The sequence below is a fragment of the Ruania rhizosphaerae genome, from assembly GCF_009805705.1.
GTDB lineage: Bacteria > Actinomycetota > Actinomycetes > Actinomycetales > Beutenbergiaceae > Ruania > Ruania rhizosphaerae.
The window spans coordinates 1-57,671 of the sequence record NZ_VSMB01000001.1 but is presented as its reverse complement, the minus strand read 5'-3'; the positions used below and the strand labels follow the sequence as shown (position 1 = coordinate 57,671).

The following is a 57,671-nucleotide window of genomic DNA, read 5'->3' as shown; positions in this document are numbered from 1 at the left end:
GATCGACCCCCGCCTCCGTGAGGTCGCCACCGTGCTGGGCGCCTCCCCGGCCCGGGTGCTGGCCGCCGTCGAGCTGCCGTTCCTGATCCGATCGATGGGGCTGGCCATCGGGTTCGCCTTCGCGGTATCGCTCGGGGAGTTCGGCGCGACGGCGTTCCTCTCCCGCCCTGATCGGCCCACCCTGCCCGTGGTCATCTTCCGCCTCATCGGGCAACCCGGGGCGGAGAACTACGGGATGGCGCTCGCGGCCTCGGTGGTGCTGGCGCTGCTGACCGCAGGAGTGATGGGGTTGGCGGAACGACTACGAGGGGAGCGGGCCGGTGAGTGGTGAGTCCAGTGGCCTGAGTGTGCGCGGTGCCCGGGTGGCGTATGGCCCCACGACGGCGGTCGCCGGGGTGGACCTGCACGTGGCCACCGGTGAGGTGGTCGCCGTGCTCGGCCCCTCCGGGTGTGGGAAGTCCTCTCTCCTGCGGGCCGTCGCGGGTCTGGAGCCGCTGACCGGCGGGGACGTGCGATGGGACGGCGCCGACGTGAGCGGCGAACCGGTGCACCGGCGTGGGTTCGGGCTGATGTTCCAGGACGGGCAGCTGTTTCCACACCGGGATGTCGCGGGCAACGTGGAGTTCGGGCTGCGGATGGAGCGGGTGGCCCGGGCAGAGCGGACCGTGCGGGTGCGTGAACTGCTCGACATGGTCGGGCTGGACGGCTTCGGCGACCGTGCGGTGGCCTCACTCTCGGGAGGGGAGCAGCAGCGGGTGGCACTGGCCCGGGCACTGGCGCCGCGGCCCCGGCTACTGCTACTCGATGAGCCGCTCTCGGCGCTCGACCGCGAGCTGCGCGAGAGTCTGTCGGTGGAGCTGCGGCGTATTCTCACCGAGACCTCCACCACCGCGCTGTACGTGACGCATGACCACGACGAGGCCTTCGCCGTGGCCGACCGGGTGGCCGTGATGCGGCGGGGCAGGCTCGTGCAGGTCGGCACTCCGGCGGAGCTGTGGGCGGCGCCGGCCGATGCCGCGGTCGCACAGTTTCTTGGTTTCGTGGTCGTCGAGCACGATGGGCGCGCGCTCGGTCTCGGGCCGGGCGCGCTCGTGGTGGAACCGGACGCAGGTGCTGCGGACGGCGACGGGCCGGCCGGTCGCGTGGTCGCCACCGGGTTCGCCCGGGGCCGGTCCACGGTCCGGGTGCAGGTGCCCGGCTGGGGTGAGGTGACCGCCGTGGCGGGCGCTGCCGCACCGGAACCTGGTGCGCAGGTGAGGCTGCGGATCGAGCCGGGCTCCGTCGTCGTGCTCTGACCTGCCAGTTGTGGTCCGTGCCAGCCCCCAGGCACGGACCACACCTGGCGCTTCGTCAGCCGAAACGGTCCGGGGAGAACGGCGCCAGATCCACGGCCGGCTCCTCGTCCACGGCGAGGGCAGCGGCCACGTCACCGACCGCCGTCGCGTGCTTGAACCCGTGCCCGGAGCACGCGGCCGCGAGCACCACCCCGGGGTAGTCCTCGGGGATGCCGATGCTGAAGGCCTCGTCCGGGGTGTGGGTGTACATGCACCCCTCGGCGCGCACGTCGTCGGCGTCCAGCGCGGGGAGGCGCCGGGACACCCACGCTGCCACCTCGGCCCACTCCGCCGGGTCCACCTCGAGCGGGTTCTGGCCAGGGTCCGCGACGGCGGGGGCCGGCAGGTCGTGCAGGCCCACCTTGACGCCGTACCCCTCCAGGGCAGGGGCGCCCCAGGCAAGGTACCCGTCGGCCTCGTGCAGGAACACCCCGAAACTGCCCGGCCCGAACTGCTCGGCGTCCGGTGCGCCGAACCAGGTCAGCAGCGTGCGCCGCACCTGCATCGGGACGCTCAGGTCGGGTAGCAGCCCCGCCGTCCAGGCGCCGGTGGCCATGATCACGCGGCCGAACCGCCACGTGCGTTCGCCCTCGGGCCCGCTGCTACGCACCTCGACCCCGTGGTCGCAAGGTTCCACGGCCAGGATCCGTTCGCCGGTGCGCACCCGGGCCCCCTTCCCGACGGCGGCGCTTACCGCCGCGCGGATGCCCGCCTCGGAGCGCAGCACCCCAGTACCAGGATCGCGGATTCCCGCGGTGGCGTCCTCGATGGTGTGGTGGGGGTAGGCGGACCGGATCTGTGCGGCGGTGAGGCGTTCGTGCGGCAGATCGTGCGCCTCGATGGTCTCCAGGATGGGCGGCAGGAGGCGGCCGTTGGTGGGCCCGAGGAAGATCCCGCCGCAGAGGCTGAGGAGCTCGGTGCCGTCGGTCTGCTCGAGCTCTCGCCACAAGCCGAGGGCGTGCTGGGCGAGGGCGACGTACTGCGGGCCCTCCACCAGTGCGGTGCGAAACAGTCGGCTGTGTCCGTGCGAGGAGCCGTGTGGATGGCCGGGGGTGTGCTGCTCGAAGCCGATCACGTCGGCGCCGCGTGCGGCGGAGCGCCACAGGGCGGAGCTGCCCGCGGCGCCGAGACCGAGAACGGCGAGGTCTGCGTCCAGAGTTGTCATCGCAGGTCAGTCTGCCGGACTCACGGTGGTGAGTGGCCACGCGGGTGAGGGGAGTGCCTGGACGCGCCGGGTGGGGTGTCGTCCGCGAGATGTCGACGCGACGATCTCCTAGTCCGTGCAGCACCCGTCGGCGCAGCCGGTGGTGTGGTCGGCATGAGTCAGCGCGCTCGCGGGGACGTGGCAGCAGGCGTCACCGCGCCAGGCCTCCACACCCTCCTTGACAGCCACACCGGCGATGACCAGGGCTGCCAGCGGATCGGCCCAGGTCCAGCCGAACAGGGAGTTGAGGAGCAGGCCCGCCAGCAGCACCGCCGAGAGGTAGGTGCACAGCAGAGTCTGCTTGGAGTCGGCCACAGCGGACGCTGAGCCGAGTTCGCGACCGGTGCGACGTTCGAACCAGGACAGCAGCGGCATGATCGCCAGGCTCACGGCGGCGAGCACGATCCCGACCGTCGAATGCTCCGGCTCGGCCGCACCGAGCAGGCTGCGGACCGCATCGATCGTGACGAACAGGGCGAGGCCGAAGAACGAGAAGGCGATCACTCGTAGCGCAATGCGCTCGCGGGCCTCGGGGTCGGGGGCGCGGAACTGCCAGGCCACGGCCGCGGCGGAGAGCACCTCGACCGTCGAGTCCAGTCCGAAGCCCACGAGCGCCGCGGAGGAGGCGATGCGGCCGGCGGTGATCGCGACGATCGCCTCGATCACGTTGTAGGTGATGGTCGCGGTCACGATCCAGCGGATGCGGCGCTCCAGGATCGAGCGCCGGGCCGCGTCGAGCGGGTGAGGGGTGAGGGGGAGGGAGGTCATGAGCAGGTGCACTCCGGTCCGCAGCAGTCCGGGTCGACGGCGAGGGTGAGGGAGAGGAGCCCGTCCAGCGCCGGCCCGAGGGAGTCGTCGGCCAGGCGGTACCAGGTGCGACGGCCTTCCTTCACCGACTCCACCAGCCCGCATCCGCGCAGACAGGAGAGCTGGTTGGACATCACCTGCCGGGAGACGCCCAGTGCCCCGGCCAGGTCGGACGGGCAGGCCGGGGCTTCCCGGAGAGCAAGCAGGATGCGGGTGCGGGTGTGGTCGGACAAGGCGTGCCCCAGCCGTGCGACAGCAGCGGTGTGGGTCAGGGTGGCGGCCGGCAGCTCCAGGGAGGCCGTCGTCGCACCACCGGTGCTGAAGCGAGCGGCAGAGAGAGGCATACTTCAATAGTACAGAGTTCCCTGTATCGTCACGACGCGCTGTCGCGGCGGGGAAGTGTCACCCATGTTCCCCCCGGGGTAGGTGAAATCAAACGTCGATGTGGTCGTCGACACCGCGTGCCCGACCGCCAGATCGACGATTGATTTCGTGGAGGGAAGGGTTGTCAGGTGCTCACGCTCGTGAGATGGTTGAACTATCAACTATCAGGAGTGATCGACATGACCGACCGTCTCGCCCAGGACACAGCCATGGGCACCGTGGACCTGCTCGTGCGCGACCTCGACGCCATGATCGCCTACTACGCCACCGGGATCGGGCTCGATGTGCTCGAGCATGCCGGGCCGACGGCCGTGCTCGGGCGTGGGAGGACGCCGATCGTGAGGATGCGGGCAGAGCGCGACCTGCCGAGCTTCTCCCGCCGCGATGCCGGCCTGTTCCACACCGCCATCCTGTTCGACAGTGCCCCGGCGCTAGCTCGCTCCCTGGCCAGTGTGGCGCATTTTGCCCCCGCCAGCTTCACCGGCTCCGCCGATCACCTGGTCTCCGAGGCTTTCTACTTCGACGACCCGGAGGGCAATGGCGTCGAGCTCTACCTCGACCGCCCTCGCGAGCAGTGGACCCGCACACCCGGCGGCGGGGTGCGGATGGACTCCTTCCCGCTCGACCCGAATGCCTTCATGCGCGAGCACCTGGCGACCCCTGACCAGGGCGAGGTTCCCGCTCAGGAGCCGGACGCCGTCATCGGGCATGTGCATCTGCAGGTGGGAGACATCCCGACCGCCAAGGCCTTCTACGTGGACACGCTCGGCTTCGCGGTGATGGCCACCTTCGGGCGGCAGGCCATGTTCATCGCGGCCGGTGGGTACCACCACCACATCGGCATGAACACCTGGAACTCTGCCGGAGCCGGTCCGCGCGCGGCCTCCCTCGGCCTGGGGCAGGTCAGCATCGAGGTACCGAGCATCGACGACGTCACCGCGCTCACCGACCGCCTCACCCACGCCGGCATCCAGGGGCGCCACGACGGGCAGACCCTGCGGTTCGACGACCCGTGGAACACCCTGATCGAGGTCAGTGCCGCCTGACGTCGCTGCCCGAGTCGCCCTCGAGCCGAGTGCGTGACCGGCGAGACACGGGTACGGGAGTGCGCGGCACCATGGTGCTGGGGATGACGCATTCGTGTCGATTGCGCCACGTTGGCCGGAGTAGTTGGTGGTCGGGCACCTCGAACCAGAGCCGGACGAGTCAGCGCCGCTGCACTGCAGGCGTCGCGCCCGGCTCCCCATAGAACCGGCCCTCGCGCATCTTCACCGCAGCCACCAGCACGAAACTGAGCGAGACCAGCAACGCCCACGAGCCCCACTTGCCGGTGTGCACCATCTCCCAGATCTGCGCCTGGCTCGGGTACTGCCACGCCCCCAGGAACGTCCCCGCATTCTCGGCCACCCACAGGAAGAACCCGATCAGCACGAAGCTCACGCTCAGCGGCATCCGGTAGCGCGCCTGGCCGACGGTGAACGCGACGCGCGAGCGCCACAGCATCACCACGAACCCCGCTGCGATCAGCCACCGCACGTCCGGCAGCCAGTGGTGGGTGTAGAAGTTCGCATACGCCGCCACGGCCAGCATCGCGGTCGGAACCACCGGGAAGTGGTCCACCCGCAGCTCGAACCGCCGGAACGCCTGGCAGATGTAGGAACCGACCGCGGCGTACATGAAGCCCGAGTACAGCGGCACTCCGCCCACCCGGAGCAGGCCTTCGTCCGGGTAGGACCACGACCCCACGTGCACCTTGAAGACCTCCAGCGCCAGCCCGATCAGGTGGAAGCCGAAGATCACCGCCACCTCCCTGCCGGTCTCCAGCCGCAACACCCAGAACAGGACTGTGACAGCGAGGGCGTAGACAAGGAGCGCGTCGTAGCGGGCGATCGGCAGATCCACCACCGCGCTGGCCGCCAGGCCGGCGAAGATCGCCAGCGGGAACAGGCAGCACTGCACCTCCAGCCAGGTGAAGCGCGTCAGCTGCCCGACGGCGGAGGTGGCCGTCCGTAGGAGGGTGCGCTGCGCCGTCGGGGTGGCTGGAAGGGCGGCTTCGCCGCTGGGGGTGGAGTGCTGGCTGGTCACGTGGGTGAGCCTGCCAGCGAGCGAGAGGGAACCCGGCGCATTGCTCGCGATCCGCCCGGAGCCTTCACCAGATCGTCGCAGCCTGCGCCGATCCTTCACCGGCCTGCCGCGGGCACGAGACAATGACCCGATGAGAACTCTCGGCCCGGGCCGCCTGCACCGACTCCTCGCCGACGCCGAAGCGGTCACCTGGGCACTGCTGCTGATCGGTATGGCGCTGAAGTACCTCACCTCCACCACCGACCTCGGGGTGACGATCGCTGGGCCGATCCACGGGTTCGTGTTCCTGCTGTACTGCGTGAGCACGGTGGTGGTCGGGATCGACCAGCGGTGGCGTGCCGGCACGATCGTGCTCGGCCTGGCCAGTGCCATCCCGCCGTTCGCGACGATCCCGTTCGAGCGGTGGGTGCGCAGGAATGGCTTGGCGGGGCCGCAGTGGCGGCTGCGGAGCAGTGGGGGAGACCGGAGTGTGGTGGAGCGGGCGCTCGCGGAGGTGCTGCGCCGTCCGGTGCGGTTCGTGCTTGTGGCGGTGGCCGTGACCGCCCTGGTGTTCCGGGTGATGCTGTGGGTGGGACCGCCGGGAGGAGCCTGATCCCCGCCGCCGCAGTGGCACCAGTTCCGGGGGCAGGTGTGCCCATCGGCCGGGGCCCGTGAGGTTGCTAGGGTCGCGCAGTAGTCGAAGAAGGGTGTGACGCGTGGACTCGGGCTTCTCGTTCGTGCCGATCCTGACGTGGGTACTCATACCCGCGTTCGTCATCGGCGTGATCGCGTTCAGTCGGCATCAGGCGAAGAAGCGCCGGGAGCACTTGGCTCGATGGGCGGCGGCACGCGGGTGGCGGTACACGCCATCGGCACCGCACCTGGTCTCGCGCTGGCGGAGTGAGCCGTTCGGCCGGGGGAGCTCACGGCGGGCGACCAATGTGCTGAGCGGCGACTTTCACGGACGGCACGTGGTGTCGATGACGTACAAGTACACGACCGGATCGGGGAAGAACCGCAGTACCCACACCTTCCACGTCATCGCGATGCACCTGCCCGCCCCGCTGCCATGGTTGCAGCTGAGCCCGGAGGGCATGGGCGACTCGATCGCCAAGTTCTTCGGCGGTCAGGACATCGAGTTCGAGTCCGAGGCATTCAACGACGCCTGGCGCGTCAAAGCGCCTCCCGGGCAGTACGCCTACGACGTGATCCACCCGCGAATGATGGAGCGACTGATGCAGCCGGACGCACTGCGCCGCACCATCTCGATCGAGGGGCAGGACATCCTGATGAACGTCAGCGGGCGGCAGCAGGAGCAGTACATCGACGCCTACGCCAACCTGCTGTACGGGATCGTCGACCAGGTTCCGCGGCACGTCTGGCTACGGGCAGGGTACGACCCGGGCATGGCCTAGCGCCTTCACCCGCCCGCGGCAGTCAGGGCCGCGGAGAGGCGCTCCCGTGAGCTGACCCCGAGCTTCCGGTAGGCACCGGCCAGATGGGAATCGACCGTTCGGACGGACAGCACGAGCCGCTGTGCGATCGCCTTGCTGGTCATGCCACCGGCCGCGAGGGTCGCGACTTCCCGCTCCCGGCGAGTCAGAGGGGCGGGCTCATGAGCGGGCGGAAGAGCCACACCCAGCTCACGCAAACGGTCCGCAGCCTGCGTGGCGGCTCGCCTCCTGCTCCCGAGCAGCGCTGTCAGGTGGGCGACCACGGCCTCACTGCGCCGCCCGTCAACATGGTCGGCGAGCATCCCGACGCGCTCTGCGAGTGGCTCGCCGATCGCTGCCTGTGCCGCCGACGGGCCGACGGCGACGACGAGCCGGTGCAGAGCCTCGAGCTCGACGGCGTACTGGCGGTCCCGTGCGGCGGCAGCCGCGAGGCGCGTCGTGACGTCGGTGATGCTGGGATCGCGCAGCCAGAGGAGAGCATCGACCATGTGAAGGTCCAAGAAGGCGCCGGTCACCCAGGAGCATCGCCGGGGGGTCGTGGCCAGCTCGCTGAGCAGTGCGCGAGCGGCGGCGCTCTCGCCGGCGGCTGCGGCGACCTTCGCCTCCTGGGCGAGGCTGTAGGCGGCGACGCCGAGGGTGTCGCGCACACGGAGACGGGCGTTCGCTGCCCGGAGCTCCTGTCGTGCGGTGACCCACTCTCCGCGGGCGGAGGCCACGGTCCCGCGGCGCAGGTGCAGGCCGACCATGTCGATATCGGTGCCTGCGGTCGGTTCGGTGCGTTCGGCCGCGTCGATCTCGCCGATGAGCACGAGCAGGAAGAATCGGAGCAGGGTGAAGGATCCTGGGTTCCACCCTTGCAGCACACGATCGCTGGAGATCACGGGAAGAAATCGGCGGAACAGCGCCTCGGCTTCGTGGGCTCGGCCCGTGAGGGCGAGGGCGACTGCCGTCGGTCCGACGAGCTGTACGACCTGCTCCAGGTGCGGGTTGTCGCGCAACCGCTGGTGTGCCTCGTCCACCATCTCGGGATGCCGGCCCGCCCAGGCGAGGTGGGACAGGTACAACGCCTCGACGTTCGTGAGCGCCTGTGCGACAGCCTCGTTGGTCCTCGCCTGAGGGCGCAACCAGCGTGCGGTCGAGCTGAGCATGCCCAACGCCGCCTCGGTGTCCATGGCGAGAAAGTGCCGCACGGTTGTTTCGTGGCGGATCGCCGGGAGGTAGGCATCGAGTACCTCCGCTCCGGAGTCGTCCGAGAGCACCATGGCTGAGCGGGCCGATGCAAGATCGGACAATGCGGCGTTGATGTCCCCGAGGCGCAGGTGGGCGGTGGCGCGGGCAGTGAGGGCCTGGATGGTCCCGACTGGGTTGATCCCGCGCCGCAGCACCGTACCGGTCAGCTCCACGGCGATCTGTGGCTCGTCCGCGCGCACCGCATGATCGCAGGCGCGCAGCAACTCGGGCAGCGGGACGTCCACGTCGGCGCGCACTCTGCGTGAGACCGATCGCACGAGGTCCTGCGGTGCGGACGGCGCCGGTGCGACCGGGCTGCCGGCGATCAGGTCGTGGCGCCGGGTGTTCGAGACCTGAGCGGCGATGGCGTCCGCCCGGAGTGGATGCGTCACTTCCAGGTGTGTGGGATCGCCGGAGTCCCTTCCGCCCTGGCCAGGGCGCAGTAGACCGCGGCGTAGGAGTCGCCTGCTGACCCGGTCCGCAACGGTGGCGGCAGGCACCCCGCCCGCGACGGCGGCGCGTTCGACGACCGCTCGCTCCACCTCAACCAGGCCACGGAGGTCATGGAAGGCTGCCTCCATCATGCGGTCCGTCAGCGTCGGGATCCCGGTCCACACCCAGACGCCGTCGCTGGCGAACAGATCGCCACGCTGGCGATGGTCCCTCACCAGCTCGCACAGGTAGAAGGGGTTGCCGCGGGAGGCGATCCAGAGCCGGTGCACGGCGTCCGCCGTGGGAAAGCCGCCGAGCATGTCCGCCAGCAGCGCTTCGGTCTGTGCCGTGTTCATCGGCTGGACCTGAAAAGTCACCACATCGGTCAGGTCCGCGAGCACGGCCGGCCCGCTCGGGTGGGCGCTGTGGCTGGCAACGAGCGCCATCCCCGGGCGCTCAGCCACCTCCTCGACAGCGCGCAGGACTGCGTCGTCGAGAAGGTGTGCGTCCTCGAGCCGGAGCAGGACCTCGCCCTGGCCCGGCAGCGCCAGCCAGTCCCACAGTGCGGTGGCACCGGCCGCGACATCGCCGCGGGAACCTGCCTTCTCGACCAGGGGCTGCCACGATGAGGGCCTGCTCGGGGTGGAGGTGAGATCGACGAGGCGTCGTTCTCGCAGGAGTCCATCGCGTACGGCGGCGTTGATCAGGTGCGTCTTGCCGCTACCGACCTCCCCTTGGACAATGACGGAGTGGCCGGCTGAGAGCGCCTCCCGGATCAGGGCCGGCTGCTGGGGCGAGACCGACAGGGGTTCCGGCGGTTCGGACAGTGCCGACGGTCGGCGGGGGCGAGGGGGCGCTGCGACGAGCTCACCGGAGTGCATGGGTCAGTTCCTCCCTGCTGGAGACGCCGAGCTTGGCGAAGACGCTGGCGAGGTGGCTATCGACGGTGCGGGCCGAGACCCCGAGCCGGGTGGCGATCGTGCGGCTGGTGAGGCGGGCCCGGGCGAGGGCCGCGACCTCGCGTTCGCGAGGTGTGAGGTGACGCGTCTGAGGTCCGGGAGGCAGCCACAGGCCGCGCTCGTTGAGCTGGCGTTCGGCGATTCCAGCGAGGTCGGCGTCCGTGCGCACGAGGGCCTCGGCGTGTGAGAGGAGTGCGTCGACACGCGGTGACGCGAGGTGAGCGCGGAGCTGCCGCAGGCGTTCGAGAACCCCGTCGTAGGGCGGCCGGCCGGCGCGCAGGTCGAGCACCAGGGATCGGTGCAGCGCCTCCATCTCGATGCGCATGAGCCCCGACAGATGGGCCCACGACGCGAGCGCGCGCGCTGCCCGGGGAAGCGACGGTGCACGTAGCCACAACATGGTGTCGAGGCGCAGCAGGCGCAACTCGCCGCTGAGCACGGCTGTCTGGCTCCGGGCCATGGCGCGGACGGCGGTGAGCAGATCCTGAGCTCGTGCCGGTTCCCCTCCGGCTGCGGCCGCGAGTGCCTCGACCCCGCGTGCGTAGGCGCCGATCCCCGGGGGTCCGTGCAGGTCGAGGTGCTCGTGCACCGGGCCCAACTTGCTCTGAGCCTGGGACCAGGTACCGCGTGCGGCGGCGGTCAGGCCCGCGCCGACCTGCGCGTTCAGCCATGGCGCCCCCGTGGGCGGATTCTCGAACCTGGTCGGAGTCATGGCCTCGAGCTGATCGATCTCACCCGCCCCCAGATGTGCGAGAACCCCGAGGGCAGCGAGCTCGGCCGCCGCGTCACCGTGAACATCCGATCCGGCGGCGATCGCGGCTCGATAACGGGCGGCGATGTTCCACGTCTCCTCGAATCGCCCGGCCTGGAGCAGGCCGAGCCCGGTGGGGTACACGAGCGGGAGGGCCACTCGTGGGTCGGCGATCTCGCCCAGCAGGTCGAGGGAGCGCGGGCCTGAGTCACGATGCCGTCCGGCGTATCCGAGATGGCGCAGTCGGGACACCTCGAGCTCGATCCGTGGCTGGTCGGAGTCGCCGGATGTTGGCAGCTCGGCCATCCACTGGTTCGCCTCCGCCAAGGAGCTCAGCGCGGCGTCGAGATCATCGCGGTCATGCTGCTCGAGATCGGCGCGCAACCGTGCGGCCGTCAGCACGAGCATGGGAAGACGAGCATCGGCCGGGGCGGCGGCCACGGCTCCCCGCAGTTGCGGCAGGAGCTCGGCGATATCGTCCAGGGCGGCGTCGGTGTGGGACAGGAGCCGGTGTGCTTCGGCACGGTCGAGCAGGAGGGTGATCGTCTCGATCGTGCTCAGCCGATTGGAGCCGGTCGGGCCGAAGGTGGCGTCGATCAGCCAGACGACCTCGTCCGGGCGGCGATGAGCGAACGCCTCTGCCACAGCGCTGCGGATGGTCGCGTACCCGAGTGGCCATCCCTTCGACAGCAGCAGGAGTACCGCCTGCCGTCCGAGGACTCCTCCGTTCGCGCCACGGCCCGCCGCTTCCTGCAAGATCTCCTGGCGCTGATCGGGCGGCGTGGTGCTCAGCAACGCTTCGCGGAGGAGGTTGTGGGCGGGTTCGACCATCAGCTCTGGGAGACGCTCTGCCGGCCGGGTGCGGATCAGTCCGCGGTGCAGGAGGCTCTCGACCGTCTCCCGGTCGACGCTGTCGAGCAGGGTCCCGAGCGTGAGGGGGCCCAGCAGGGCTAGAGCCCGTAGCGCCTGCAGTGCCTGGTCGTTCAGGTCGGCCAGCTCGGTCGTGGCGACAGTCAGCAGTGCGGGCACGGGTTCAGGGGTGATGCTGAGTGACCTGACCCGCTCCGTCGCTGCCAGGCCGCTGCGCGTCAGGTCGCTCCGTGCATGCAGACCGGTGGTGAGTTCACGCAGGTGGAGGACGTTGCCGCCGCTGCGGTCCCACAGGTGCTGGACGACATCGGGTGCGACGGGCTCGCCGACTATGGTCGTGAGCAGCCCCGCGGTCTCGTGCGGGGCCAGTGCGTGCAGATCGATCCGGTCGAGAACGTCGTCGCGCCACAGACCGTGCCAGGGAGCGGCCGATGCGCTGTGTGGGCGGGCCGTCGCCACGAGGGTGATCGCGCGCAGGCGAACCAGCTCGGCGATGACGGCGGCGCTGGCGCTGTCGAGGAGGTGTGCTCCGTCGATCCGCAGCAGCGGCGCGCACGTACCAGAGCGTGCGGGTGTCAGATGATCCTGCACCGCGATCACAGCCTCGTCGGCCGTCGCGGGGCGGCCATCGAGGTCGAGGGCGTGGACGAGACCGTCGAAGGCTGTGGTGAGCGGAACCGTTCGCCGGACGGCGGGGGGCGAGGGATTCGCGATCTGGTCCGGGTATCCCTCGTCGGTGAGGACGCGAGAGGCCAGATGTGACTTTCCCGTTCCGGCCTCGCCGAAGATCAGTGCTCCGCGGCCGGCCCGCAGCGAGCGCACCAACTGGTTCTCGTGGGCCTGGTGGACATGCTCGAACTGCTCGAACTGCCCGAACTGCTCAGTCTGTTCGAACTGCTCTCGCACGATGACCTGGTGCGAACTCACACTCGCAGAACCGGCCACCTCATGGGGCCGGGCTCTCACGGCATGGGCGCTCGTGAGCGGGCCATGCCCGTCGCGATCTGGCTCGCCTGTCACAAAGATCGACCTTAGGGAAGGCTTGAACGGTTGTACACACATCCGTGGGCCTGGGTACCGAAACTTCGGTACCGATTACCGATGGCCCAGCTGTGGGCGGTTCCTACGCTGACGGCGGACGGGCTCGAGAAGGCGGCCGGCCACGGCCGTGCTCGGGACCCGCGCCAGCGTCGGTTTCGCCCTATCAAAGGATGTCCAGTGCCCACCTACACAGCGCCCGGCGTCTACGTCGAAGAAGTCCCCTCGTCGCAGAAGGTCCTGACCGCCGCTCCGACGGCCGTGACTGCCTTCGTGGGATTCACCCAGTCCGCGCCCTCCGATCCGGACGATCCCCAGGGCCTCGCGCCCCGGCTGGTGACGAGCTGGTCGCAGTACGAGAATCTGTACGGCGGATTCGTCGATGGTGCGATGTTGCCGCTGGCGGTCTACGGCTACTTCCTCAACGGCGGGTCCCTCGCTTACATCGTGCGGGTGCCGAACGCCGAACCCTCGGGTGAGGTCGCCACCCGGGCGCTGCCGGCCGCTGACCGAGCGCTGGGTCAGCCACTCACAGTGGAGTCGATCGCTCCCGACGCCGATCTCATCATCGCGATTGAGTCCGCCGACGCGCCGGATGATCTGGAGGGACCGACACCGTTCTCGTTGACGGTCCTGGAGAACGACGAGGTGGTCGAGACGTTCGCCGATCTCACTTTTGGGGGCCCGCGCGACGCCGCCACGATCGTGAACGAGGGGTCGACCAAGGTGAAGGTGAAGGTCGAGATCGCCGAGGATGTCGACGTCGAGCAGCAACTGGAGCTCCTCAGGCCCGGAATGTACGAGCTGGAGAAGGCTGACCCGGTGAGTGTGCCGGTCACGCCGCGCAAGTTCGCTGGTTCCGAGACCGCGCGCACGGGTATCAACGGACTCGCGCTCGCCGAGGACGTCACCATCGTCGCTGTCCCTGACCTGGTCACGGCCGCCACCAAGGAGGATGGTTCGCTCGACCTCGGGATGTGGAAGTCCGTGCAGACGGCGTTGATCGCCCATTGCGAGCAGCACTCCAACCGGATGGCGCTGCTCGATGCTCCACCTGGCCTGAGCCCACAGGCGGTGCGGGACTGGCGCGCGGACGTCGCGCAGTACGACTCGGGCTTCGCCGCGCTCTACTACCCGTGGATCAAGGTCGACAACCCCACCGGGAGCAACGGCACAGCCGAGATTCTCATCCCGCCGTCGGGCCACGTCGCTGGGGTGTGGGCCCGCACCGACGAGAGCCGGGGGGTCTGGAAGGCGCCCGCGAACGACACGATTCGGGGCGTGCTGGACGTCGAGCAGTCGATCACCCAGAACGAGCAGTCGATCCTCAACCCGATCGGGATCAACGCCATCCGTCCGTTCGGCATCCGTGGAATCCGGATCTGGGGTGCGCGCACGCTGTCCTCGGACACCGACTGGCAGTACCTCAACGTGCGTCGGCTGTTCAACATGGTGGAGTCGACCATCCTCGAAGGCACGCAGTGGGCGGTCTTCGAACCCAACGACACCGCCCTGTGGGAAGGCGTCAAGCGCACGCTCACCGGATTTCTCCACGGTCTCTGGCAGGAAGGTGCCCTCTTCGGTGCCACACCTGACCAAGCGTTCTTCGTCCGCTGTGATGAGACGACGAATCCACCTGAGTCCATCGATGCAGGCAAGCTCGTCGTCGAGGTCGGTCTGGCGCCGGTCAAGCCGGCGGAGTTCGTCATCTTCCGCGTCAGTCAGAACAAGTTGAGCGCTTCCTGACAGCCGCGCGTCACCCCTGACCCGAGCTTGACCCCATTCTGAGGAGCACACCCATGGCTGGCCTGTTCACCGCCGACCCGATCATCACGCAGAACTTCTTCCTGGAGATCGACGGCAAGGTCGTCTCCGCGCTCATGACCGTCTCCGGGCTCGACGTCGAAGTCGGCGTCGGGAAGTCCACCCAGATCGGAGATAAGGGGCAGAAGCAGCAGGTGAAGTTCCTCGGCCAGACAGTCGAGGTTCCCGATCTGTCACTGACCCGGGTGGCCCCGGCGGACATCGACAACGACGAGCTCTGGAAGTGGTTCAAGAAGGTGCGCGAAGGTGGGCTGGCTGGTGAGCGCGCCAGCAACCGCAAGAACGGATCCGTCGTCCTCTACGACGCTGCGAGCACGGAGGTCGCCAGGTTCAACTTCTTCAACGGCTGGCCGAGCAAGATCGCGACCGATCAGTTGTCCGTGGATGGATCGGATGCACTGAAAGAGACGATCACGATCGTCATCGAACGTCTTGAACGGATCAAGTAGGCGTGCGTACCAGCTATGAGTTCACCCTGCCGCGTGGCTACGTCGACGATCACGGCACTGTCCATCGCGAGGGCACGATGCGGCTCGCGACCGCGCGCGACGAGCTCGAACCGTTACGCGATCCGACGATCACAGGATCGGACGACCCGCGACTGACCGTGCTCGTGCTGGCGCGCGTGGTTGAGCAGCTGGGATCGCTCGGCCTCGTCACGCCGCACGAGATCGAAGGGCTGTTCGCGGCGGATCTGGCGTTTCTGCAGGACTTCTACGGAGTGATCAACTTCGGCACCGAAGCAGAGTTCGACGAGTTCGTCGCCGCGCAGGCGGTCACCGAGCCGCCGTCCGCGCAGTCAGTGCCGGCCGACCACGCGCCCGTGGAACGAGTGCCGGAGGAAGGGGGGCCGGCAGAACAGGACCCGGGGGCAGGCGACATCGCCTCGGCTTGGCCGCCGAGCGTTTCAGACGTTTCAGGCGTTTCTGCCGACTCTGCCAACTCTGCCGGCCCGCACCGGGCGCGCCGGTCGGCCATCGAGGAGATCTCCGGCGAGACCAGGTGATCGCCGGATGCTCCACTATCCACCGGATGCGCTCTGGCAGGAGATCGCCTACCTCGCCTATCACCTTCACTGGCCGCTCGAAGAGTTGCTGGACCTCGAGCATCTCGACCGGGTGCGCATGGTCCGTGCGGTCTCGGCAATGAATGAACACGCGTGGGAGATGGTCCGTGAGAACGCCTGATCTGGCACCGCTCGGTGGTGAGCCCTCGACGTCCAGCCGCTTCCTGTTCGAGGTCGACGGCGTGGAGATCGGCATGTTTCGGGAGGTCTCGGGATTGCAGTTGGACGTCGCGGTCGAGGAGTACGTCGAGGGCGGTCAGAACTCCTACGTGCACCAGCTCCCGGGGGTGATGCGCTGGCCCCACCTCGTGTTCACCCGCGGGCTGGTGCAGTCCGACGCGCTGTTCACCTGGGTGGCGAAGAGCTCGGGCGCGGGCTTCTCTGGCAACGACAACGTGCTGACGCGCGCCACTGGGGCCGTCACGGTGATCAACCACACCGGCGACCGGTTGCGGTCGTGGGAGCTGGAGGGTGTGTTCGCCGTCAGCTGGAGCGGGCCGCAGTTACTCGCCGACTCGGATGCACCGCTGAACGAGACCCTTGAGGTCGCACACAACGGATTCCGTGCGGTGACGGCATGACAGGGGAGCCGGAGCAGGCAGCGACTCAGGAACCGGACCAGGCTGATCGGCGCCTGGACGGCGCGGTCTCCGTGGGCGGGCAGATCGCGGAGCGCTATCGGCATGCCGGCCCCTGGGGAGGGCCGCGCCCGAGCAGGATCGGGGCACTGGCCGCCTCGTCGATGCGGTTCGTCAGCGGATGGGGCCGGCCGGCCGCCGTGCGCCGGGCGCTAGCCACGGATTGGCCCTCCCGCAGCGCGGACCTGGGTGGGTTCGAGGTGGGGCCACCTCGCTGGTGGTTCGGCGCCACCCCAGCGGACGGTCGGTTGCCCGCCCGTGGTCTCCGGCGGGCCGTGGGTCCCGTTCCGGACGAGGCGTCGCGTCGGCCCGGTGGGATCCCGGCCACCATGACGGCGCAGGCGGTTCCGATGCAGCTGCCCGAGGAGGTCACAGCGGCCGGCCGGATGACCACCCCGGCCGACGCGCGCGCACGCCGGGTGGTCCGCCGTCGCCCACGCTCCGCCTCCAGCGGACGCCAGAGTGGGCAGGCTGGGCAGAGTGGTCTGAGCAGACGGAGCGGGCAGGCTGGACCGGGCACCAAGAGCGGACGGAATGCGCACAACGGACCGGGCGGGCACGGCGACGAAACCGGCGGCGATCCTGAGATCGGGCGAGCCGGAGGGGACCCGGCTCCCATCGTCGGGCCTGAGAGTCCCGACGGCGCCGGAGGGGCGAGTGCGGCCGGCGGCGCCAGGAGGGATGCCGGAGTGGAGGAAGGCCGGCTGTCGGGTGGGAGTTCGCCCGCCGCGGGACCCCCGGGCTATACATCGACGCTCAGCGCATCTGCTGTTGCCCTGACCTCACGCCTGGTGCGGCGCCGCGCCCGGGCCACGCAGGCCGTGGCGTCGGCGCGGATCCCCAGCAATCGGCAGCGCCTCGATGCCGGCCCGGCATCCGTCGTCACGAGCGTCGTGACCAGGGCTCCTGCGCGGGCGAACGCGACCAGATTGACGAGCAATTCCGTGGTGACCAGAAGCGCGCCTGAAGTCGCATCACCTGGCCGGGCCGCCGACGACGTCACACCACCAGGCATGGCGCCACCCGCTGGTGAGCCGCCGCAGCGCGGGACCACGCGCGATGCCGGCGGGCAGGCGATACCCGATGCCAGCGCGTATGTACCCGACGGGACGGCGCGTGCCGGCAAGGAGGCAGTGGCCGCAGTGGCCGCAGGCGGCGACAGCGGACCAGGGTCGCTCGCGCAGCGGTCCGGTCGTGTTCTCGGGCCGATCACGAGAGCAGCACGAGTACTGGATCTCCCCAGAGGTTCTGTCGCCGCGGTATCGGGAGCAGCGCAGAGCGTGGCTGCTCTCGGACAAGCACGGCCTGCGGCCGTATCGATAGTCCGGCGCATGAGCGTCCGCGGCCGGTCCACTGTCGGCGCGATCTCGGCGTCCCGAGCACCCTCGGCGGGCGATCCCGGCGCGGTGCCCGTCGAGATGACTGCGTCTACCGAAATGAGCGCGTCGACCGCGATGAGTTCGGCCACCGAGGCGGCTGCGGGAGGTGTGCCCGCGCAGCATGGCCCCACGCGGGCCGCCGGAGATCGCGACGCATCGCCCGGAGGGCTGCCGGACCGCGTCTTCAGCGCGCGTCCGGACCGCATGGGGGCCCCAGCACCGACAGGGCTGGGCACCGCCTCGCACCGACTTCCGGGCGCCGGTCCAGCTCGCCTGTCGGGTACCGGCCCAGCTCGGCTGCCGGGCACCGGCGGTCCACATCGCCTTCCTGGTGCCGGACATCATCGCACCACCACGATCAGGCGCCGCTCCTCGACCGGCCTCGGGATCGACGACCCGCAGCTGCGCCATCGTGGCGACCGCGCGCCCGCCCGGCAGCCGCTCCAGCTGGGGTCGCATCGATGGGGAGCCTGGCAGCCGGCAGCAGACCCGGCACCACCCGGCGGTGCGGGATCTGGCCGCCGGAGCGCCTCTCGCGAGCCGGGCACCCGGGGAGTGATCGGCGGGCACCGAGGCATGCCCGCTGCCACCACAGTCACGCCGGTGGCGGCCAGCATGGACGACGTGATGGGCGGCCGGCCGGCCCCGGGCACCCCAGCGGGAGGGACACCCGGCGGGCTCCCGTCCGGAGGGGTGGCGACGGCCGGGTTTGCCGTGCTGCCACCACGCCTGGCTCGCCCCCCGGCACACGCCGCCACCCCGCTCGATGCCGGCAGCCAGAACGGTGCCGGCCCCCACGACCGTGCCGACCTCTACACCCGTGCCGGCCTGCACGGGTCGCGGGGATTGACCGGGCCGCCCGGTTCGGCTGGTTGGACAAGCTCGGCTGGTTCGACCAGTTCGGATGGTTCGGCCGGTTCGCATGCGCAGTACCGCCGAGGCTCCGGACCACCCCCACCGCCGTCCGCGGCCGGATCACCATCGACGTCATCGATCCCCCGCCGCCGAGAGGAGACTCCGATGAGCATGAGCTATTCGTTCCTGCCGCCCCAGGAGCATGAACCCGGTGGCAGCGGTGCTATCGCTGAGCCCTCCTGGGTGCGGAACCTCGAAGATCGCGTCCTGACCCGGGTCGATGAGTGGCTCGATTCCGAGCTCGACGATCGGGTGCTGGCCGTCGTCGAGGAGAAGGTACGTGAGGAGACCGAGCGACGAGCCTGGCGCCGCGGGATGGAGGTGTTCTAGGTGGCTGAGACCGCACCGGTGAAGGCCTTCCTCGAGGTCGAGGGGGGCGAGAAGCTGCCATGCTTGTTCAACCCGGCCCAGCTGCATCTGACCAGGGGCAACCGCTGGGAAGCACGGACCCGGCCCGGCCGCGGTGTGCCACGCCTGCGGTACGCCGGCTCCGAACCTGGCTCGCTCGCCGTCGACCTGTTCTTCGACACCACGCACGACGGCAGCCCGGTCACGAAGTACACCGGCCGGATCGTGCAACTGATGGAGATCGACCCCTCGCTGCCCGGGTCGGACGCGGCCAGTGGAAACGCACGTCCTCCGGCCGTGACCTTCCACTGGGGTGATCTGCACTCCTTCAAGGCCGTGGTGGCCTCGCTCGACCTCACGTTCACGTACTTCGCTGCCTCCGGCACGCCACTGCGTGCCCGGCTTGCCCTGGTGCTGCGCCAGTACGAGGAGTCACGCGCCTTCGGGCCGCAGAACCCCACCTCGGGGACCCCGCAACCTCAACGTGTGCACCGCGTGCTCGCGGGGGAAACCCTCGATCGCATCTCCGCCCGTTACTACGGGGATGCGACCCGCTGGCGCGTTCTGGCCGATGCCAACGGCATCGCCGATCCGCTGGCTGTCCGGCCCGGGACGATGCTGGCCGTGCCACGGGTGGAGGCGCCATGACGGCGCAGGCGCACCAGGACCCGCATACCCAGACGCAACTGCGGGTGGAGATCGACGGTACCGAGCTGCGCACTGAGCTCGCTGACGATCTGCTCGAGGTCCGGATCGACACCGGTGTCCGGACGATCGGGCGGGCACAGGTGCGTCTCCTCGACCGAGGGACGTTCGCCGACGGCGTGGTGGAGCTGGGAAAGGCGGTCACGATCTCATCGGTCTCGCCCGCTCAGGTCGTGTTCTCCGGCACCGTGACCAGTGTCGAGCTCGAGGCGACCGACCGCGGTGCGACCGTGACCGCCACCGTGCACGACCAGGCCTATGACCTCTCACGGGATCGTGCGGTGACCACGCACCAGAAGATGTCCGATGCCGACATCATCCGATCGACGGTCGAGGGGGCAGGGCTGCGTGCTGATGTCGACCTCCCCGGCAGTAGCCACGAGTGGGCGTTCCGGGCCGACTCCCGGCTCGGCCTCGTGGACGAGATCGCGGGCAGGCTGGGCTGTGACTGGGCCGTGCTCGAGGAACGGTTCGCGATCTGGCCCGTCTCGGGATCGGCACCCTGGGCACGGCAGGCACCCGTCCTGGACCTCGGCGTGGATCTGCTCGGGTTCACGGTCCGGCACGAGGAGACCGGTCCGAGCACGTTCACGGTCCGTGGGTGGGACCCCGAGCAGCAGGGGAGTGTGACGGGGAGCGCGACCACCAGCACCCCAGGCGATCGAAACGGTTTCGCTCCGGCCGGCAGCGGGAAGAAGACCGAGGTGCTGGCGACCCGGCAGCTGTCCATGACCGACGCGGAGGCGACGGCGGTGGCCGGCGGGCTGGCGGCCGCTGCCGGCCGGGTCAGCGGGAGAGGACGAGGCGCCTTCGTGCCGGGGTTGTGGCCGGGAGGGCTGGTCACCATCCGGTCCGCGGGCAGCGCGGACGGGACCTACTACGTACGTGAGGTCTCGCACCAGGTCGACTCCACGTCGCTGCGCACCACCTTCGTGGTGGGGGACCGGCCACCGGTGCGGCTCACCGATCCGTGGCGCGTACCGCCGTCGGCCTCGAGCCTGCGACACACCGGGATCACAGTCGCACGGGTGGACAACATCGACGACCCGGACCAGCGCGGCCGGGTCCGGGTGGCACTCGAAGGCGTCTCCGACTCGGCATCCTCGTCGTGGGCCCGGGTGCTCTCCCTCGGCGCCGGACCCGACCGGGGCCTGGTGGTGCTCCCCGAGGTGGGGGATGAGGTTCTCCTAGCGTTCGAGGACGGGGACGTGCGCCGTCCGGTCGTCCTCGGCGGGCTGTTCGGGAAGCAGAGCACCGTCCCCAAGCCGGCGCTCGGCCCGAACAGCTCCGAGGTGACCACGCGCCACTTCGTCTCCAGGGAAGGTCATCGGATCGAGATCGCAGACGGGAAGGCGGATGCGGAGCAGTACGTACGGATGGCCCTGGCAGGAGATCGCAGCTACGTGCGGATCGGCAAGGACAAGACCGAGATCTACGCTGCCGAGAAGCCACTGGTGATCACCTCTGGTGAGGGCTCCGCCGCCGCCTCCCTCACATTCGATGGGAGGGGGAATCTCACGATCAACGCCACGAGCATCACCATGAAGGCGAAGCAGTCGCTGACCCTCGAAGGCATGGACGTCGAAGCCAAGGCGTCGACGACGTTCGAGGCGTCCGCGAAGACTCGCGCCGTCGTGACCGGGACGAGCACCGTCATCAAGGGCAGCGCCAGCACCGAGGTCAGTGGCGCCGTCGTGAAGATCAACTGAGGTGCCCGCGATGAACGATCGACGCCAGGATGCGGCCAACTTCGTCGGACGCGGGTTCGCGTGGCCGCTGCACGTCGACCACACCGGAGCGATCGCGATGTCCCGCGACGGGGCGGGCCTCGACGACGCGATCCGGGTGGTGCTGCTGACGGCCCCGGGAGAGCGGGTGATGCGTCCGGCCTTCGGGTGCCGGATCTGGGACCTGCTCTTCGAGCCGGTCACGGCGAACCTGCTCGGGCTGATCCGCGAGGCCGTCCGGGACGCGCTCGCGCAGTGGGAGCCGCGGATCGAGGTCATGGACGTCAGCCCCGTGCAGGACGAGGAGCAGGCCGGACTCGTGCGGATCCACATCACCTACCGCACCCGGTCGAGCAATGACCGGCGCAACCTGGTCTATCCGTTCTACGTCATTCCCCGTGAGGAGTCCTGATGCCGATCGAACCGCCGGATCTGGACGATCGCCGCTTCCAGGACATCGTCGACGAGACCAAGCGCATGATCCCGAGGTTCACTCCCGAGTGGACCAATCACAACCTCTCCGACCCCGGAGTCGCGCTGATCGAGCTGTTCGCGTGGATGAGCGAGACGGTGCTCTACCGGGTCAACCAGGTGCCGGAGCGGCTGTACGTCCATTTCCTCAACCTCGTCGGCGTCGAGCCGTTCCCACCGAGCGTCGCCCGCACCGACATCATCTTCCGGCTGTCGGCACCGGCAACGCGTTCGGTCGTGGTGCCTGCCGGGACCGAGGTGGCGACGACGGCGGGCACGGGGGAGTCCTCGGTCGTGTTCACCACCTCGGCCGAGACGACGGCAGAACCACCTGAACTCGTGGCGGCCCACACGCGCGGCGCCGACAGCGAGCAGATCATCGACGTCACCGAAGCGTTACGCGTCCCCGGCCAGGAGGCTGTGTGCTTCTCCGAGTCGTTGATCGAGGGTGATGCTCTGTACCTCGGCGTGCGTCGCTCGCTCGCGCGACACGTGGTGCAGCTGGACGTCGCAGCACACGCGGAGGGCATCGGCGTCGATCCAGCGCGGCCACCGCTGGCGTGGGAGGCCTGGACCGGTGACGCCTGGGCACCGGCACAGGTGGAGCAGGACACCACGGGCGGTCTGAACACCGACGGCCGTCTCGTGCTGTTGATCGGACCCGACCATGCCTCCCTGGTGCTGGGAGGAACGGGAGCGTTCTGGATCCGGGCCCGGCTGCTGAGAGCGACACCGCAGCGGCCCGGCTACGAGGCATCACCACGGATCGGGGCGCTCACGGTGAGCACGGTGGGCCTCAGCGTTCCGGCGGAGCACTCCACCGCCGTCGGAGGTGAGGTGCTGGGGCGCTCGTCCGGGGTCCCGGGGCAGGTGTTCACGGTCTCGACCGCTCCCGTCGCCGCCCGGCGTGAGGACGAAGGGGTGATCGTGGCCGATGTGAGCGGGTCCCACCGCTGGACCGAGGTCGCCGACTTCGCCCGGTCCGGGCCCACCGACCGGCACGTGGTGTGGGACTCGGCGACGGGGGAGGTCCGTTTCGGCCCGGTGGTGCGCCAACCGGACGGCAGCAGCCGTCAGTACGGCGCGATCCCGGCCGATGGGGCGACCGTGCGGGTCACCGGCTACCGCACGGGCGGCGGGTCCCGCGGCAATGTCGGTGCCGGCACCCTGACGGTCCTCCGGTCGGCGGTTCCGCTGGTGGCCTCGGCCGTCAATCCCCGCTCGGCGGTCGGAGGTGTCGACGCGGAGACTGTCGAGGAGGCGAAGGTGCGTGGCCCGCTGTCGCTGCGCAGCGGACAGCGCGCCGTGACGGCCGGCGACTTCGAGCAGGTGGCCCTGGAAGCCTCGGTCGAGGTGGCTCGCGCCCGTTGCCTGCCGACTCATGCCAGCGGGTCGGGAGTGGTCCAGTTGCTCGTGGTGCCGACTGTGCGGACGCCGATCCAGACCCACGTCATCGACGACTATGCGCTGGATACCCAGCTCTTCGAGGAGGTGGCGCGGGCGGTCGACGAACGGCGCCTTGTCGGGGTCCCGGTCGAGGTGGGCACGCCGTATTACCAGGGGGTGAGCGTGGCGGCGTTGGTGCGCGGGCTGCCGGGCCGGCCGGCCGCTGCGGTCCGTCAGCGTGTCACCCAGGCAGTGACCCGGTTCGTGCATCCGGGGGTAGGCGGCAGCGACGGTGTCGGCTGGCCGTTCGGGGAGCCGTTGACGGCGGCAGCCCTCACCCAGGTGATCGAGTCGGTCGACGGGGTGCTGGCGGTCGACGAGCTGCAGCTGTTCGCCTACGACCTGCGTAACGGTCGGCGCCTGGGTGAAGGGCGCGAGCGTCTGCCGCTGAGCGACAACGCCCTGTTTCTCTCCGCCGAGCACCGGGTGGTGATCCGGTGACCAACCCGGCGATCACGGCACACCAGCCGAACGCACCCGAGTCGGTGGTCGGCCACTCGGCCCGCCAGGACGACTGGCTGGTCGGGCAGCTTCCGGCCGGCATGCTCGCGGACGACTTCTTCGTCCGGTTCGTCCGGATCTTCCAGGCCGAGGCGCAGACCCTCCTCTCCCACGCCGACACCCTTCCGCACCTGGCTGACCCCCGCCTCGCCCCGATCGAGATGGTCCGGTACCTCTCCGGGTGGCTCGCCGCCCCCGAGGTCGACGACGCCTACGGGCCCGATGCGCAGCGCCTCATGCTGCTGACCGTCGCCAAGACGCTGCCGTGGCGTGGCACCCGGAAGGCGTTGGCGACCATGCTCGAGCTGTATTCCGGGGCACCGGTCACCATCGCCGAGAGCGGCGGCGTCTACGACCAAGGACAAGCCCCCGACGGCGCATCCTGGGTCCGGTTGGAGGTCACCTCGACGGGGCCGCTGACCGAGGAGGACTTCATCGAGCTCGTGCTCGACGAGGTGCCTGCGCACGTGGGGGTCGAGATGGTCGTCGCGGGCCGGCAGATCTGGCCGGCGACCGGGGCGGCAGCAACGGCAGGGAGGCGGGAGCGATGACGGCGACCGGCACCAGCTGCGAGATCACCTGCCCCGAGTGCGGCACGATCACTGCCGTGGGCGGCGGACGTGCCGCGAGCGACTTCTGCCCCTCCTGCGACTATCCGTTGTTCTGGGCGCAGCCGAGCCGGGCCACACGGCCTGCAGCAGCGGAGACCGACGGCGCCCTGAACCGAGCGCCCGGCGCGTCAGGGACGACGGTCGCCTCCGTGATCGCTTGCCCGGAGTGCGCCGAGCAGAACCTCGCGAGTGCGAGCACCTGCGTGCGCTGCGGTTCCGAGCTGCATCCGGCGCCGCCACCGGAACCCGAGCCGCCGCCGGCACCCGCACCGGTGGTCCTCAACCCGCCGGCGCAGATCGTGCAGTGTGACCACTGGCCGACCTGGCTGGTCGTGCTGATCTCCTCGGTCGTCACCACATTCGTGACCGCTGGCGTGGTGATCGCCGTGTTCCTGATCTGGGGCTGAATGGGCTGGTGCCATCCCATTCTCCTCGGGGTCGCCTCGTTCGCACTCCCGCTCACGCTCCGGTGGTCGCTCTCACCCCCCGGAGCTGTCACCGCTGCCGGGGTCGCCCTCGCCGTCGGGGTCGCCCTCGTCCTCCGCATCATCTGCCCCCTCCGGATCACCCCCACCTGCGGAGTCGCCCTCATCCGGTTCGGTGAGCGTCAGTTCGGCGGTCACGGGCGAGCTGGCTGTCCAGCCGTCGGGTAGCGTCACTGTCGCCTGCAGCTGGTACACGCCCGCAGCCCAGGTGGAGGTGTCGATCGTGATCTGTCCGGTACCAGCGGTCAGGTGCACGGTGTCCAGCTCCGTCCAGCCGCCCTCGCCCGGACCCTGCCGCCTCAGCGCGACGGTGCCACTCGGCGGGTGCAGGGTCGCGTCGCTCTCCGCGGACACCGTGATCGTGGCGGTGACCTCATTCCCGATCACGACTGTCGTTGGCGCAAGCTCCAGCGCGGTCGTCGTGGCGATGTCGGGCGGGTTCAGGCTCACCCGGGCGAGCTCGCTGGCGACGCCGTTGCCGATGGCTACCGGGTCGATCGTCGCCTCCCAGTCGGAGTCCTCCTCGATCGCGGCCTCCAGGTTCCAGCCGACGGCAGGGAGATAGATCACGGTGTCGCCTGCTCCGGTGATCAGTGTGGTGGTGACCGTCTCGGCGTCAGTGCCGTCAGTGCCGTCAGTGCCGTCAGTGCCGTCAGGACTCGCGGTGACCGTGACCCGCGCCGGTGGGGTCAGCGGCCCGGTGACCGGGGCGACCTGTAGTCGCAGTTCGGTCTCGGCGATATCCATCGTGGTCGTGACAGGTTCGGCACTGCCGTCGCCGGCAGCGACCTCGATGTCGCCGCTGGTATGGGTGCCGTGGTGACCGGCCGGGCCGGCCACGGTAGCCGCCCACGTGCCTACCGGCACCTGCTGGAAGGTGACGGCGTAGGTGTGGTCGCCGCTGCGGGTCACCGGCTGCGGGCCGAAGGTGAGTTCCTCGCCCTCACCCTCGGTCGTGCCCGTGAGGGTGACCAGGGCGCCGGTCAGGTCGGTCTCGTTGGTCGAGTTCAGTGTGATCTGAACTTCTCGAGTGATCAGCGGGATCGTCAGGTCCAGGGCGAGGCTCTGCCCGGCGAGCACGCTGACGGTTCTGACGGGTGTCACATCGGTCGCGTCGGTCCCGGAACCCTCCTGAACCACGACCTGATGAACACCGGCCTCGATGTCATCGGCCAGGTAGGTGCCGTCAGCGTTGATGCTGACGCGCCGGTCGTCGACGCCATCGCTCCTCAGCATCACTGACAACCCCTCCTGCCCTCCGTCGACCGGCCGAGTGGAGCCGTCGGGCAGGGTGCGCAGGACCTGGCCCTGGATCGAGCCCGTGGGAGCGGTGATGGGGACTTGGAGCTGCTGCGGCTGGCCGGCCTCCATGGTGACCGGTGTGCTCACCGGCAGGTAGCCGGACCCGCTCACGAAGAGGGTGTAGCTGGTCGGCAGCAGATCGTCGAAGTGGAAGGTGTTATCAGCGGTGTCGCAACCGGTGGTTCCCTCCTGGCACGGGGTGACCGACCGGAAGCCGTTGGGGGTGGAGAGCATGAGCACGACGTCGAGCGACTCGTCCACCGGGTCCATGCCGTTGGTCACGGTCACGAACAAACTCGCAGGGTCGGGCTGCAGACCGAGCGTGACCGTGGTGATGGGTTCGCCCCCCGGCTCCTGCTGTTCACCGCCGGAGAGGGTGACCTCAGTGGCGGCATCCCCGTGGTGCTCAGCCTCGGCCGACACGTCCCATTCACCGTCGACCAGCCCTTCGTCCTCGACAGTGCCGGTGACGGCGAAGCTGCCGTCGTCGCTGGAGGAGGTGGTAAACCTCGTCCCGTCGTGACTGGCATCGACTGTCGCTCCGGGGAGATCCTGGGTCCAGCCCTCCTCGAGTACGGTGACGACCTCACCGGTGATCGTGCCCAACTCGTCGACCTCGATGGTGAGAGGATCCGTGCGCCCGGGCTCGACCGTGATCGATTCGGACAGGTGCCGGTAGCCCGCGATCCTGACATCGACGTGGTAGTCACCTGCCGGCAGCGTGCCGAAGTCGAGGATCCGCTGGCTCGGCCCCGCGGTGTGCTCGAGCTCGAGGTCGCCGTCTGGGTCGCGCAGGGTCATCACGGCACCAGGGATCTCCTCCCCGGTCTCGCGGTTCGCCGCCACCACCTGGACCTGTGCATCCTCCAGCAGCTCCCACGTCGGTTCAGGGGGCGGACCGTCTGTGGTCAACGGCACGTCGAACTCCGCCGTCGAGGAGGCATATCCGTCCAGCGTGGCGCGGATCTCGTACGTGCCCGGGCGAATCTGACCTGATCCCGGGGCATCTGTGTCGGAGAAGGTGACGCTGCCGTCGGGCTCGGCCCGAAGCGAGAGGTCCCCCACCCCGGGTGGGGCCTCGAGCACCTCGAAGCGCGTGCCCTCGACCACGCCGTCAACGTCTGGGGCGATGGCCACTGAACCGGAGAACTCCTGCGCCTGTGGGGTGAGCATCACGCGCGTCAACGATTCGAGCGGTGCGTTGCTCAGCGTCACGGATTCGAATCCGGCGGCAGCGACATGGATCGTCCAGGGGTCCTCGAGCACCGGGACGGTATGTTCGCACCCCGCGTCGGAATCAGCACAGATCTCCGCGGTGCCGTTCGCGTCGGTCACCACGTTCCACGTGCCCGGAATGGGTGCACCGTGAAAGTAGGACGCCACTCCGATGATCGTGATGGTGGCGTTGGGCACCGGCTCGTCTTTCGCCGGCTCGCGCTGATACCTCACCGACGCGTTCACCATGTCCTCGTTCGAGGTGAGCACCAGCTGGATCGAGAGCTCCTGGTTCAGTCCGATGGTCACCTCGGTACTGTCCAGGGCCTCACCTCCCTGGTCCTCCGATGCGGCGATGGTGTAAGTGCCGGGCGCCAGGCCGGTGAGCTGGACGGAGCCGGTCTCGCCGACCTGTTCCTCGGTGACCACCTCCGCTCCGCTCTCCCCGTCTTGGACCGCGCGGACCCAGGCTCCCTCGGCCGGGCCGCGTGAGGAACCGTCCGAGCGGGACGCCGACACGGAGACGATGCCGAGGCGCTCGATGAAAATGTCGTGCCGTTGCACCTCCCCTGCACTCAGCGTGAGAAGCTCCGGATCCGGCACCAGGTGGTCCTCGGAGAGACCGGTCACCGAGACCTCGTAGCGGCCCGCCGCGAGCCGGTCCATGCGGTAGGTGCCGTCGGTGACCAGCACGCATCGTGAGGTGGTGGTCGCGCACTCGGTCTCGGCCGGGCTGCAGGGATCCTCGATCGTCCCGGATTCATCCACCGAGCGCGCAACCACGCACACCCCGTCGGGCAGGAGACCCGTGCGTGCCTGCACCGATCCGGTCAGGGAGGGGGACGGCACGAGCGCCACCGTCTCGGCGCGGACCTCGGTGGCCATCGGTACTGTCACCTCCACCTCGCCCGGCTCATAACCCGGGGCGGTGATCGTGACGACGTACCGACCCGGAAGCAGGCCCGTCACCGTGTCGCTGTCCGGGGGCAGTGTGTACTCGGCGTCGCGGTCCACCGTCGTGGAGAGCAGGTGGCTCTGGCCCTCGATATCGACCGCCCGCACCTCGGCCGTGATCTGACAGTCCTCGCCATCCGCCAGCACTGGGCAGGTGATCCTGTCGCCGGTGGTGAAGTCGGTGACGCGGCCGGTGATCGAGGAGGTCGCGACGAGACCGTCACCGACCAGGGTGGGCAGTGTCAGGTCGACCTCCACCGACCCGCCCGGGCGGACGATGACCTCGGCGTAGCTGGTCTCGTGGCCGAATGACTCGGCAGAGAGCACGTAGGTGCCGGCATCGACACCGGAGAACCGGAACGTGCCCGAACCGTCCGAGGCCGACATCGTCTTGTAGACCGCGGTCGTGTCCGAGCCATGGGTCAGGGTGAGCCCCGCCGCAGTGATACCGGCGCCGGTCTCGTCTGTCACCGCTCCCTGGACGATGCCACCCGAGGAGGTCATCGGGATCGTCCATCCACTCACGCCGTCGGTGGTCAGTCGCACCTCACGTGTGACGGTGGTGTACCCCTCCCCGGAGATCGTCACCGTGTAGGTGGCCCCGACCGGCAGTCGCGGCAGCAGGAACGCTCCTGCGCCCTCCCCCGTCAGGGTGGTGGCGGTCCGGGTGGTGGTGCCGTCGGTTGCGGTGACGGTGATGCCGCCCAGTCCGCTGCTCTCGCCGAGGCTGTTCAGCCCGGTGACCCGTCCGCTGACCGAGGCGACCCCGGCGTCGAGCGTGAGGTCGGCGGTCCGTGCGCCGGATGCCGGCAGCGCGATGAGTTCTGCCTCGGTGCCCAGATCGGGTGAGGACGCCTCGACGAGGTAGGTACTGGGTGTCACCAGGCCCTCGACCTGCCAGCTGCCGATACTGCCCGTGGTGGCTGACCGGGTCGTGATGGTCGTGGTGCCGTCGGTCAACGTGATCTCGGCCCCACCGACCGGGCCGCCCGGTCCCCGCACTGTTCCGGACATCGCACCGTCGCCCGCCTGCAGGTCGGTCTCCAGCGGGGTGGCGGCAAGCTCGGCACCGGACATGACGACGCGTTGGGTGCTGTAGCCGGGCTTGGTGATCGTCACCAGGTACCGCGAAGCGGCCGTGAGGCCGGCCAGGGCCCAGGCGCCGTTCGTGTCGGCGGAGGTGGTGAGTCGTTGCGGTGTTCCCGACGGTGTGATCGGCGCCGTTGGCGCCGCCGGGACAAGCGTCTTGCCCGGGGCCGCTCCGGGCTGCGGTCCGGCGTCCGTCGTGGCCGCCGAGGGCCACAGGCTGGCCGTCGGAACGATCTCGATGGCCGTGTCCTCCGGTGCCGCGCCGGTGATGACGCCCGAGACCCGCACCCCTTCCTCACCGTCGTCGCCCTCGCCATCGTCCGGGTCGCCGTCTGCCGGGCCGGTTCCTTCGCCTCCGGACGAGTCGCCCTCGGATGCGCTCCCTCCGGAGGAGTCGTGCTCAGATGAACCCGCCCCCGGATCCTCGCCGCCTGCCGTCGCCGCCACCGTGGGGCCCTCGTCGGCGGTGAAACGGTCCGCGACGTAGGGAAGGGCGACCAGCAGCCCAGCCAGCCACACCGCCGCCACGGCGACGACCGCCGTCACCCGCATGGCGCCGGCACTGAGCAGCGCGCCTGAGGTGAAGCTCGCCTGCGCGTGACGAGGGGCCGCCTGGCCGGTCGCCGTCACCTCGTAGGAGTGCCGCGTCCGGGATCCGACCAGGCGGATCCTGCGTGGACCCACCCGTGCCGGCATCCGGACGGTCTCGGCCGGCCCCAGGTGCAGCCGCGTGGAGTCCAGGTTCACTGTGAGCGACTGATCGGTGGTGCTGCTCAGACCCACCTCCACCGGCGTCGCACCGGTGTTGCCCACGACCACCTCGACCCGTTTGCGTCGGCGGCCACGGCTGTCGGCCGGCTCGACTGCCAGCACCAGATCGCTCGCCCCGTCCACGCGGAGAGTGCCCTCGGCGAGTGTGCGTTCGACTGTGTCGGCTGTGCCAGCCGTGTCGACTGTGCTGCCTGTGCCGTGGGTGGCTATGTCGTCGCTGGCCTCGACGGTCACCAGGAAGGGGTAGGTGCCCGCGACGGCACCCTCCGTCGGGGTGATCGGAAGATCGACGGTGATGGTCTCGTCCGCCGCTGCCCCGACCTGAACGGGTGCCGGCAACCAGCCGTCGTCGAGCCCGATGATGCCCACGTGCAGACGCCGGGAGCCAGGTGCGAGGTTACGAGCGTGGACCTGCACGGTCGCCACCCCGTTGGCCGGCGCATGCGCGCCGGGGACGATCGAGACCGTGGGTGCCTGTGGCCCGCTGCGGCGTGACTGGCTCATGAGGTTCCTCCGCCGGACTCGGTGGTGCCACTGATGTCGACCGTGCGGTCTTCGCTGGCCTCGAGCGTGAACGGGGGCGAGGTGCCGACGATGCTGCCGGTGGGCGTGCGCGCCTCCAGGACGTAGTGCTCCGGTGCCGCGACGTCCTCGATCACGAACCGTCCGGCGCTGTCGGTCCTGGTCTGAGCCACCGGTGGGGCGGAGGTCCCGTACTCGTCGGCCCGGTACAGCGTGAGGCTGCCGTCGACGATCGGTTCTCCGCCCGCGGTCACCGTGCCCCCGATGCGGGCCGGCGCCACGAGCACCGGATCGAGGGTGTGGTGTTGAGCGGCATCCAGCTCGATGATCTCGGAGGTGGGCCGGGTGCCACTGCGGGTGAAGGTCACGGTGTAGGTGCCGGGCGGCAGATTCTCGATCTGGTACCGGCCGACGTCGGCTGTCGGCACCGACGCTGTCGTGACCACCCGGTCGGCCGCCCCCGAACTCACTGTCACGACGACGTTGCCCACTGGCTGCGCCGCTGCGCCACCCCGTGTCTGCCGCACCAGTCCGGACAGGCTGGCCGTGGCCGACCGCATCGCGACGTCGATCGAGGTGGCGCTGGCCTGGGAGGTCACCACCCCGAACGCGTCGACACTGACCGAGAGCACACGCGACTCCAAGCCCTGGCGGGCGAAGGTCACGGTGTAGTCACCAGGGAGCGGGACGCCTGCCAGCTCCCACGCACCCGTCGGCGTGGTGGACCGGGACACGGTCTGCAGGGTCGTCACGCCGTCGGAGACCGTGACGAGAACCCCGCCTGCCCCCTCGCCCTCCAGTGTCACCGTGCCGGCGAGCGTGCCATGGTCGGGGCCCAGCACGACGTCCACACCCGTGAACTGCTGACCGGCCGTGAGCGTCACGGTCAATGACGCCGGCGCGTAGCCCGTGGCGGATACCGCGATCGTGTACGTGGCCGGCGTCGGCAGCTCACGCAGAACGAAGCCGCCGGTCTCCCCTTCGGTCAGGCTGACGGTCTCGACCCGCGTCTGGCCCGAGGTCGCCACGACCGTGGCACCGCTGATCGGTCCCTCCGGTCCGTCGATGGTGCCGGTGATCGAGCCATCACCCAGCGTCAGACTGAGAGCGATGTCGTCACGGCGTTCACCGGCCGCGAGGTCGATGCGCTGGACGGAGGTCGCATAACCAGGTTTGCTCACGACGAGGTCGTAGACCGCAGGGGACGGGAGGTCGGCGACGTCGAATGTGCCGTCCTCACTGATCGGGACGCTGCGCACCAGGGCGCCACCGCCGGTGCCGTCGGCCGGCGGATCGTCGGCGGCCGGCTCGACCTCACCCTCCAACGGTTCCTCGTCCAGCGGCAGCTCTACCCGCAACGACGCACCGCTGACGTCCTCACCGCTGACTGCTCCAGCGACCTGCGCCGGAACGCCTCCGACGATCACCAGGAGATCCTCGATCGAGCCACCCTCGGCCAGGGTGAGCGGGGTCGCATCGGCGGCCGTCCCCGCCGTCGGGTACCAGACCTCGGCGAAGCCGGCTCCTCGAACCCGCAGCAGGAAGTCACCGGCCGGCAGCTGGGTGAGGCTGAACTGCCCGTCGTCGTCGGTGGCGGTGGACAACAACGGGGTGCTGGCGTCCTCTGCCGGGAACAGCTCGACCGACACCCCGGGTGCGGTGGCTCCCGTACTGATCTCGACCACGGAGCCGGTGACCTCGGCCCGGCCAGCCTCGGGTTCCTGCTCACGCGCCTGAGCGACCTGCAGGGCCAGGTCACGGTCGGCGGCGGACTGGGCCGCGATCGAGCTGAGTGCGATCGTGATCACCGTCGCGAACACGGTGATGGCCGCGATCAACCCGACGAGGCCGAGCGCTGCCCGGGAGAGCCGGGGCCGCTGCACGAACATGCCCGCGGCGGCCGGGACGTGGTCGGCGTCGGGCAGCCCCGGACCGGAGGCCCGCACCGTGAACGGGCGTAGTGCCGCATCCCCCAGGAACGGCCGCCGCGCCTTCGCCCTCAGGTCCACGGTGGTACTGGCTCCGGGTCCCAGCCTCACCTCCCGGGGCTGGAAGTCGAAGGTGGTGCGGTCCTCCGGGTCGAGCGCTTCCAGCCGGAGCAGCTGCACCGTGTTGCCCTCGTTCGAGACGGTGCAGCTGTACCCGGCCGACCGGCCGGCGGTGACCGTCGCAGGGTCGAGATCGACCCGGGCGTGCGGGGCGGGGGCAACGTCGACCACCGCCTCCTCCACGCAGATGCGGGAGGGATCGCCCAGGTCGGTGACCTGGATCGCGACTGCCCGGTCGCCCGCGGGAGAGCGGTCGGGCAAGCGCACGGTGAGCTGCGCCGTCGTGGATTCGCCGGGAAACAGGCGTGGTTCCGGTTCGTCACAGGTGACCCACTCGGGGTCCACCCCGAGTGCGCGCAGCGAATAGCCGCCGATGACCTCGCTGGTGTTGGTGACCGTGACCAGGAACTCGCTGGGCATCCCGGGGACCGCCGTGACGCGCCGCGGTGTGATATCGACGTGCATCTCAGCCGCCCTCCGGTAGCGGCAGGTCCTGGACGGCCGGCGTCCCCTGCTCCACGTCCACGATCGCCGTGGTCACCGCCACTTGGTCGCGGACCAGGGACACCGTGTAGCTGCCCGGGGGCAGATCGGGCAGGAGGTAGGAGCCCGCCCCTGCGCTGCCACTGGCGGTCGAGGTAGTGCGATACACGTTCGCGCCGTCGGTGGCCTCCACCTGGACGCCGGCGACACCCCCGTCGGAGTCGGTCACCTGCCCCTGGATCGTTCCGTACAGCTCGGCGAGGGTGACCTCGATGCCCGACGGCGGAGCTTGCGTCATGTCGACCGGCGTGGAGGCAGAGACGTAGCCCTCCCGGGTGAACGTCAAGGTCACCGTGGCCGTGCCCTGCACCCCTGGCAGGACGAACGCGCCGACATCGCCTGCGGTGAGCGTGGTGGTCGACACGGTGCCGGCACCGCCCGCGCTGACCTCCACACCGCCCACGCCCCGGCCGGATTCGTCGACGACGCGACCGGTGATCGTTCCGGCGCCCCCGGAGAGAGCGACGTTCACCCCGGTGTTCGACTCACCGGCGCCGAGGTCGACGACGACGCTCTCGGTGCCGTAGCCGTCCTTGCTGACGGTCAGCACATAGGTTCCTGGGGTCGGGAGACCGGCGATCACGAACGAGCCGACCTGCCCGATCGTGGGAGTGCCGACGACGATCTCCTCACCATCGAGGGTGGTCGACACCTCCACACCCCCGAGTCCCGCAGTGCCGTCTGTGCCGTCTGTGCCGTCTGTGCCGTCTGTGCCGTCTGTGCCGTCGGTGACCGTCCCGGCGATCGTGCCTGCGCCGGTGCCGAGGGTGACGTCGAGCGCGAGCCGTTCCTGCCCGCCCAGGACCGTCTCGGTGATGCTCGTGGGCTGGTACCCGTCCGCGGTGAAGGTCAGGTCGTAGGTTCCGGGTGCGACGAGACCGGTGAGCTCGTACCGGCCCTCGCCATCGGTCTGGACCTCGAGGGGTGGGAGATCCTCCGCCGCCCAGGTGGGCGTCGCCGTCACCGTGACCTCGGCGTCGTCGACGTCACCGGTGCTGACCCTCCCGGCGATCGAGGCCGGGTCGCCGGTCACCACCAGGTCGACCCCGTCGGTCACCTCCTGCGCCGAGGCCTGGACCGGCGTCGCGGTCGATTCCTCGGTGCTGGAGGGATGCCACACGGTCTCGTACCCGGGTGAGGAGACGCGCACCAGGTACTCACCCGGGAAGAGGCCTGACAGGGTGTAGGTGCCGTCGGTCTGGCTGGCAGCCGAGGAGACGAGGACCAACCCGTCGGCCGACTCCCGGAGCGCTTCGACGTTGAGGCGACCGACGCCCGCGGGGTCGTCGGCGCCCTGCACTGTTCCGGTGATCGTGGCACCGACGCCGACCGGCAGCAGACCGTCCTTGCTGACAGCGCCCGCAGGTGCGGCGCCCGTGGCTGGATCGGCAACACCCGCACCCTCAGCACTGCCGGTATCGCCAGTGCCGCTCATGCCGCCATCCCCCTCAGGGCTCGCAGCGAAGAATGAGGCGGGTGCGACCCGGGTGGGTGGATCGGTGCCGAGCACCTCGCGCATGCCGACCAGCATGGCGACCGCCCACGCCGCCAAGATGGCCATCAGCACCAGCATCGTGATCACGCCACGGCCGAACACCGGGCGTTGGCGCAGCGTGAGCGTGACGTCGGCCGTGGTGCCTTCGGCCTCGGCCACCACGCGGAACGGCCGGTCCTGGTCGGTGCCGAGCAGCTGGCGCGGGCCGCGCGCTGTGACGGCTGTGACCGCTGTGCCTGCGATCGGGACCGACAACGTGGCAGGGGCGATGGACGTGCGCAGACTCCTGTCCGTATCGAGGGCCCGCAGCGCCAGATCGAGGGTGGTGTTGCCGGTGTTGTCCACCGTGACCTCGAAGATCGCCCGGCCGCGGGTGCGCACCAGCGTCGGCCTCGCGGAGATGGACGCTTCCGGCCGGGGCGGCACCGTCACCTCGACGTCATGGAAGGCCTCGGTGCTTCCAGCGGCGCGCCCCTGGACCACCAAGGTCACGTGGTAGTTGCCCGCTGGAAAGGTGTCGGGAAAGGCAAGTTGGACCTCGAGGCGTCCTTCGGCCTCGGGAAAGAGGGTGAGCTCCTCCGGTTCGCTGCGTGTGGTGACGCTCGCGGGGAAGCCGAGCGTGCGGACGCTCAGCGTGTCGATGACGTCGCTGGTGTTGACCACATCGAGCGGAATCACACCGGCCGAGCCCGGGGCGATCTCGGCGCGATCGATGACGCTGTCGATCCTCATGGCGCCCCGGGCCTCGGCAGCACGGCGGGTGCCACCCGGTCCACCACTGGTGCGGCGTCCTGCCAGGGGTAGGCGTCCGCGGCGACGGTGGCGATCAGCACGAACGACGCCTTCAGGTTCCCGCCGAGGCCGCCCCAGACGTCACGGGGCCGGTTCTTCTCGTCGTTGGCGACGGCGAGCTGGACGGTGGAGTCCAGGGAGAGGCTCAGATGCTCGGCAGGGATGGTCGGATAGGTCAGTGCCCGGGTGAGCACATCGCTGAGCAGCTCGTGCTCGTCGCGTGCCGAGCCGGCCCATGCGCTCACGAGGAACGACAGCTCCACCATCGGCAGGGCGAATCTGCGGGCCACCCGACCGGAGGAGTCCCGCCGATCCGGCTGCATCATCGGGGGTTGGGCGGACCGGCCCACCCCGTACAGGAACAGGTTCACGGTGAGCCGGTTGACCGTGGCCGACCAGGTGCTGTTGGGGGCCTCGAAGGAGATGTCGCCGTGCTGACGTTCCAGCGGAAGGGCGGCGCGCAGCAAGTTCTCGATGCCGTCCTCGACAGCAGAAATCAGCACCGTTCCTCCCATGCCTCCCGGCCGCAACGCCACGCACGGATCCGCAGCCTCCTCAGGCTAGGAATCCGGGTGCGGGGCAACATCGGTAATTCCTACCCAACTTCACCGTCGCGGGCCTTGCCGCCCTGGTGCCCGTGCCACAGTGCAGGTCATGAAGCAGCAGTTCATGGAGCAGTTCATTGAACACAGTGCTGACCTGGAAGCCCTGCTGCCATGACGACCCCCAGCCTGACTGGTGCTGTCCTGGCAGCGTGGGAGGTCGCCGTCGAGCGCCGTGAACGTGCGGGGGTGTGGGCCGGCGCCGCGCCGGCAGAGGGTGACTGGTCAGGGGGTCGGCTTGCCCGGGCGGCGCTCGCGGCGCTCGTTGCCGACCGGGCATCGTTGGAGATCCTGGATGCCGGGGTGGGCGAGGTGGCCGAGCGCTTCGGGCTCAGCTCCACCGAGCAGACTGTGCTGACTCTCGCCTGCCTCCCTGAGGCGCACCCCAGTGCGCACCTGCTCGCGGGCTTGCTCTCGGGTGACGACGGCGCAGCTCGCCCGAGCGTTGCGCTCGCCTGGGAGTCGGCCGGCCTGGGAAGCGCCGAACCGGTGGCCCGCCGGCTGCTGGAGCGGGGCGGCCGACTGCGCCGGTACGCGTTGATCGGTGTGGAGGGTGACGGGGTGCTGCTGAGCCGCAGGCTGGTGGTGCCGGACCGTGTGGTGTCGCACGTGCTGGGGGCGGCCGTGGTGCCGCAGGAGGTGGAACGGGTGTTGGTGCACGCGCCGCCGGTGGACATGGACGGCTCGGGTGAGGTGGCCGACGCGCTTGCCGGGGGTGAGTCGCTGGTCTGGGTGAAGGCGGCACCGGGGGCGGCAGCCGCATCGCTCGCGGTCGGTGCCTGCCGGCGTCTGGGGGTGGCGTGCGTCGTGGCTGATCTGGAGCGGGCGCCGTCGGGGCGTGAGGCAGGTGTGCCCGAACACGAGGGGACGTCGCCGGACCCGGTCCAGGTGCGCCGCACGCTCGCATCCCTGACCCTGGAGGCGGGGCTCGAGGGGGCGGTGCTGGTGCTCCTCGGTGCTCAGCACGCCACAGCTCATCTCGACCTGATCGATCGTGCCGCGGTGCCGGTGGTGGCGGTGGCGTCGATCGCGTGGGAACCGCGATGGGCGCAGCTGTTGCCGTCGACGGTGACGGCTACTCGTCTGAGCAGGGGAGAGCGCGAACAGCTCTGGCGGGACGCCATCGAGGAGGACGTGGTCGGGCCGGACGTGGTGGCCGCCCGGATCATGCCGGAGGAGATCGACCTGGTCGCCGAGCGGGCGCGCGCCGACGCCCGGCGTGAGGGTCGCGCGGTCAGCGGTGAGGACGTGCGGCGCGCGGTGCGGATGCTGGCGGCCGGTCATCACGCGCACTCCGGTGGCACTCCGGCCACCCTGGACGATTTGGTGCTGCCCGATCATGTGCGCGCCGAGGTCGAGCGGCTGATCGGGTGGGCGCGCAACCGCGACGAGGTGCTGGGCCTGGGAGATCTGCAGGGCAAGGGCGGTAAGGGCACCGGCATCTGTGCGCTGTTCTCCGGAAGTCCGGGAACGGGGAAGACTCTCGCCGCGCACGTGCTGGCCGACGCGCTCGGTGCGGACCTCTTCGGAGTGGACCTCTCGAGCGTCGTGGACAAGTACATCGGCGAGACGGAGAAGAACCTGGAGCGGGTGTTCGCGAAGGCGGAGTCGCTCAATGCGGTGCTGTTCTTCGACGAGGCGGACGCGTTGTTCGGGAGCCGGTCCGCAGTGACCGACTCCCGTGACCGTTACGCCAACCAGGAGGTCGCCTACCTGCTGCAGCGGATGGAGGCCTTCGAGGGGATCACGGTGCTGGCCACGAACTTGCGCGGCAACCTCGATCCGGCGTTCGCCCGGCGCCTGCACTTCATGGTGCACTTCCCCGACCCGGACGTGACCACCCGGCGCCGCTTGTGGGAGCAGCACCTGGCGCAGTTGCCGGGAACGGCGCCTGGTGATCCGGTCGATCTGGATCTGCTGGCGGAGTCCCTCGAGATCGCCGGCGGCGACGTGCGCAACATCGTGCTGGCCGCGACCTATGACGCCGTCGCCGAGCGCAGGCAGGTCGGCATGGCGGATCTGCGGCGCGCGGCCGAGCGGGAGATGGCCAAGCTGGGGCGCCGCGTGACGGGCTCGCAGTGGGCTGGATCTCGGTAGTGGCTACTGATGCCATCTGGTGGTGTTCGCAGAAGACTCGTGGCAGTGCGGGCTGACGGCTCGCGCGCGTTGAGGGAGGGTCGATGACGGACCGGGTCATGTCACGTTCGGCGATCACGGCGGCCCCCGGGCCCCAGGCCGAGAAGGCACCGCACGCGGATCCTGCGGCACCCGCGGCGTCTCCTGCGCCGCTGGCGGGTGTCGGCACCAGTGGGCTGGTGGTGGGACGGGCCGATGACGTGGCCGAAGAACTGGCGGACCGACGGGCTGAGAATGCGCTGGCCAGGCTCCGCCGGATCGAGGGGGACGAGGACAGCGAGCGGGAGCGGGCGGGCGCCGATCAGGATCGTCATGGCTCGGGCTGTTCACACCTGCGGCGGTCAGCCACTCCGGTTGCGGTCCCGGGCGCGGCGGTCGGCCCGGCAGGTGGGCCGCTGGGGGAGCAACTGGCGGGGCGGATCGAATCTGCCCGTGGCCGTGGTGCTCCCCTTCAGGGTGCCGAGCGCGCCCGGATGGAGAGTGCGTTCGGGCAGCCGCTCGGCCGGGTGCGCATTCACCGGGGGGCGGAGGCGAATCGGCTGGGCGATGCTCTCTCGGCCGAAGCGTTCACGGTTGGTCAGGATGTCTTTCTCGGTGCCGGCGCTCGTGGCCAGGGTGCGGAGAGCGTGCTCGCGCATGAGATTGCGCACGTGCTCTCTGAGCCGACAGGGTCCGACGGGGCGCCAGTTCGCCGGTTCTTCGGAAAGCTGTTCGGTCGGCCCAAGCCGAAGAAGAAGGGGAGCAAGAAGCAGCAGCCAGGCAACGCCGCCTCATCCTCCCAGCCGCACGGCGCGAGTGACGACGACCCGGCCATCGGCAAGCTCGATGCGTTGATCAAGAAGGTGAAAGACTCTCAGGTACTGGAGATGGGCGAGGATGAGCTCCAGGCCGGGCTCGACCTGTGGCACTCGCGCCGTGCCGCCGGTGAGAAGTCCACCGACAATACGCTCTCCACGGGGGTGGCATCGGGCGGAATGGGCGGTGGCGCCTATACGCGTGGCGCCGTGAGTGCCTCGGACAACATCAACGCCGTCGGGATGACCTACAAGCAATACCAGGCGTTGATGGAGCTCGGCACGTTCCTGGGCGTGCACGGTCAGTTGGAAGGGAGCGCGTACGCCAAGCTCGGGGAGAACGCCCATGTGTTGCTCTCGGGGCGGATCAGTGGGTTCGCTGGGCTCCTTGCTCGTGCGCGAGGTCAGGCGTCGGTGACCATGGTCGGCGGTCGCCCGGTAGGGGTGGACGCGAGCGGCTCGGCCAAGGCTCTCGCCGGCGTGACGGTGAAGGCAGATATTTCCGGCGACATCGCGGCGAACTCCGGTACCGCCGCTCAGGGGGTGGGACTCACACTGGGGGCGAGCGGGGAGGCGATGGCGGGCGCAGACGCCTCGGCGGAGGGTGAGTTCGCCATCGACCCGCTCCGGGGAGCCGTGGCGATCTCCGGCAAGGCGTCGGCTCATGCCGGAGTCAAGGCATCCGGCCAGATCGAGGGCGGGACGTTGCTCTACAACCGCAAGTTCCTGAGCTTCAAGGCCAAGGGCGAAGCCAGTGCAGGGGCGGGCGGCACGGTCGAGGGTGGCTTCTCGATGCGAGGCGGGAAGTTGACGTTCAAGGTCTTTGCCGGAGGCGCTGCGGGACTGGGTGCGGGCGGCGGCGGTGAAGTTGCCGCCGATCTCAAGCCGCTCGGGGTGCTCATCTGGCGGATGGCGAGCAAGGCGCTCTGGCGGGCTCGGGCCAAGACCGATCCGGATGGCGTGCGAGACAAGATCATCAATTATCAAGACGTGCTCGAGCGCGACGCAGAGCCCGAACTGATCAAGTATCGAGACATGAAGGTCGAGCAACTGCGGATGAACCGGGCTACCGACTATGTCAAGATCGAGAAGGCGCAAGCGATCATCGACCGCGCATTCCCGCGTTCGCAGTTGACCAAGATGGCTCCGGATGACGCCCATGTCAGCGCCGTGGATCGCTTCCTCGAAACGATGATTGAGGATGTATTCAAGAACGTCGACGGCCCGGGTCGGCCCAGTGTGGAGGTCAAGGTGTCCAAGGGGAAGATCAAGACGTTGCTGTTCACTCCGCGCACGATCGCCAGTCAGCTCGGCGGCGCGATCGAGGGTAAGCACGCCCACGGTAGTGATGCGGCGAAGCTGAATCCGATGTCGGACGTGGGCAAGTGACGCGCGGCGCTGGGAATCGCCTCAGCCTGATCCGGGTGCAGGACGAGATGCTCGAGATGGGCGTGCTCATCCCCGAAGGCTGGGAGGCGACGTCGGACCCGGCAGCTCGCACCCTGACGGTGGTGGCAGATTCTGAGTTGGCGGAGGGCGACTTCCACCCCTCGATCGTCATCCAGTGCCACGACCCGATCTCCGCAGAACGCTTGATGCGACTCGCCGATTCGTCGTTGGCTGACATCACCACCGACTACCCGGGCTTCAACCTGGCGTGGGCGCGCGACACCGAGGGTGGTCGGGCGCTGCGTGCCTATGACTTCGAGCTGGAAGGAGTGGGGCACCGGGTCCGGCAGGTGCAAGGGCTGGTCCTCGGGGCGCAACTGGTGATCGTCAACTGCACCCGGCTCAGCAGCGGGCCGGATCTCGATGAGAGCTTCGTTGCGGTGATCGAGTCGGTCACCACGGCCTGAACTCTTGCCGGTGACCCGGGCCGGGTGCGATCGTCGCTGATCTCAGCCCGTCTGACTCCTGAGGGTGCCGGCGTTGACGATCTGGATCATGCCGCCGTAGGCGCAGGTGCACATCGCCCCCTGGGTGAGCGCGGGGGTGCCGCCGATGAGGGTCCGGGTGGCTCCGTTCTGCCACGCCGGCGTCGCCATCACGGGGAGGCAGGGGGCCGGGGTGAGCACGCCGAGTGCGGCTGTCGTCGCCGCGGCGACGGCGGGATTGGCCAGCGACGTGCACATCCCGAACGGGGGGATGTTCATGACCGGGATGGTGTCGCGGATGGTCGCGGCCGGCTTGCCCTCGATCAGGACCGTGGGGGCGCTGGTCGCGTTCATGGTCGACGGTGCTGCTCCGAAGGTGCACGTCATCGTGGCGGTGGTGGTGGTCGCGGGCCGTGGCATCGCGGTCCTCTCGATGGTCGGTCAGAGTGGTCGGTGAACAGTGGTCGGTGATCGGTCCGAGCGCGACCGGGTGGCCGGCGCTACCACCCGGTGCCGGCGACCGATTGCGTGAGTTCCTCACCGGTGGTGGTGACGAAGCAGAGCACGCTGCGGTCGTCCTCGGCCTGCCAGCTACGGGCCGAGGGCACCAGATAGGTGAACCACAACTCCGAATCCCGGTAGTCGATGCCGACGTAGTCGGCGAACTCCTCGGCGCAGGCGCCGTCGGCGAAGTCCTTGAGTGCGGCGTCACCGGGGAACGAACTGCCCGCCGCCGAAGTCGTCGACTGACCCGTCGACTCGGGAAACTCGGCCAGGGCGTAGGCCTCCAGGTGGTGCGGTTCCTCGCACGGGACCACCGTGACCTCGGAGATCTCAACCGTGACGTCGTCCGGCGCCAGGGCGCAGTCGCCAGTGCTCAGGTCGAACACGGAGACCGTGTCCGTACTGTCGAACACGCTGCACCCAGCCGCAAGGGTGAGGAGAAGGAGCGCCGAGGGCAGATGCCAGCCACGGCGGGAGCGGGCTCCGGGCATGGCGCACCTCCTCCTCGGCGGCTCGGGCACCGCCGACGCTAGTCAGGTGCACACGTGGTGAGCATCGGTAGTCGCTACTGACATCGTGGTGGGCGTGTTCGCGCGAACCTCTTCTCCGGCCAGGGGAGGAGGACCCATCGGCCGGATCTCGCCGGGTTGCTAGGGTCGTTCGCACTCATTGAGGGAGAGGGAACACGTGAGCGCGAGCGAAGCGGCGGACCGGTCGCCGTCGGCGAGACAGGACTGGCCACGTGCCCTCACCCTGGCCTGCGGGCTGCTGGTGGGTGGACTGCTGGTGGCCGGCTGCTCCCCGGGCGAGGATGAGGATCCGGAGGCCGGGGACGCGGCAGCCATCGGCGCCGATTCCGCGGCGGCGCTGCGCGATGCCGGGTCGTTCCGGTTCGAGCTCACCGCCGCGGAGAACACGACCGAAGGGGCGATCGTCTACGAGGACGGGCAGGTGGCGGCGATCCAGGTTATCCAGCGTGACGGTGAGGATCTCTGGCGCGACTGGTGGGTGAATGGCACCTACTGGACTGCGCGAGGCGAGGGTGCGGCACCAAGCCCGGACACCGTCGAGAATGCAGAGTCCTTCGTGGCTGCCTTCGACTGGGCGCTGCTTCAGGAGGACATCGCTGCCGCGGCGGACTCGGCGCAGTCCGTGGGCACGGACGAGATCGACGGCGTGGACGTGACAGGTGTCGAGATCACCGGGCCGGAGCGGACCGAGACCTGGTGGTTGGATGAAGCGGACCTGCTGCGCAGGTACGAGTTCTCCACTGCCGACGGCTCGGAGGGGGAGGGCCGGCTGTTCGACTTCGGTGCCGACGTCGGGATCGCGGTTCCGCTGACCGGCGACACGATCGGGACGGTCACGGCGGCGGCACTGCAATCCACGGGCACGTTCCGCTTCACCCAGGAGACCGCCGAGGGGACCCAGGAGGGCGCCGTCCGTTATGTCGAGGGCGGGCTGGACGCGCTGGAGGTCACCACCACCGACACCGGCGGAACCATCACCCGCCGCGAGTGGTGGGTGGACGAGGAGTACTGGGTGGCCGAGGGTGGCGGGGAGCCGCAGCGCGTGCAGCCGGATGCGACTGCTCCGATGCCGGACACCTGGGATTGGGCGCACTGGCAGGAGCAACTCGCGGCCGATGCGAGTGCTACTCAAGAGGCCGGGACCGACGAGATCGACGGGGTGGCGGTTGCCGGGTACCAGCTCACCCTGGACGGGCGGACCGAGACGTGGTGGGTCGGTCCCGCTGGCCTGCTGCGCGCGATCGACTACGACTACCCCGACGGCACCTCGGCCCGCGCCGTGCTCACCGACCACGGCGCGGACGTCGAGATCACCGCGCCCGGGAGGTGAGCCAGGTGTTCCCGACCAGCGCTGGAGAATTGATGGCCGACGGTTCCGGTTCGATGATCGCCACTGTCGCACTCTGGGTGTTGATCCCCGCCGTGATCGTGGGACTGATCGTGCTGGTTGTGCGCTATGACAAGAAGCGCCGGGAGCGACGTATACAGTGGGCGGCGGCCCGGGGATGGAGGTATCGCCCGTCGGGTCGGGATCTGCTGGACCGCTGGCAGTGCCCGCCGTTCGGGCACGGTTCGGCTCGCAGCATCACCAGCGTGTTCAGCGGGATCTTCCGCGGTCGCGATGCGGTATCGATGTCCTACAAATACACCGACAGGCCGGGCAACGGCAGCACCCGCCACCTCCATGTGGTTGCCCTGCAGTTGCCGGCACTACTGCCAGCGCTGCAGTTGGTTCCGGATCGCATGGCCGTCGCCGACGCGAAGCCGGCCGAGGGCCAGGGTCTCGACACCGGCGCGTTCGGCGAGGTGTGGCGCGTCGAGGGGGCTGAGGAGCGGTTTGTCGATGACGTGCTCCACCCGCAGATGGTGGAGCGGTTGCTGCAGCCGGATGCGATCGGCCGGTGGATCTCGATCGCGGGGCGGGACATCCTGGTGGCTGCCCGGGAAGGCCAGGATGTTGAGATGATCGACCCCTACCTCACGTTGCTGTGGGAGATCGCCGATCTCATCCCGCGGCACGTGTGGGCGCGCGCGGGATATGACCCGGGGGCGTAAGACGCCGACGGCGTCCTCGACTTCGCCTGATTGATGTCATTCCACCTCGGGGGTATCCCGCCCCCGAGGCCTGAGGTCAGGCGCTCTCGTTCGGCACCGGTGTGGGTTCGCTCGGGCTCGCCGGGGTGTCGTTCCTCCGACGGCGCCGCTTGGCAATGACCAGAAGAAGCACTGCTGGGATGGCGAGCACCGCCAGCCACGGCAGCAACACCCCGACGGTCACTACGAGGACGCTGACGAACGAGACCAGAGCCTGCCAGCCGGTCTGTAGCCCACCGAAGAACCCGTCGGCCGTCACCTCGGGAGCCGGTTCGGTGGTCATCTCCACGTGCAGGGTGGACATCGCCACCTGATCGGCGAGGTGCTCGCGCTGGGACAGCAGCGACTCCAGCTCGGCCTGCCGCTCACTGAGTGCGGACTCGGCCTCGATCAGGTCGGCACTGGTCTCGGCCCCGGCCATGATCTCCTCGAGCCGCGCCGTGGAGGTCTCCAATGCACTGATCCGGGCGTCGAGGTCCACCAGGGTGCGGGTGACATCCTCACTGTCCTGGGAGACCTCGCGCACGTCGCCGAGATCGGTGAGATCGGTGAGCATCCCTTCCAACTCGTCGGCCGGGACGCGCAGCGTCATGCTGGCCGAGGGCAGGCTTCGGTACTCGTCGGTGTCCTCGCCCTGGTGGACCGAGCGGCTCTGCACGTGCCCCCCGACGGCGGAGGTCAGCGTGGCCAGGTCCGTCGCCGCCACCTCGGGATCGTCCACCACGACCGTCGCATGGGCGGTGGTGATGACCTGGCGTTCGCCGGTCTGATCGACGTCGCTGCCGGCGGCATCCCGGTCGGCGACCGAGGCGCCGTCTCCTGCCATCTCCGGCTGCCCGGCCTCACTGCCGGCGCTGTCGTTGGTGCTGGTCCCCGCTGAGCAGGCCGCGAGCAAGGCGAGCGTGGCGGCTGCTATGACCCCATGGATGCGTCTCATGGTCGTGACGCTATGCCGGTGGGCCGGACAGTGGAATGGCTGCGGCCGGATCGAGGCCGAACCGTGGCTGACTCGTTGCGGCATCGTAGCCGGGGAGGTGAAGCAGCAGTACCGGCCACGACAGGAGGCCATGTCGCCCGCCCGCCCCCACCTGGCCGAACGCTGAGTTGGTCGGCGTCCGGCGCCTCGATGCCGACCAACTCAGCGTTCGGCGGTGGGTGAATTGGCGGTGGTGGGTGGGGTGACGGCCGGTGGGGTGACGGACGGCAGGTCAGCGAGCAGCTTCCGGATCGGGCCGAGCGCCGTGGCCACACTGACCCGCCGCGCCACCAGGTCCCGCACGACGGCCCAGACCCGACTGCGGCGGAACATCAGGCGTGCCAGTTGGCGGGAGTTGTCCTGCGCGGCCTCCACCCGGGGGCGCTGGCGAGCTTCGAATGAGGCGAGCAGTGCTGGGAGGGAAGGGCCGCCGTCGTTGCTCTCGTGGTGGAGTAGCAGGCGAGCCAGCACCCAGGCCGACTCCATCGCCATGCCGGCCCCGATTCCTGCAGTGGGCAGGAAGCCGGCGGCGGCGTCGCCCAGCAGCACCGTGCGGCCGGTGGTCCAGCGGGCAGCGCGCACATCGGTGAGCGGCCAGAAGTAGGGGTCGGGATCGGCGAGGATCGCCTCCAGAGCCGCATTCATGCGCGGCCCGGGGGAGGGGACCTGGCGGCGCACCCGTGCCACGAATGCCTCCGGTGCGGCGGCGGTGTCGTCCCGGTTGCCCCCGAGGAAGACGCCGACGGCATCCTTGACGGGGTAGGTGGCGAGGAGGAAGTCGGTGCCCCACAGTTCCTCGCCGAGATCCGTCTGGTCATCGGCGGGAGCCCACACCACCCAGCCGCCCCAGCCCGTGTCCACGTCCGTGATGGGTGTGTCGAGGAGGCGGCGAGTGGTCGAGCCGATTCCGTCGGCGATGATCACGACGGCGAAGCTTGCCTCGGTCACCTGCTCGCCTTGGCGCAGGGTGACTGTGGCGGCGCTGTCGGCGTCTGGCTCGTCCCGTAGCGCGGAGACGGTGGTACCGGTGGTGACCGGGGCGTGATCGGTGGTGAGGATGTCGAGCAGGTCACCGCGGCTGATGCCGCGGTAGTCGCCGTACTGGCTGAGGACCTCGGCGATCGGGTCTGTGCGAAGGATTCTTCCTGTGCGTGAGCGCACGCGGTAGCGGCTGATGGCCACGCTGCGAGAGCGGTAGGCCTCGCGGATGCCAAGGTCGCGGACGGCGGCATCGGCCATCGGCATCAGCGCGAGCATGTAGCCGGGGTGGCGGCCGGCGGATCGCTCGATCAGGACGGGGTGTTGGCCAGCGCGGCGCAGGAGCTGGGCGAGTGTGGTGCCGGCGATGCCGGCCCCGACGATGAGGGTGGGCCGGGAGTCCTGGGCGGCCGCCTCCAGCTGGTCGTGTAGTGGTGTCTCGATGAAGCTCACGGCCGCTCCTTTCGTCGCAGTGGACCGGGTGGTCCAAAGCAGCGACGATAGCATGAAAGTGGACCGGGTGGTCCAACGAGTGAATGTTGCCCGCTTGGCTGATCACGGCCGTGCTCCCGGCCGCTGATGGTCCCGTGGCCGGGCTGACCAGCTGGTCCCCGGTACGCTCCCCGGTATGTCGACTCCGCTGGACCGTCTCGACCCGGAGCGCCGGGCCCTGCTGGTGCGGGCAGCGGCTGACGAGTTCGCGAGTGCCGGTCTCGAGGGTGCGTCGCTGAACCGGATCATCCGGGCGTGCGGGATGAGTAAGAGCAGCTTCTATCACCTGTTCGAGTCGAAGCAGGATCTCGTGTATCGCGTGATCGGCGACCTGACCGCGCAGGTGCGGTCCGGGTTGGACGTTCCCGCGCCTGAGTCCTTTGCCGAGCGCTTCTGGGTAAGCGTCGAGCAGTTCCTGGTTCGGCTCGAGCAGGATCTCGTAGCAGATCACGACGCGCTCGTGCTGGGACGCCTCTTCTATGCTGCGACGCCCGACGGGACGCAGGCTGGTGTGGTGGCCGAGATCTCGGCCTGGGTGGCCCAGGTGCTCCAGATTGGGCGAGAGGTAGGGGCGGTGCGTGCCGACCTCCCGGCCGACCTGCAGCTCGCGCTGGTGGTGGCGGTGCTGCGGACGATGGACGAATGGGCAGTACGGGAGCTGGCGTCCGAAGCGGCAACGGCCGAGTCCGCGCCAGGTGCGGCGCGGGGAGGGGTCGTCGTCGACGCGCTCCGTCGCCTCCTCTGCGCATGACGGCCCGCCCAGCGCTCCCCTGGTGACTCATGTCAAGATGCGCGCGTGGCTGGGGTCGTTGACTCATCAGCGGATGCGCGCGTGGGGTGGGCTTGATGACGGCTCTGGCCTTGCTGGTGGTCAGGGTCAGCAGTTGAGTCTGTGAGGGCCTGGATGTGGCGTTGGATCGCGGCGGGATTGAGGTCGGTGTAGGTGTCGGTCAGGATCGCGTTGTCCTCGATGCTGACCGCTTCGTGGCGTTCGGCGCGTCGGTGCGGCGTGGCCGCTTTGTCGTACTTCTTGATCTTCGCTCCGTCGCGGACCTTCGAGACGCGTTTGTGCTGGGGCAGAAAGTAGTTCGTCATATGGGACTGCAGCGCCAAGATCTGGTTCATTAGAGCCAGTTCAGCGGCTGTGTCGTAGCGGTGGTAGCCGACCACGGTGCGCACGACGGCCCAGTTCTTCTGCTCCACGTGGGCGCCGTCGTTGGAGTTGCCTGGCCGGGACCGGGTGAAGGTGATCTGCCACTCCTGGCACCAGTGGAGCAGGTGGTGGTTGATGAGCTCGGACCCGTTGTCGCTGTCGATGCCGAGGACCGGGAACGGCATGACGAGCGTGATCTCCTCCAGTGCGGTGATGACCCATGTGCGGGCCTTGTTGCGCAATGCTCGGTTCTGGCGTCCACCCGGTGGCGATGTCGGTGACGGTGACGGTGAGGGTGTAGGCGTGCTCTCCCAGGGCGTTGCCGCCCTCGTGGCCGACCAGATCGATCTCGACGAACCCCGGCACGGCGTCGTCCCACTGCGCCCAGGTGCGGATCGGGATCTGGTCCTTGAGCAGCGACCCGGGCTTGGTGTGCGAGTGACCTCTCAGCGTCAGTTCCGCGCGGTCAGCGGTCAGGCGGCGGTCCATCGTGGCCGGTGACATCGCGACCAGCGCGGTCGCGGTCTCGTCGGTGACAGCGAGCTGGTCGAATCGTCGCAGCCGTGGCACCAGTTCGGCCATCATCGCCGCGAGCCGCGAGCCGCGAGCCGCGAGCCGCGAGCCGCGAGCCCGTGGGAGTGCCGAGCACCGCCCAGCAGAACCCCAACGCCACCACCGTGTCCGCGTCATCCTTCGGGGCACGAGCCTTCCGCGCGGGCTTGACGAGCTTCGGCTTCAACGCAGCGGCCAGCGCCTTGCGGGCGTGGTTGCGGTGCCACCCGGTCGTCGCGCACAACTCGTCGAGGATCACACCCCTTGGTCATCTTGTCTGCACGCTTGTACCGCGTCGCGATCGTCTTGGTGACCGCACGTCGTTAGCTCATCGTCAGTCCCATCCTCAGGGGCTACCGGTCAACGAAGTCCCGGCCCGGCAGGTGCGCCCTACGCATTCTCAGATGAGTCAACGAACCCCTCTACGCGCGCACTTAGATGAGTCAACGCGCCCTGTAGACTAAACTGTCTACACGGCGTAGTCTGGAGGTCATGACCGAGACGACGACAGTCCGGATCAGCCGGGGGACTCACGACGAACTCAAGCGGTTGGCCGGGGCTCGACACCAGACCGTGTCCGACACGGTCGCCCATGCCGTCCGGCTGATGCGCCAGGACGAGATTGGTCGCGAGTTGGCCGAACCGCTAACGGAGGACGAGACCGCGTGGCTCGATGCTGACGCCCGGTGATGTCGTCGAGCTAGATCTTGGTACGCCGCTCGGCTCGGAGGCTGGGCTCGTTCGGCCTGCGATCGTCGTGACCGCCGCGAGGATATTGCGTGGGGCTCCGAACGTCGTCCAGGTGGTGCCGCTGACGCGTACTGTCCGGCAGAGCGGCGTCGAGATTGTGATTGAGCCTGACGAGCGCAACGGACTGCGCAGCCAGTGCTCTGCGCAGTGTCAACACATCCGGTCTGTGGCCACGCGTCGTGTGATCGATCGCTGGGGAAACGTGGGCTCACTGGTCCTGCATCAGGTGCGCGGCACGCTGTCGCTGGTGCTGGACACCTGAGCGCTCGACCGGCTGCGCGTGACTCCCACTACTCCAAAGTCGAGTTGGTAGTCGCTATCGATGCGCTGCGGCGGCTGTTGGCCCCCTGACGACCTGCTGCTGATCCGTCCGCGCGTGACCGGGGTGACACGGATGCGCCGGTCCGCGCTCCCGAAGCCGGCCCCGCCGGATGCGCGCCACGGATGCACCCAGGTAGAGGACCAATGAGTGCTTCAGAATCGCCCTCCACGGCCCCATCGCCCCAGGTCAGCGCACTGCGCGATCCCGAAACTCGACGAGGCGAGCACAGTCAGGTCATGTCCGCACGGATGGGAACTGAGCCCGGTTTCGCGGATCAGCGAGCTGCTAATAATGCGCATAATTGCCTTGATGGAGGGAGAGGCGTGTGACCACACTGCTCCGGCATGCAATCGAAGGTCAGGGAGGATCGATGCCGAGGCGCCGCGTGACACAGGCGGACGTTGCCGCGCTGATCGGCGTGAGCCAGGCGACCGTCTCGTTCGTGCTCAGTGGCCGGACCCCCAGCGGAGTGCGGATCAGCGCGGAGACGCGCCAGCGAGTGCTCGACGCGATCCGGATCACCGGGTACTCGGCGAATCCAGTGGCACAGCGGCTCGCTGGCGGGCACAACCAGATTCTGGGCGTCTTCACCTACGAGACGACGTTCCCTAGCGGCGGACGCGACTTCTATGGCCCGTTCCTGATCGGCATTGAGCATGCGGCTGAGCAGATCGGTGTCGATCTCCTGCTATTCACCAGCGCTCGGGTGGTCGAGGGTTCCCGTCGCCTTACCACGAGTGGCTGGCAGCGCCTAGGTATCGCTGATGGCTGCCTATTGCTGGGTCAGCATGAGGAACAAGCGGAACTGCAGCATCTACTGGACACCAACTATCCGTTCGTGTTCGTTGGCCGGCGGGAGAGCGAAGGCGGCCGGCTGCCCTATGTCGGTGCCGACTATCTCTCCGGCACTCGGCGGGCGGTGCTTCGGGCCGCGGATATGGGACATCGGCGGATCGGCTACGTCGGAGCGCGCACCAGCGACCAGCCCACCCGCGACCGGCTAGCGGGCTACCAAGCGGCGGTGGCTGATCGTGGCCTGCATCCGACCTACATCGAGTCCGTTGACACCGCCAGGGTCGTCGCGCAGATCGCCGAGCAGAGCCTGAGTGCGGTGCTGCTCGCCCCTGAGAACGACCCCGACGAGTTGCGGCTTGCGTTGTTGGAGATGCGGATCCGTGTCCCCGAAGACCTATCGGTGTTGTTGTTGGGTCAGCCCCACCACCGGTTGCCTGGGCCGACCCGTTGGTCCGGATTCACCATTCCACGCGAGCAGATGGGATCACGGGCGCTACTGCTGCTTTCCCACCTCGCCGGCACCTTGTATGCAGGCACCTCGAGCCCCGGCAGCCCGGTCCTGGGCGGCGGTCGGGCCGATCCGGACCTGCATCAACTGTTGGAATGCACGGACGTCGCAGGGGAGACGCTAGTCCCGCCCAACGGACGCGGCGGTGCAGGAACGCTGACTCGATCCTCAACAATCCTCGAGCCGAAACGGACACACGCGTGAGTGACCCCGAGTTGAGCACCAACATCGTGGTGGTCCGAGCTGGCCTCAACGGCGCCACCGCTGCGGCTCGCCGTGTTTCCTCCGTCGGGCTGCCGGACAAATGCTCGTGGCTTGGCGGTCAAACCCAGGTCGACCCCGACAGATGCAGACCTACTGTCCTGGGCCACGCTGAGCCCGCGCACCCTGGCGATGGACACCTGGAGCCTCACTCCGAATTCGGCAGATGTCCCATGGGCACTGCGACCGCGGCGGCTAGCCAACCTCATCGCCGCGCACAAGAAGATCGGCAGCACCCACCGTCACCAACAGAAGCCATCGGCTCCAATCGGCGGAGCAGAGCATCGCCGAGGTCTCGGGTCACCTAGCTGCATACTGCCCGGCCGACCCATTGCGCGCGAGATGCGGCACAAAGCACGCATCGTCACGCAGGTCCAGCGCGATCCGATAACGGTACGCAACTGCGCCGGCCGGTGGGCGCTCACCACCACAGAAAACACAGCATCCGATCCAAAGGAGTTGATGCACATCCCGCGCAGACGTTCACGTCAGTCCGCCGAAGATCTATCCCGCACCGGATGGTAGGAGCGAGCGTCGCACTCATCCGGCCATGCGTATCACCGGGAATGCCCCCGCAAATGCGCCTCGCTTTCGCTCATTCTCGAGCGTCCACATCAGACAAAGGAGTCACGATGCCTGGTCCTATCCCGACCACAATCTCCCGCCGTGCCCTCATCGCTAGCGCCGGCGCAGCTTCGATCGCCGCCATTGCTGCCCGTGGATTACACAATGCACCCGCCGCGCACGCCACGTCCGAAGGGAATGTGTTAGCACTCGTCGATCCACTCAGTTCGGAACCTGATCGTTCGGCGTTCGACGATACTGAACATGTCTTCGCGGCATACCTGCCCATAGTCGCACCCATGGCCAACAGCATCCGAGATGAGGAGCCGCACTATGGTTGGATGGAGGACGGTTGGTGGCGTTCGCCCGAACAGCCCTATAATGCTCGCGAGATGGAACAGGTTGCCACGCTGACGTGGTTTCTGACTCATGAGCGTTCGTGGAACCCCTATTTCAATGATCTCAAGCTTCGAAACCGGATCGAAGCGGCCCTGAGCTACTATCTCGCGAGTCAACTGCCAGACGGCTCCTGGTCAGAATACCAATGGGACGTTCCGCACCTTGCACCGACGGGATTCGGTAGCGTGGCACTGACCACCACCTACCGGGACTTGCACGAAGCGGGAGAATTGTCCGACTGGTTGCCGGAGATCGAAGCGGCTGTTCGGGAATCGAGCGCGTGGCTCGTTGACCGCTCACTGCCACACTGGCGCCAGCCCACGCCTTACACTAACCAGGTCGTCGCTGGCCTGGTGGGGGCAAGTATGACAGCGGACCTCTTCCAAGACGCTAACCTGGCGGCTCAAGTCTCGCAGTGTTGGGAAACGCTGCGAGTACATGGAATTTCAGACGCTGGGCACAGCCATGAGCCCATGGCCTACGATTTCGATTACTCATTCATCGTTGCTATGCCCGATCTGGCTGAGGGAGCGCTTTCCGGCTTCACCGAGCCAATTGAAATGGCGCGATCGATGGTGGAGTTCATCACGTACGCCAGCGTCTTGGAACCCGACCGAGCCGGGTTCCTGCATTGGAGTGCCGCATCGGCTCGCATTCCGGCCTTCACGCTGGAGTGGGAGCCCAACGAGGTGCTGGACCGCACATCTCTTGGCAGGGCACTGATTGACGACATTCCGGTGCTGGCGGCCTTCCACCCGACCGATGATGAAATCCTCACAGCTCGCGAAGCATGGAAAGCGAACCCGGGGCCTATTGTGCCATTGCGGAAGAAGGGAACTTCACCTCGTACCTGGATGCACAGCAGCAGGGCTCCGCTCGGAGTCAGCGAATCGGAGCGAGAGGATGCCATCGCAACGTTGCCCTATCTGGCTTCCGATCGTTTCACTGAATATCGCCAAGCGGGAACCATCGATCTGGACTACATGTTCGTGCGGCGTCCCTCCTACTACATCACCACGCTGCTCGGCAGGCGCGCTGGACACAGTGGCCCGTATCAGCGACTACGGATGGGACCAGGTTTGCTGTGGCACCCAGCCATGGGCGCGGTCGTCCATGTGTTGAACAGCAACAACGAGGATGCTTGGGGGCCGTTTCCCGAGGTGTCATCGGTCACCCAGGTCGAGGTGGCCCGCACCTACTACGCCGAGCCGTACCGTGAGGGTGGAAGGGTGCCCGCCGATCAGATCGGGGACCTGGAGGGCGACTTCAGTGCTGCCTATCTCGATCGGACCAACGGTAGTCACGTCGTGTTGTCTTTCTTCGACGACTCATTCGTGCAAGACATTGTGACCGATGATCCGGGCCGAGCGGTCGTTCCGCTTCTCCTTCAGCCAGGCGACCTGGTGACCTTCTCCGACGGAACGGAGGTCACCTACGGAGAATCTGTTGAACTGACGGCGATCACTGGATTCAGGCTGGAACGTGGTGTCGGAGTACTGTCCGTCGATTTCGAGCGCGCCAGCACGATCACGTTTGATACCACCGACCGGGTCAGAATGTCTGATTCGCGCCGTCAACACCTGGTACGGGTCGAGCATGAGGGATCGCTTCGGACCACCTATGCCTTCGAGGGCCCAGCCGAGACACCGACGCAGGCCCCAGCGTCCGGCGTGCTCAGTTCGGACAACGGCCACCACGGCACGGACGACGGCAACTATGACGTGACGATGAATCTGTGGTGGGGAGTCAATGCCCACGCGATGCGTCTGTTTGAGAACGGTCAACTCATCGCGCACCGAAATCTCGTGGCGCGTTCGCCTCAGGCACAGTCGATCAGCGTGCCGATTCGGGGTCGTCACAACGGCGACTACCACTACACTGCCGAGCTCATCAATGCAGCCGGAACCGTTCAGACGGGGGACGTCACTGTGCAGGTTCGGCACGCCGACCCGGGTGTGCCGGTGCTCTCACACGACAACCATTCAGGTGCAGCCGACTTCACGCTCACCACCAATATGTGGTGGGGTACCAACGCTGATCGGTACCGGCTGTACGAGAACGACAACCTCATCGATGAAAGGGCGCTGGAGAACGATACCCCGCGGCCGCAGGCGGTGAGCACCGAGATCAATGGCCGCGAGTCCGGAACCTACCGCTATCGCTCTGAACTCCTGAATGCTTCCGGAGTCACCGGTTCCGAAGAGACTCGGGTACTGGTGAACTGAACGACTGCTGGCCTGAGTCCAACCATGAGGGCGAGCCGTGCTCATCACGCCGGAGGCGAGAACGCGGTTCGATCGTGCCAGAGGTAGTCGAGATTGCGGACTACGTTTCCACCACGAATTATTGATCGGCAACCGATGGCAGCAGATGGCCGTAGCGGCCTCTGTGCGGTTGTCCAGAAGTGCCGAACAATTCGGCGCTTTCAACGACGAGAGGATACGACCATGAATATTAGTCGTCGTCACATTTTGACCATTGGCACCGCAGGAGTTGCAGGTGCCGTGATTGCGGGATGTTCGCGAGGAGGCGGGTCCGGCGATTCAGGCGACTCCGATGCATCCGGAACGCTACAGTTCACCTGGTGGGGCAACGAGGTGCGCAATGAGAACACCACCGACGCACTCGATGCGTACATGGAAGAGAACTCCGACGTCTCCATTGAGCCGCAGCCGGGTGAGTGGGCCAGCTACTGGGACCGCCTTGCCACCCAGACGGCGGGTGGCACCGCGCCCGACATCATTCAGATGGATATGGCCTTCATCAGTGAGTACGGCCAGCGCGGTGCGCTTCTGGATCTTTCGGAGCACGGCGCGGACACCTCGAAGTTCATCGACGGCAGCGTCGAGTCCGGGGAGATCGAGGGCGCGTTGTACGGCATCAGCGCCGGGATCAATACCCCGGTTGTGTGTGTCAATCCTGACGCCTTTGCGGCCGCCGGGGTGGACCTCCCCGATGATATGAGCTGGACCTGGGAAGACTGGCTGGAGATCGCCACCGAGATCTCGGCCTCCGGACAAGCGGTCGGAACATCGGCGTTTCTCAGCAGCCCTGCACTGTTCAGCGCTTGGTTGCGCCAGCAGGGCAAGGAGGCGTTCCTCGAAGGTAGCCGGCTGGGTTTCGAGGTCGATGACGTGCGCGGGTGGTTTGAGCTGCACCAGCGATTCGCCGATGCCGACGCGATCGCGTCCCCCTCGCAAATCACTGAGGATGCCACCAAGCCGCTCAATGAGAGCGACTTCGTTGTGGGTAACACCGCGATGGCGAGTTTCTGGTCTAACCAACTCGAAGCATTGGAGGCAGCCTCCGGCAGGGAGCTCACGCTGCTCCGGTTCCCGAGCATCGATGGCGACGCCACTACTCGCAAAGCCTGGTACAAGGCATCGATGCTCTGGTCGGCATCGGCAACGACGGAGGATCCCGAGGGCGCAGTTGCACTCATCAACTGGTGGGTGAACAGCACGACCGCAGCCGAGATCGAGTTGGCCGAGCGTGGCGTTCCGCCGAACGGCGAGGTTGCTGATGCGATTCGGGACCAGCTCTCGGATGGGCAGCAGCGAGTGTCTGCGTTCATCGACGAGATCCAGCCCGAGATTGCTGAGACAGAGATCGCCCCGCCCCCGGGTGGTGGACAACTCCCGACGCTACTTGAACGGCACGGCATGGAGATGCTGTTCGGGGACTCCTCCTCAGCCGATGCAGCGCAAGGGTTCCACGACGAACTCGCCGCGGGCATGTAGCCGAGGATGAGTGCCGATCCTGAACCGTGACCCGGCCGAGGTTTGTTGGCTCTTCTGGATTCAGAGTGCGTCGATGCGGGCTGTGAGTTGGCCGGAGTGAAGCAGGCAGTGCAGGACGTCGTGGGTGAAGGAGCGGAACCCGAGGGCGATGCCGCGCGTGTGCACACGAGGCGCCCGTTGCCGGGTGAGGCGGGCGATGACCGGGCGCGGGGCTTCGCTGAGGCGACGGACGCCGTCGGGGTCCATGCCTGGGTGCGCACCACCCGGGGTGAGCATCCTGCGGAGGACTGGGCCGCCGTCGGGAACGCTACCGCTGTGGTGGTGGAGGGCCCGGTGAGGGCCGTGGCGCTGCGGGAGTGGGCGGCCAGCCAGGGCATCAGCCTCATCGCTCTCGGCGATGCCCCTGGCGCCGACGGCATCACCCGGCTCGTGCCACCGCGAACTGAGCTCGGCCGGCAGTGCGTGCGCGTACTCACCGACCTCATTGACGACTCCCTGACCGAGACCCGTTCGCTCATCGCCTGCGCCACGGTGAGCGGAACTACGCTGACGGCGCCCGAGGAGAATTCGTGACCCTGCAGACAGATGTCCTGGTGGTTGGCGGTGGGATGGGTGGTGTGGCTGCTGCCCTGGCTGCCGCGCGAGCCGGCCGCCGTGTGGTGTTGACCGAGGAGTACCCCTGGCTCGGCGGCCAGTTGACCAGCCAGGCCGTACCCGCCGACGAGCACACCTGGGTGGAGGAGTTCGGCGTCACTGCCTCCTACCGCCGGCTGCGTGAGGGGATCCGCGACTACTACCGCGACCACTACCCCCTCACCGAGGCCGCCAAGGCCAAGAAGGACCTCAACCCCGGCGCCGGCATGGTCAGCCGCATCTGCGCCGAACCGCGCGTGGCCGCCGCCGTGATCGAGAGCATGCTCGCCCCGTTCCGCTCTTCGGGGGCGATCCGGGTGCTGGAGCGCACCCGCCCGGTGAGCGCCGACGTCGAAGGGGATGTGGTCCGGTCCATCACCGTGGCCGGGGTGGACTCGGGCGAGCGCACCACGATCGAGGCCGATTATGTGCTCGATGCCACCGAGCTCGGCGACCTGCTGCCGCTGACCGGGACCGAGTACGTGACCGGTTTTGAGGCCCGGTCCGCCTACGGTGAGCCGAGTGCGCCGGCGCAGGCGCAGCCACACAACCAGCAGGCCATCAGCTGGTGCTTCGTGATCGAGCACGTCAAGGGCGACCACACCATCGAGCGCCCGGCCGACTACGACCACTGGCGCTCCTACGAGCCGGAGTACTGGGGTGCGCCGATGCTCTCGCTGACCGCGCCGGACCCGCGGACGTTGGCCACCATGTCCAGGACATTCACCCCGGACATCAACGACGACCCGCTGAACCAGACCGCCGACCAGCGCCAGGCGGCCGGGGACAAGGAGCTGTGGACCTTCCGGCGCATCATCGCCCGGGACCTGTTCGAGCCCGGGGTGTACGAGAGCGACCAGGTGCTCGTGAACTGGCCGATGATCGACTACCTGGACTCGCCCGTGGTGGATGTGCCGGACGTGGAGCACCACCTCGCCCAGGCCAAGCGCTTCGCGCTGAGCATGTTCTACTGGCTGCAGACCGAGGCCCCGCGCCCCGACGGCGGCACAGGCTGGCCGGGGTTGCGTCTGGTCCCGCAGGCCACCGGTACTGAGGACGGCTTCGCCCAGGCGCCCTACATCCGCGAGTCGCGCCGCATCAAGGCGCTGCGGACCGTGATCGAGCAGGACCTGTCCGTGGACGTGCGAGGGCATGCCCGACCGGCGACCTTCGCCGACTCGGTGGGTGTAGGGATGTACCGCATCGATCTGCACCCCTCGACCGGTGGCGACAACTACATCGACGTCGCGAGCGCACCCTTCGAGATCCCGCTCGGCACGCTCGTCCCGCAGCGGATGAGCAACCTGCTGGCCGCCGGTAAGAACGTCGGCACCACCCACATCACCAACGGCGCATTCCGGCTGCACCCGGTGGAGTGGAACATCGGCGAATCCGCCGGCGCGCTCGCCGCCTGGTGCCTGGCGCGCGGGACCACACCGCACAAGGTGGCCGAAGGTGAAGGGCTCGCAGAGTTCCAGACCGCCCTCGAAGCCGACGGAGTGGAACTGCACTGGCCCGACGGGGTCGAAGGGTACTGACACCAGGCTCACCCCGAGCGCGACCGCTGACTTCCTCGGCGTCCACGGCGGCGGATTCATATGGTCAGTGCAACAGAAGTGACCGTGTGAGGGTGGGTGGTT

The 57,671-nt window shown here is 68.7% G+C and carries 47 protein-coding genes (1 of these 47 running past the window's edge); 32 read left to right on the top strand and 15 right to left on the bottom strand.

Annotation, left to right across the window (positions count from 1 at the left end):
- Together FV560_RS00220 and FV560_RS00215 are read left to right on the top strand one after the other, a co-directional pair.
- A protein-coding gene (locus tag FV560_RS00220; RefSeq protein WP_159618080.1) for an ABC transporter permease crosses the window boundary here: on the top strand, positions 1-331 show its end. It extends 1,628 nt beyond the left edge of the window; only the last 331 of its 1,959 coding nucleotides appear in the window; its start codon lies off the left edge, out of view; its stop codon occupies positions 329-331.
- Positions 321-1,295: an ABC transporter ATP-binding protein gene (locus tag FV560_RS00215; protein ID WP_200837459.1), complete on the top strand. Its 975-nt coding sequence runs from the start codon at positions 321-323 to the stop codon at positions 1,293-1,295. The genes FV560_RS00220 and FV560_RS00215 overlap by 11 nt, the downstream gene beginning before the upstream one ends.
- Before the next feature lie 55 nt (positions 1,296-1,350).
- Here the strand turns inward: FV560_RS00215 and solA are convergent, their stop codons facing one another.
- The 3 genes from solA to FV560_RS00200 form a co-directional block, all read right to left on the bottom strand.
- Positions 1,351-2,499, bottom strand: coding sequence for an N-methyl-L-tryptophan oxidase (gene solA, locus FV560_RS00210; protein WP_159618078.1), 1,149 nt, complete (start codon positions 2,497-2,499; stop codon positions 1,351-1,353).
- 108 nt (positions 2,500-2,607) lie between these two features.
- Positions 2,608-3,306 carry a cation diffusion facilitator family transporter gene (locus tag FV560_RS00205; protein ID WP_159618076.1) on the bottom strand — a complete coding sequence of 233 codons (699 nt, stop codon included), beginning with the start codon at positions 3,304-3,306 and terminating at the stop codon, positions 2,608-2,610.
- Positions 3,303-3,689: an ArsR/SmtB family transcription factor gene (locus FV560_RS00200; RefSeq protein ID WP_200837458.1), complete on the bottom strand. Its 387-nt coding sequence runs from the start codon at positions 3,687-3,689 to the stop codon at positions 3,303-3,305. The genes FV560_RS00205 and FV560_RS00200 overlap by 4 nt, the downstream gene beginning before the upstream one ends.
- A gap of 219 nt (positions 3,690-3,908) precedes the next feature.
- Here FV560_RS00200 and FV560_RS00195 point away from each other — a divergent pair, with 219 nt between their 5' ends.
- Entirely contained in the window at positions 3,909-4,775 is an 867-nt protein-coding gene (locus FV560_RS00195; RefSeq protein ID WP_159618074.1) for a VOC family protein, read from the top strand.
- Between the two features lie 160 nt (positions 4,776-4,935).
- Here the strand turns inward: FV560_RS00195 and FV560_RS00190 are convergent, their stop codons facing one another.
- Positions 4,936-5,814, bottom strand: coding sequence for a DUF817 domain-containing protein (locus FV560_RS00190; protein ID WP_159618072.1), 879 nt, complete (start codon positions 5,812-5,814; stop codon positions 4,936-4,938).
- A 130-nt stretch (positions 5,815-5,944) separates the two neighbouring features.
- On the opposite strand from FV560_RS00190, the gene FV560_RS00185 reads away from it, so the two are divergent.
- On the top strand, positions 5,945-6,406 hold the full coding sequence (locus tag FV560_RS00185) for a DUF3817 domain-containing protein (RefSeq protein WP_159618070.1): 462 nt from the start codon (positions 5,945-5,947) through the stop codon (positions 6,404-6,406).
- A gap of 103 nt (positions 6,407-6,509) precedes the next feature.
- Positions 6,510-7,208: a hypothetical protein gene (locus FV560_RS00180; protein ID WP_159618068.1), complete on the top strand. Its 699-nt coding sequence runs from the start codon at positions 6,510-6,512 to the stop codon at positions 7,206-7,208.
- 5 nt (positions 7,209-7,213) lie between these two features.
- On the opposite strand, the gene FV560_RS00175 is transcribed toward FV560_RS00180, so the two are convergent.
- On the bottom strand, positions 7,214-9,790 hold the full coding sequence (locus FV560_RS00175) for a helix-turn-helix transcriptional regulator (RefSeq protein WP_159618066.1): 2,577 nt from the start codon (positions 9,788-9,790) through the stop codon (positions 7,214-7,216).
- Positions 9,777-12,416: a helix-turn-helix transcriptional regulator gene (locus tag FV560_RS00170; protein WP_159618064.1), complete on the bottom strand. Its 2,640-nt coding sequence runs from the start codon at positions 12,414-12,416 to the stop codon at positions 9,777-9,779. Before FV560_RS00170 ends, FV560_RS00175 begins: the two co-directional genes overlap by 14 nt.
- Before the next feature lie 291 nt (positions 12,417-12,707).
- Between FV560_RS00170 and FV560_RS00165 the strand changes: the two genes are divergently transcribed.
- The 12 genes from FV560_RS00165 to FV560_RS00115 are packed head-to-tail and all read left to right on the top strand — an operon-like array spanning position 12,708 to position 24,565.
- Positions 12,708-14,273 (top strand): phage tail sheath family protein, encoded by a 1,566-nt coding sequence (locus FV560_RS00165; RefSeq protein ID WP_159618062.1) that lies wholly within the window; start codon positions 12,708-12,710, stop codon positions 14,271-14,273.
- A gap of 53 nt (positions 14,274-14,326) precedes the next feature.
- A complete protein-coding gene (locus FV560_RS00160) occupies positions 14,327-14,800 on the top strand; it encodes a phage tail protein (protein WP_159618060.1) in 474 nt (157 codons plus the stop codon).
- Positions 14,801-14,802: 2 nt separating this feature from the next.
- Positions 14,803-15,357, top strand: coding sequence for a hypothetical protein (locus FV560_RS20010; protein ID WP_200837457.1), 555 nt, complete (start codon positions 14,803-14,805; stop codon positions 15,355-15,357).
- A 7-nt stretch (positions 15,358-15,364) separates the two neighbouring features.
- Entirely contained in the window at positions 15,365-15,538 is a 174-nt protein-coding gene (locus tag FV560_RS20005; RefSeq protein WP_175477073.1) for a DUF6760 family protein, read from the top strand.
- Positions 15,525-15,998 (top strand): phage tail protein, encoded by a 474-nt coding sequence (locus tag FV560_RS00150; RefSeq protein ID WP_235019837.1) that lies wholly within the window; start codon positions 15,525-15,527, stop codon positions 15,996-15,998. Before FV560_RS20005 ends, FV560_RS00150 begins: the two co-directional genes overlap by 14 nt.
- Positions 15,995-18,679, top strand: a complete 2,685-nt coding sequence (locus FV560_RS00145) for a hypothetical protein (RefSeq protein WP_159618058.1) — start codon at positions 15,995-15,997, stop codon at positions 18,677-18,679. The genes FV560_RS00150 and FV560_RS00145 overlap by 4 nt, the downstream gene beginning before the upstream one ends.
- On the top strand, positions 18,680-19,345 hold the full coding sequence (locus tag FV560_RS00140) for a CIS tube protein (protein ID WP_159618056.1): 666 nt from the start codon (positions 18,680-18,682) through the stop codon (positions 19,343-19,345). It begins immediately after the preceding gene.
- The gene (locus FV560_RS00135) at positions 19,342-21,111 is read left to right on the top strand and encodes a phage baseplate assembly protein V (protein ID WP_159618054.1); all 1,770 of its coding nucleotides are present in this window, start codon (positions 19,342-19,344) and stop codon (positions 21,109-21,111) included. Before FV560_RS00140 ends, FV560_RS00135 begins: the two co-directional genes overlap by 4 nt.
- A 10-nt stretch (positions 21,112-21,121) precedes the next feature.
- Positions 21,122-21,541 carry a GPW/gp25 family protein gene (locus tag FV560_RS00130; protein ID WP_159618052.1) on the top strand — a complete coding sequence of 140 codons (420 nt, stop codon included), beginning with the start codon at positions 21,122-21,124 and terminating at the stop codon, positions 21,539-21,541.
- Entirely contained in the window at positions 21,541-23,487 is a 1,947-nt protein-coding gene (locus tag FV560_RS00125; protein ID WP_159618050.1) for a putative baseplate assembly protein, read from the top strand. Before FV560_RS00130 ends, FV560_RS00125 begins: the two co-directional genes overlap by 1 nt.
- Entirely contained in the window at positions 23,484-24,098 is a 615-nt protein-coding gene (locus FV560_RS00120) for a phage tail protein (protein WP_235019836.1), read from the top strand. The genes FV560_RS00125 and FV560_RS00120 overlap by 4 nt, the downstream gene beginning before the upstream one ends.
- Positions 24,095-24,565, top strand: coding sequence for a hypothetical protein (locus tag FV560_RS00115; protein WP_159618048.1), 471 nt, complete (start codon positions 24,095-24,097; stop codon positions 24,563-24,565). The genes FV560_RS00120 and FV560_RS00115 overlap by 4 nt, the downstream gene beginning before the upstream one ends.
- A 72-nt stretch (positions 24,566-24,637) precedes the next feature.
- Here FV560_RS00115 and FV560_RS00110 read toward each other — a convergent pair whose 3' ends face one another.
- The 4 genes from FV560_RS00110 to FV560_RS00095 are packed head-to-tail and all read right to left on the bottom strand — an operon-like array spanning position 24,638 to position 35,877.
- Positions 24,638-30,478, bottom strand: coding sequence for a carboxypeptidase regulatory-like domain-containing protein (locus tag FV560_RS00110; protein WP_159618046.1), 5,841 nt, complete (start codon positions 30,476-30,478; stop codon positions 24,638-24,640).
- Entirely contained in the window at positions 30,475-33,009 is a 2,535-nt protein-coding gene (locus FV560_RS00105; RefSeq protein ID WP_159618044.1) for a carboxypeptidase-like regulatory domain-containing protein, read from the bottom strand. The genes FV560_RS00110 and FV560_RS00105 overlap by 4 nt, the downstream gene beginning before the upstream one ends.
- A 1-nt stretch (position 33,010) precedes the next feature.
- On the bottom strand, positions 33,011-35,314 hold the full coding sequence (locus FV560_RS00100; RefSeq protein ID WP_159618042.1) for a carboxypeptidase-like regulatory domain-containing protein: 2,304 nt from the start codon (positions 35,312-35,314) through the stop codon (positions 33,011-33,013).
- Positions 35,311-35,877: a Pvc16 family protein gene (locus tag FV560_RS00095; RefSeq protein ID WP_159618040.1), complete on the bottom strand. Its 567-nt coding sequence runs from the start codon at positions 35,875-35,877 to the stop codon at positions 35,311-35,313. The genes FV560_RS00100 and FV560_RS00095 overlap by 4 nt, the downstream gene beginning before the upstream one ends.
- Before the next feature lie 213 nt (positions 35,878-36,090).
- Between FV560_RS00095 and FV560_RS00090 the strand changes: the two genes are divergently transcribed.
- The 3 genes from FV560_RS00090 to FV560_RS00080 all read left to right on the top strand — a co-directional run bounded on the left by FV560_RS00090 (position 36,091) and on the right by FV560_RS00080 (position 40,762).
- Positions 36,091-38,073 carry an ATP-binding protein gene (locus FV560_RS00090; RefSeq protein ID WP_159618038.1) on the top strand — a complete coding sequence of 661 codons (1,983 nt, stop codon included), beginning with the start codon at positions 36,091-36,093 and terminating at the stop codon, positions 38,071-38,073.
- Between the two features lie 83 nt (positions 38,074-38,156).
- Complete coding sequence (locus FV560_RS00085) at positions 38,157-40,295, top strand: eCIS core domain-containing protein (protein ID WP_159618036.1); 2,139 nt, start codon at positions 38,157-38,159, stop codon at positions 40,293-40,295.
- A complete protein-coding gene (locus FV560_RS00080; protein ID WP_159618034.1) occupies positions 40,292-40,762 on the top strand; it encodes a hypothetical protein in 471 nt (156 codons plus the stop codon). Before FV560_RS00085 ends, FV560_RS00080 begins: the two co-directional genes overlap by 4 nt.
- A gap of 42 nt (positions 40,763-40,804) precedes the next feature.
- On the opposite strand, the gene FV560_RS00075 is transcribed toward FV560_RS00080, so the two are convergent.
- Positions 40,805-41,134 (bottom strand): DUF4280 domain-containing protein, encoded by a 330-nt coding sequence (locus tag FV560_RS00075; RefSeq protein WP_235019892.1) that lies wholly within the window; start codon positions 41,132-41,134, stop codon positions 40,805-40,807.
- Between FV560_RS00075 and FV560_RS20205 the strand changes: the two genes are divergently transcribed.
- Complete coding sequence (locus tag FV560_RS20205; protein WP_235019905.1) at positions 41,058-41,237, top strand: hypothetical protein; 180 nt, start codon at positions 41,058-41,060, stop codon at positions 41,235-41,237. The two genes, FV560_RS00075 and FV560_RS20205, sit on opposite strands and share 77 nt — an antisense overlap.
- A 43-nt stretch (positions 41,238-41,280) precedes the next feature.
- Here the strand turns inward: FV560_RS20205 and FV560_RS00070 are convergent, their stop codons facing one another.
- Positions 41,281-41,775: a septum formation family protein gene (locus tag FV560_RS00070; RefSeq protein WP_159618030.1), complete on the bottom strand. Its 495-nt coding sequence runs from the start codon at positions 41,773-41,775 to the stop codon at positions 41,281-41,283.
- A 196-nt stretch (positions 41,776-41,971) separates the two neighbouring features.
- On the opposite strand from FV560_RS00070, the gene FV560_RS00065 reads away from it, so the two are divergent.
- Both FV560_RS00065 and FV560_RS00060 read left to right on the top strand, forming a co-directional pair.
- Entirely contained in the window at positions 41,972-43,144 is a 1,173-nt protein-coding gene (locus FV560_RS00065) for a hypothetical protein (RefSeq protein WP_159618028.1), read from the top strand.
- Between the two features lie 5 nt (positions 43,145-43,149).
- Entirely contained in the window at positions 43,150-43,869 is a 720-nt protein-coding gene (locus tag FV560_RS00060) for a type III secretion system chaperone family protein (protein ID WP_159618026.1), read from the top strand.
- A 76-nt stretch (positions 43,870-43,945) separates the two neighbouring features.
- On the opposite strand, the gene FV560_RS00055 is transcribed toward FV560_RS00060, so the two are convergent.
- Both FV560_RS00055 and FV560_RS00050 read right to left on the bottom strand, forming a co-directional pair.
- Entirely contained in the window at positions 43,946-44,845 is a 900-nt protein-coding gene (locus tag FV560_RS00055) for a DUF4349 domain-containing protein (RefSeq protein ID WP_159618025.1), read from the bottom strand.
- Between the two features lie 201 nt (positions 44,846-45,046).
- Entirely contained in the window at positions 45,047-46,315 is a 1,269-nt protein-coding gene (locus tag FV560_RS00050; RefSeq protein WP_235019835.1) for an FAD-dependent oxidoreductase, read from the bottom strand.
- 175 nt (positions 46,316-46,490) lie between these two features.
- Between FV560_RS00050 and FV560_RS00045 the strand changes: the two genes are divergently transcribed.
- On the top strand, positions 46,491-47,105 hold the full coding sequence (locus FV560_RS00045; protein WP_159618021.1) for a TetR/AcrR family transcriptional regulator: 615 nt from the start codon (positions 46,491-46,493) through the stop codon (positions 47,103-47,105).
- Positions 47,106-47,137: 32 nt separating this feature from the next.
- Here the strand turns inward: FV560_RS00045 and FV560_RS20000 are convergent, their stop codons facing one another.
- Positions 47,138-47,692, bottom strand: coding sequence for a hypothetical protein (locus tag FV560_RS20000; RefSeq protein ID WP_200837456.1), 555 nt, complete (start codon positions 47,690-47,692; stop codon positions 47,138-47,140).
- On the opposite strand from FV560_RS20000, the gene FV560_RS19995 reads away from it, so the two are divergent.
- From FV560_RS19995 to FV560_RS00005, 8 genes are all read left to right on the top strand, one after another.
- A complete protein-coding gene (locus FV560_RS19995; RefSeq protein ID WP_200837455.1) occupies positions 47,691-48,008 on the top strand; it encodes a hypothetical protein in 318 nt (105 codons plus the stop codon). The two genes, FV560_RS20000 and FV560_RS19995, sit on opposite strands and share 2 nt — an antisense overlap.
- A gap of 543 nt (positions 48,009-48,551) precedes the next feature.
- On the top strand, positions 48,552-48,749 hold the full coding sequence (locus tag FV560_RS00035) for a hypothetical protein (RefSeq protein ID WP_159618019.1): 198 nt from the start codon (positions 48,552-48,554) through the stop codon (positions 48,747-48,749).
- On the top strand, positions 48,733-49,071 hold the full coding sequence (locus tag FV560_RS00030) for a type II toxin-antitoxin system PemK/MazF family toxin (RefSeq protein WP_159618017.1): 339 nt from the start codon (positions 48,733-48,735) through the stop codon (positions 49,069-49,071). Before FV560_RS00035 ends, FV560_RS00030 begins: the two co-directional genes overlap by 17 nt.
- A 430-nt stretch (positions 49,072-49,501) precedes the next feature.
- Positions 49,502-50,638 carry a LacI family DNA-binding transcriptional regulator gene (locus FV560_RS00025; protein ID WP_159618015.1) on the top strand — a complete coding sequence of 379 codons (1,137 nt, stop codon included), beginning with the start codon at positions 49,502-49,504 and terminating at the stop codon, positions 50,636-50,638.
- 689 nt (positions 50,639-51,327) lie between these two features.
- On the top strand, positions 51,328-53,883 hold the full coding sequence (locus FV560_RS00020; RefSeq protein ID WP_159618013.1) for a hypothetical protein: 2,556 nt from the start codon (positions 51,328-51,330) through the stop codon (positions 53,881-53,883).
- Between the two features lie 135 nt (positions 53,884-54,018).
- Positions 54,019-55,398 carry an ABC transporter substrate-binding protein gene (locus tag FV560_RS00015; RefSeq protein WP_159618011.1) on the top strand — a complete coding sequence of 460 codons (1,380 nt, stop codon included), beginning with the start codon at positions 54,019-54,021 and terminating at the stop codon, positions 55,396-55,398.
- A gap of 96 nt (positions 55,399-55,494) precedes the next feature.
- The gene (locus FV560_RS00010) at positions 55,495-55,971 is read left to right on the top strand and encodes a type 1 periplasmic-binding domain-containing protein (RefSeq protein ID WP_159618009.1); all 477 of its coding nucleotides are present in this window, start codon (positions 55,495-55,497) and stop codon (positions 55,969-55,971) included.
- The gene (locus FV560_RS00005; protein ID WP_200837454.1) at positions 55,968-57,569 is read left to right on the top strand and encodes an FAD-dependent oxidoreductase; all 1,602 of its coding nucleotides are present in this window, start codon (positions 55,968-55,970) and stop codon (positions 57,567-57,569) included. The genes FV560_RS00010 and FV560_RS00005 overlap by 4 nt, the downstream gene beginning before the upstream one ends.
- Positions 57,570-57,671: the final 102 nt, after the last annotated feature.

Coding starts and splice junctions, on each gene's coding strand:
- solA (WP_159618078.1), bottom strand. CDS start 2,499: ATGACAACTCTGGACGCAGACCTCGCCGTTCTCGGTCTCGGCGCCGCG.
- FV560_RS00205 (WP_159618076.1), bottom strand. CDS start 3,306: ATGACCTCCCTCCCCCTCACCCCTCACCCGCTCGACGCGGCCCGGCGC.
- FV560_RS00200 (WP_200837458.1), bottom strand. CDS start 3,689: ATGCCTCTCTCTGCCGCTCGCTTCAGCACCGGTGGTGCGACGACGGCC.
- FV560_RS00195 (WP_159618074.1), top strand. CDS start 3,909: ATGACCGACCGTCTCGCCCAGGACACAGCCATGGGCACCGTGGACCTG.
- FV560_RS00185 (WP_159618070.1), top strand. CDS start 5,945: ATGAGAACTCTCGGCCCGGGCCGCCTGCACCGACTCCTCGCCGACGCC.
- FV560_RS00175 (WP_159618066.1), bottom strand. CDS start 9,790: ATGCACTCCGGTGAGCTCGTCGCAGCGCCCCCTCGCCCCCGCCGACCG.
- FV560_RS00160 (WP_159618060.1), top strand. CDS start 14,327: ATGGCTGGCCTGTTCACCGCCGACCCGATCATCACGCAGAACTTCTTC.
- FV560_RS20005 (WP_175477073.1), top strand. CDS start 15,365: ATGCTCCACTATCCACCGGATGCGCTCTGGCAGGAGATCGCCTACCTC.
- FV560_RS00145 (WP_159618058.1), top strand. CDS start 15,995: ATGACAGGGGAGCCGGAGCAGGCAGCGACTCAGGAACCGGACCAGGCT.
- FV560_RS00135 (WP_159618054.1), top strand. CDS start 19,342: ATGACGGCGCAGGCGCACCAGGACCCGCATACCCAGACGCAACTGCGG.
- FV560_RS00130 (WP_159618052.1), top strand. CDS start 21,122: ATGAACGATCGACGCCAGGATGCGGCCAACTTCGTCGGACGCGGGTTC.
- FV560_RS00125 (WP_159618050.1), top strand. CDS start 21,541: ATGCCGATCGAACCGCCGGATCTGGACGATCGCCGCTTCCAGGACATC.
- FV560_RS00115 (WP_159618048.1), top strand. CDS start 24,095: ATGACGGCGACCGGCACCAGCTGCGAGATCACCTGCCCCGAGTGCGGC.
- FV560_RS00110 (WP_159618046.1), bottom strand. CDS start 30,478: ATGAGCCAGTCACGCCGCAGCGGGCCACAGGCACCCACGGTCTCGATC.
- FV560_RS00105 (WP_159618044.1), bottom strand. CDS start 33,009: ATGCACGTCGATATCACACCGCGGCGCGTCACGGCGGTCCCCGGGATG.
- FV560_RS00100 (WP_159618042.1), bottom strand. CDS start 35,314: ATGAGGATCGACAGCGTCATCGATCGCGCCGAGATCGCCCCGGGCTCG.
- FV560_RS00090 (WP_159618038.1), top strand. CDS start 36,091: ATGACGACCCCCAGCCTGACTGGTGCTGTCCTGGCAGCGTGGGAGGTC.
- FV560_RS00085 (WP_159618036.1), top strand. CDS start 38,157: ATGACGGACCGGGTCATGTCACGTTCGGCGATCACGGCGGCCCCCGGG.
- FV560_RS20205 (WP_235019905.1), top strand. CDS start 41,058: ATGACCGGGATGGTGTCGCGGATGGTCGCGGCCGGCTTGCCCTCGATC.
- FV560_RS00075 (WP_235019892.1), bottom strand. CDS start 41,134: ATGAACGCGACCAGCGCCCCCACGGTCCTGATCGAGGGCAAGCCGGCC.
- FV560_RS00070 (WP_159618030.1), bottom strand. CDS start 41,775: ATGCCCGGAGCCCGCTCCCGCCGTGGCTGGCATCTGCCCTCGGCGCTC.
- FV560_RS00055 (WP_159618025.1), bottom strand. CDS start 44,845: ATGAGACGCATCCATGGGGTCATAGCAGCCGCCACGCTCGCCTTGCTC.
- FV560_RS00045 (WP_159618021.1), top strand. CDS start 46,491: ATGTCGACTCCGCTGGACCGTCTCGACCCGGAGCGCCGGGCCCTGCTG.
- FV560_RS19995 (WP_200837455.1), top strand. CDS start 47,691: ATGACGAGCGTGATCTCCTCCAGTGCGGTGATGACCCATGTGCGGGCC.
- FV560_RS20000 (WP_200837456.1), bottom strand. CDS start 47,692: ATGCCGTTCCCGGTCCTCGGCATCGACAGCGACAACGGGTCCGAGCTC.
- FV560_RS00035 (WP_159618019.1), top strand. CDS start 48,552: ATGACCGAGACGACGACAGTCCGGATCAGCCGGGGGACTCACGACGAA.
- FV560_RS00030 (WP_159618017.1), top strand. CDS start 48,733: ATGCTGACGCCCGGTGATGTCGTCGAGCTAGATCTTGGTACGCCGCTC.
- FV560_RS00025 (WP_159618015.1), top strand. CDS start 49,502: ATGCCGAGGCGCCGCGTGACACAGGCGGACGTTGCCGCGCTGATCGGC.
- FV560_RS00020 (WP_159618013.1), top strand. CDS start 51,328: ATGCCTGGTCCTATCCCGACCACAATCTCCCGCCGTGCCCTCATCGCT.
- FV560_RS00015 (WP_159618011.1), top strand. CDS start 54,019: ATGGCAGCAGATGGCCGTAGCGGCCTCTGTGCGGTTGTCCAGAAGTGC.